45 protein-coding genes and 1 pseudogene are annotated in these 57,671 nt (G+C 67.7%); 19 read left to right on the top strand and 27 right to left on the bottom strand.

Annotation, left to right across the window (positions count from 1 at the left end):
- Nucleotides 1-112: 112 nt before the first annotated feature.
- Both MRS60_RS21100 and MRS60_RS21095 read left to right on the top strand, forming a co-directional pair.
- The gene (locus MRS60_RS21100) at nt 113-1,369 is read left to right on the top strand and encodes an oxalate decarboxylase family bicupin (RefSeq protein WP_243566603.1); all 1,257 of its coding nucleotides are present in this window, start codon (nt 113-115) and stop codon (nt 1,367-1,369) included.
- A 96-nt stretch (nt 1,370-1,465) separates the two neighbouring features.
- Nucleotides 1,466-2,773 carry an Nramp family divalent metal transporter gene (locus MRS60_RS21095; protein WP_243566602.1) on the top strand — a complete coding sequence of 436 codons (1,308 nt, stop codon included), beginning with the start codon at nt 1,466-1,468 and terminating at the stop codon, nt 2,771-2,773.
- On the opposite strand, the gene MRS60_RS21090 is transcribed toward MRS60_RS21095, so the two are convergent.
- From MRS60_RS21090 to MRS60_RS21065, 6 genes and pseudogenes are all read right to left on the bottom strand, one after another.
- Nucleotides 2,766-2,975, bottom strand: coding sequence for a hypothetical protein (locus tag MRS60_RS21090; protein ID WP_243566601.1), 210 nt, complete (start codon nt 2,973-2,975; stop codon nt 2,766-2,768). The two genes, MRS60_RS21095 and MRS60_RS21090, sit on opposite strands and share 8 nt — an antisense overlap.
- 18 nt (nt 2,976-2,993) lie before the next feature.
- Nucleotides 2,994-4,583 (bottom strand): ABC transporter substrate-binding protein, encoded by a 1,590-nt coding sequence (locus MRS60_RS21085; protein ID WP_034180273.1) that lies wholly within the window; start codon nt 4,581-4,583, stop codon nt 2,994-2,996.
- Between the two features lie 131 nt (nt 4,584-4,714).
- Nucleotides 4,715-5,047 carry a sugar ABC transporter ATPase gene (locus MRS60_RS21080; RefSeq protein WP_034180272.1) on the bottom strand — a complete coding sequence of 111 codons (333 nt, stop codon included), beginning with the start codon at nt 5,045-5,047 and terminating at the stop codon, nt 4,715-4,717.
- Nucleotides 5,048-5,295: 248 nt separating this feature from the next.
- Nucleotides 5,296-5,541 (bottom strand): annotated as a pseudogene (locus tag MRS60_RS21075) (hypothetical protein); the annotation flags it as partial.
- A 182-nt stretch (nt 5,542-5,723) separates the two neighbouring features.
- Nucleotides 5,724-7,283 (bottom strand): DHA2 family efflux MFS transporter permease subunit, encoded by a 1,560-nt coding sequence (locus MRS60_RS21070; RefSeq protein ID WP_243566600.1) that lies wholly within the window; start codon nt 7,281-7,283, stop codon nt 5,724-5,726.
- Nucleotides 7,284-7,658: 375 nt separating this feature from the next.
- A complete protein-coding gene (locus MRS60_RS21065; protein ID WP_034180270.1) occupies nt 7,659-8,561 on the bottom strand; it encodes a LysR family transcriptional regulator in 903 nt (300 codons plus the stop codon).
- 146 nt (nt 8,562-8,707) lie between these two features.
- On the opposite strand from MRS60_RS21065, the gene MRS60_RS21060 reads away from it, so the two are divergent.
- On the top strand, nt 8,708-10,756 hold the full coding sequence (locus MRS60_RS21060) for an FUSC family protein (RefSeq protein WP_243566599.1): 2,049 nt from the start codon (nt 8,708-8,710) through the stop codon (nt 10,754-10,756).
- 22 nt (nt 10,757-10,778) lie between these two features.
- On the opposite strand, the gene MRS60_RS21055 is transcribed toward MRS60_RS21060, so the two are convergent.
- Both MRS60_RS21055 and MRS60_RS21050 read right to left on the bottom strand, forming a co-directional pair.
- Nucleotides 10,779-11,699, bottom strand: coding sequence for a bestrophin family protein (locus MRS60_RS21055; protein ID WP_034180268.1), 921 nt, complete (start codon nt 11,697-11,699; stop codon nt 10,779-10,781).
- 12 nt (nt 11,700-11,711) lie between these two features.
- Nucleotides 11,712-14,036: an FdhF/YdeP family oxidoreductase gene (locus MRS60_RS21050; protein ID WP_243566598.1), complete on the bottom strand. Its 2,325-nt coding sequence runs from the start codon at nt 14,034-14,036 to the stop codon at nt 11,712-11,714.
- 155 nt (nt 14,037-14,191) lie between these two features.
- On the opposite strand from MRS60_RS21050, the gene MRS60_RS21045 reads away from it, so the two are divergent.
- Nucleotides 14,192-15,613 (top strand): PLP-dependent aminotransferase family protein, encoded by a 1,422-nt coding sequence (locus MRS60_RS21045; protein WP_243566597.1) that lies wholly within the window; start codon nt 14,192-14,194, stop codon nt 15,611-15,613.
- A 55-nt stretch (nt 15,614-15,668) separates the two neighbouring features.
- Here MRS60_RS21045 and MRS60_RS21040 read toward each other — a convergent pair whose 3' ends face one another.
- On the bottom strand, nt 15,669-16,910 hold the full coding sequence (locus MRS60_RS21040; RefSeq protein ID WP_034180265.1) for a mechanosensitive ion channel family protein: 1,242 nt from the start codon (nt 16,908-16,910) through the stop codon (nt 15,669-15,671).
- A 480-nt stretch (nt 16,911-17,390) separates the two neighbouring features.
- Between MRS60_RS21040 and MRS60_RS21035 the strand changes: the two genes are divergently transcribed.
- On the top strand, nt 17,391-19,109 hold the full coding sequence (locus MRS60_RS21035; protein WP_243566596.1) for a SulP family inorganic anion transporter: 1,719 nt from the start codon (nt 17,391-17,393) through the stop codon (nt 19,107-19,109).
- Between the two features lie 12 nt (nt 19,110-19,121).
- Here the strand turns inward: MRS60_RS21035 and MRS60_RS21030 are convergent, their stop codons facing one another.
- Nucleotides 19,122-19,988: a LysR family transcriptional regulator gene (locus tag MRS60_RS21030; protein ID WP_200882395.1), complete on the bottom strand. Its 867-nt coding sequence runs from the start codon at nt 19,986-19,988 to the stop codon at nt 19,122-19,124.
- 51 nt (nt 19,989-20,039) lie between these two features.
- On the opposite strand from MRS60_RS21030, the gene MRS60_RS21025 reads away from it, so the two are divergent.
- Nucleotides 20,040-20,693: a LysE family translocator gene (locus MRS60_RS21025; RefSeq protein ID WP_081938404.1), complete on the top strand. Its 654-nt coding sequence runs from the start codon at nt 20,040-20,042 to the stop codon at nt 20,691-20,693.
- A 37-nt stretch (nt 20,694-20,730) separates the two neighbouring features.
- Here MRS60_RS21025 and MRS60_RS21020 read toward each other — a convergent pair whose 3' ends face one another.
- From MRS60_RS21020 to MRS60_RS20995, 6 genes are all read right to left on the bottom strand, one after another.
- A complete protein-coding gene (locus MRS60_RS21020) occupies nt 20,731-22,185 on the bottom strand; it encodes a DHA2 family efflux MFS transporter permease subunit (protein ID WP_243566595.1) in 1,455 nt (484 codons plus the stop codon).
- Nucleotides 22,182-22,745 carry an isochorismatase family protein gene (locus MRS60_RS21015; protein WP_243566594.1) on the bottom strand — a complete coding sequence of 188 codons (564 nt, stop codon included), beginning with the start codon at nt 22,743-22,745 and terminating at the stop codon, nt 22,182-22,184. The genes MRS60_RS21020 and MRS60_RS21015 overlap by 4 nt, the downstream gene beginning before the upstream one ends.
- A 67-nt stretch (nt 22,746-22,812) precedes the next feature.
- Complete coding sequence (locus tag MRS60_RS21010; protein WP_034180940.1) at nt 22,813-23,256, bottom strand: MarR family winged helix-turn-helix transcriptional regulator; 444 nt, start codon at nt 23,254-23,256, stop codon at nt 22,813-22,815.
- 85 nt (nt 23,257-23,341) lie between these two features.
- Nucleotides 23,342-23,578, bottom strand: coding sequence for a DUF7661 family protein (locus MRS60_RS21005; RefSeq protein WP_034180261.1), 237 nt, complete (start codon nt 23,576-23,578; stop codon nt 23,342-23,344).
- 44 nt (nt 23,579-23,622) lie between these two features.
- Entirely contained in the window at nt 23,623-24,705 is a 1,083-nt protein-coding gene (locus MRS60_RS21000) for a serine hydrolase (protein ID WP_243566593.1), read from the bottom strand.
- A gap of 231 nt (nt 24,706-24,936) precedes the next feature.
- Complete coding sequence (locus MRS60_RS20995; RefSeq protein WP_243566592.1) at nt 24,937-25,215, bottom strand: hypothetical protein; 279 nt, start codon at nt 25,213-25,215, stop codon at nt 24,937-24,939.
- A gap of 51 nt (nt 25,216-25,266) precedes the next feature.
- On the opposite strand from MRS60_RS20995, the gene MRS60_RS20990 reads away from it, so the two are divergent.
- Both MRS60_RS20990 and MRS60_RS20985 read left to right on the top strand, forming a co-directional pair.
- Entirely contained in the window at nt 25,267-26,142 is an 876-nt protein-coding gene (locus MRS60_RS20990) for a LysR family transcriptional regulator (RefSeq protein WP_034180258.1), read from the top strand.
- A gap of 77 nt (nt 26,143-26,219) precedes the next feature.
- Entirely contained in the window at nt 26,220-26,504 is a 285-nt protein-coding gene (locus MRS60_RS20985) for a hypothetical protein (RefSeq protein WP_034180939.1), read from the top strand.
- A gap of 66 nt (nt 26,505-26,570) precedes the next feature.
- Here the strand turns inward: MRS60_RS20985 and MRS60_RS20980 are convergent, their stop codons facing one another.
- From MRS60_RS20980 to MRS60_RS20965, 4 genes are all read right to left on the bottom strand, one after another.
- Nucleotides 26,571-27,314, bottom strand: a complete 744-nt coding sequence (locus tag MRS60_RS20980; RefSeq protein WP_131949533.1) for a transporter — start codon at nt 27,312-27,314, stop codon at nt 26,571-26,573.
- Between the two features lie 76 nt (nt 27,315-27,390).
- Complete coding sequence (gene mgtA / locus MRS60_RS20975; RefSeq protein WP_243566591.1) at nt 27,391-30,153, bottom strand: magnesium-translocating P-type ATPase; 2,763 nt, start codon at nt 30,151-30,153, stop codon at nt 27,391-27,393.
- A gap of 46 nt (nt 30,154-30,199) precedes the next feature.
- Nucleotides 30,200-30,358 carry a hypothetical protein gene (locus MRS60_RS20970; protein ID WP_243566590.1) on the bottom strand — a complete coding sequence of 53 codons (159 nt, stop codon included), beginning with the start codon at nt 30,356-30,358 and terminating at the stop codon, nt 30,200-30,202.
- A gap of 498 nt (nt 30,359-30,856) precedes the next feature.
- Complete coding sequence (locus MRS60_RS20965) at nt 30,857-32,509, bottom strand: S8 family peptidase (RefSeq protein ID WP_279388974.1); 1,653 nt, start codon at nt 32,507-32,509, stop codon at nt 30,857-30,859.
- A 424-nt stretch (nt 32,510-32,933) separates the two neighbouring features.
- Between MRS60_RS20965 and MRS60_RS20960 the strand changes: the two genes are divergently transcribed.
- The 3 genes from MRS60_RS20960 to MRS60_RS20950 all read left to right on the top strand — a co-directional run bounded on the left by MRS60_RS20960 (nt 32,934) and on the right by MRS60_RS20950 (nt 36,044).
- Nucleotides 32,934-33,830 (top strand): glutamate/aspartate ABC transporter substrate-binding protein, encoded by an 897-nt coding sequence (locus MRS60_RS20960; protein ID WP_243566589.1) that lies wholly within the window; start codon nt 32,934-32,936, stop codon nt 33,828-33,830.
- 348 nt (nt 33,831-34,178) lie between these two features.
- Nucleotides 34,179-35,429 (top strand): multidrug effflux MFS transporter, encoded by a 1,251-nt coding sequence (locus MRS60_RS20955; protein WP_243566588.1) that lies wholly within the window; start codon nt 34,179-34,181, stop codon nt 35,427-35,429.
- 93 nt (nt 35,430-35,522) lie between these two features.
- Nucleotides 35,523-36,044 carry a GNAT family N-acetyltransferase gene (locus tag MRS60_RS20950; protein ID WP_131949535.1) on the top strand — a complete coding sequence of 174 codons (522 nt, stop codon included), beginning with the start codon at nt 35,523-35,525 and terminating at the stop codon, nt 36,042-36,044.
- Nucleotides 36,045-36,073: 29 nt separating this feature from the next.
- Here the strand turns inward: MRS60_RS20950 and MRS60_RS20945 are convergent, their stop codons facing one another.
- The 3 genes from MRS60_RS20945 to MRS60_RS20935 form a co-directional block, all read right to left on the bottom strand.
- A complete protein-coding gene (locus MRS60_RS20945; protein ID WP_243566587.1) occupies nt 36,074-36,763 on the bottom strand; it encodes a hypothetical protein in 690 nt (229 codons plus the stop codon).
- A 263-nt stretch (nt 36,764-37,026) separates the two neighbouring features.
- On the bottom strand, nt 37,027-39,258 hold the full coding sequence (gene pbpC, locus MRS60_RS20940; RefSeq protein WP_243566586.1) for a penicillin-binding protein 1C: 2,232 nt from the start codon (nt 39,256-39,258) through the stop codon (nt 37,027-37,029).
- A 7-nt stretch (nt 39,259-39,265) separates the two neighbouring features.
- Nucleotides 39,266-45,301 carry an alpha-2-macroglobulin family protein gene (locus tag MRS60_RS20935; protein ID WP_243566862.1) on the bottom strand — a complete coding sequence of 2,012 codons (6,036 nt, stop codon included), beginning with the start codon at nt 45,299-45,301 and terminating at the stop codon, nt 39,266-39,268.
- Nucleotides 45,302-45,414: 113 nt separating this feature from the next.
- Between MRS60_RS20935 and MRS60_RS20930 the strand changes: the two genes are divergently transcribed.
- The 6 genes from MRS60_RS20930 to MRS60_RS20905 all read left to right on the top strand — a co-directional run bounded on the left by MRS60_RS20930 (nt 45,415) and on the right by MRS60_RS20905 (nt 52,104).
- Nucleotides 45,415-46,575, top strand: coding sequence for an RNA-guided endonuclease InsQ/TnpB family protein (locus MRS60_RS20930; protein WP_175747630.1), 1,161 nt, complete (start codon nt 45,415-45,417; stop codon nt 46,573-46,575).
- Between the two features lie 348 nt (nt 46,576-46,923).
- Nucleotides 46,924-47,427: a sugar dehydrogenase complex small subunit gene (locus MRS60_RS20925; RefSeq protein WP_105392389.1), complete on the top strand. Its 504-nt coding sequence runs from the start codon at nt 46,924-46,926 to the stop codon at nt 47,425-47,427.
- Nucleotides 47,427-49,046 (top strand): GMC family oxidoreductase, encoded by a 1,620-nt coding sequence (locus tag MRS60_RS20920; RefSeq protein ID WP_034180249.1) that lies wholly within the window; start codon nt 47,427-47,429, stop codon nt 49,044-49,046. The genes MRS60_RS20925 and MRS60_RS20920 overlap by 1 nt, the downstream gene beginning before the upstream one ends.
- Before the next feature lie 2 nt (nt 49,047-49,048).
- Nucleotides 49,049-50,326 (top strand): cytochrome c, encoded by a 1,278-nt coding sequence (locus MRS60_RS20915; RefSeq protein ID WP_034180248.1) that lies wholly within the window; start codon nt 49,049-49,051, stop codon nt 50,324-50,326.
- Nucleotides 50,327-50,517: 191 nt separating this feature from the next.
- Entirely contained in the window at nt 50,518-50,937 is a 420-nt protein-coding gene (locus tag MRS60_RS20910; protein WP_034180247.1) for a DoxX family protein, read from the top strand.
- A gap of 63 nt (nt 50,938-51,000) precedes the next feature.
- Nucleotides 51,001-52,104: a porin gene (locus MRS60_RS20905; RefSeq protein WP_034180246.1), complete on the top strand. Its 1,104-nt coding sequence runs from the start codon at nt 51,001-51,003 to the stop codon at nt 52,102-52,104.
- Nucleotides 52,105-52,181: 77 nt separating this feature from the next.
- Here the strand turns inward: MRS60_RS20905 and MRS60_RS20900 are convergent, their stop codons facing one another.
- The 3 genes from MRS60_RS20900 to MRS60_RS20890 all read right to left on the bottom strand — a co-directional run bounded on the left by MRS60_RS20900 (nt 52,182) and on the right by MRS60_RS20890 (nt 55,504).
- On the bottom strand, nt 52,182-52,724 hold the full coding sequence (locus MRS60_RS20900; protein ID WP_243566585.1) for a cysteine hydrolase family protein: 543 nt from the start codon (nt 52,722-52,724) through the stop codon (nt 52,182-52,184).
- 232 nt (nt 52,725-52,956) lie between these two features.
- Nucleotides 52,957-54,276 carry an MFS transporter gene (locus tag MRS60_RS20895; RefSeq protein WP_034180244.1) on the bottom strand — a complete coding sequence of 440 codons (1,320 nt, stop codon included), beginning with the start codon at nt 54,274-54,276 and terminating at the stop codon, nt 52,957-52,959.
- Between the two features lie 43 nt (nt 54,277-54,319).
- Nucleotides 54,320-55,504: a M20 aminoacylase family protein gene (locus MRS60_RS20890; protein ID WP_034180243.1), complete on the bottom strand. Its 1,185-nt coding sequence runs from the start codon at nt 55,502-55,504 to the stop codon at nt 54,320-54,322.
- 182 nt (nt 55,505-55,686) lie between these two features.
- Between MRS60_RS20890 and MRS60_RS20885 the strand changes: the two genes are divergently transcribed.
- Together MRS60_RS20885 and MRS60_RS20880 are read left to right on the top strand one after the other, a co-directional pair.
- Nucleotides 55,687-56,589, top strand: coding sequence for a LysR substrate-binding domain-containing protein (locus MRS60_RS20885; RefSeq protein ID WP_034180242.1), 903 nt, complete (start codon nt 55,687-55,689; stop codon nt 56,587-56,589).
- 205 nt (nt 56,590-56,794) lie between these two features.
- Nucleotides 56,795-57,115: a pyrimidine/purine nucleoside phosphorylase gene (locus MRS60_RS20880; RefSeq protein ID WP_006478890.1), complete on the top strand. Its 321-nt coding sequence runs from the start codon at nt 56,795-56,797 to the stop codon at nt 57,113-57,115.
- Nucleotides 57,116-57,207: 92 nt separating this feature from the next.
- On the opposite strand, the gene MRS60_RS20875 is transcribed toward MRS60_RS20880, so the two are convergent.
- Nucleotides 57,208-57,543: a hypothetical protein gene (locus tag MRS60_RS20875; RefSeq protein ID WP_174418674.1), complete on the bottom strand. Its 336-nt coding sequence runs from the start codon at nt 57,541-57,543 to the stop codon at nt 57,208-57,210.
- Nucleotides 57,544-57,671 lie beyond the last annotated feature (128 nt).

The raw sequence follows: 57,671 nt of genomic DNA, 5'->3' as shown, positions 1-57,671 counted from the left end.
GTGGCGATTTGGATTTAACTTGCGTCACGGGGTGTTCGATTTTCGATAATCAGAAAAACGGCAAGTATTCCGTAATGGAAATTCGCTCAATCGCAAGAATGAAGAGGAAATCATGACGAATCTTTCTCGACGCAAGATGCTGGCGGGTACGGCCGGCGCCATTGCCGCCGCGGGCATCGCGGTATCGGCCAAGGCCGCCTCGTTCGGCAATCCGGACAGCCCGCCGGAAGGCGCTGTGAATGCGCGCAACCGCCAGAGCCTGACCGATCCTGGTCCGAAAAATCCGGCAATCGCCAACCAGTTTCCGTCTTTTCAGGATCCGCCGGCCACCGATATCAACGGGATGCCATTATTCTGGGCGTCGTTCAATAATGCCCATAAACGAATTCAAAATGGCGGGTGGGCGCGCGAAGTCACGCAGGACGATTTTGCGATTTCGGAAACCATTTCCGGCGTCAACATGCGCCTGACGCGCGGCGGCATTCGCGAGATGCACTGGCACCAGCAGGCCGAGTGGGCGATCATGCTCGACGGCCGCTGCCGGATCACGGTGCTCGACGAACTGGGGCGGCCGTCGGTGCAGGACGTGAAAACCGGCGATCTCTGGTATTTCCCGCCGGGCCTGCCGCATTCACTGCAGGGCCTCGGCACCGACGGCGCCGAATTCCTGCTCGCGTTCGATAACGGCCGTGCGTCGGAATTCAATACGCTGCTGTTGACCGACTGGATCGCGCATACGCCGCCCGACGTGCTCGCGCTGAACTTCGGCGTGCCGGCCGATGCGTTCAGGAACGTTCCGCTCGACAACCTGTGGATCTTCCAGGGCGACGAGCCCGGCCCGCTTGCGCAAGCGCAGCGCGCGTCGGCTTCGTCGGCCGGTGCGCCGCCGCATCCGTTCATCTTCTCGCTCGGCGACATGAAGCCGGTCAGGAAGACGCGCGGCGGCGAAGTGCGGATCGCGGACAGCACCAACTTCAACGTGTCGACGACCGTCGCGGCGGCGTTCGTCACCGTGCATCCGGGCGGCATGCGCGAGCTGCACTGGCATCCGAACGCGGACGAATGGCAGTACTACCTGCAGGGCGAGGCCAGGATGACCGTGTTCGACACGGGGCCGAAGGCGCAGACGGCCGACTTCCGCGCGGGCGACGTCGGCTACGTGAAGAAGAGCCTCGGCCACTACGTGCAGAACACCGGCAAGACCGACCTGGTGTTCCTCGAGATCTTCAAGACCGACCGCTACGCCGAGGTGTCGCTGTCCGACTGGCTCGCGCACACGCCGCCGAAGCTCGTCGAGGCGCACCTGAACCTCGCGCCGGACGTGATCGCGCAGTTTCCGCGCAACCGCCCGGACGTCGTGCCGCTGTAACGCCGCCGTCGTTCTGCCGTGGCCGGCAGGCGGCAGGCCGGCCGCGGTGCCCGCTTCAGGGCCAGCCTTCCTTATCCGAACGGAATACAACACACCATGGTTCCCGTCACGAGCAAATCCGCCGGCGGCTTCGCGCTGCCGGCTCTGTCTCCCGAGCGCGCCGACGACGCGGCGCGCGCCGCGCTGGAAGGGCGCCGCACCGGTGTCGCCGCGCTGCTGCCGTTCGTCGGCCCGGCCGTGATCGCGTCGATCGGCTATATGGATCCCGGCAACTTCGCGACCAACATCCAGGCCGGCGCCGCGTACGGCTACCGGCTGCTGTGGGTCGTGCTGGCCGCGAACGCGATCGCGATGCTGTTCCAGGCGATGTCGGCGAAGCTCGGCATCGTGACCGGCCGCAATCTCGCGGAGCTGTGCCGAGACCGTTTCCCCGCGTCGGTCGTGTGGGGCATGTGGGCCGCGTCCGAGATCGCCGCGATGGCGACCGATCTCGCCGAATTCCTCGGCGGCGCGCTCGCATTCGGGCTGTTGTGCCACCTGTCGCTGTTCGCGGGGATGATCGCGACGGCGTGCGCGACCTGCGCGATCCTCGCGCTCGAAAAGCGCGGCTTCCGGCCGCTGGAAGCCGCGATCGCGGCGCTGGTCGGCGTGATCGGCGCGTGTTATCTCGGCGAACTGCTGATCGCGCCGCAGGACTGGCACGCAGCCGCGTTCCACCTGGTCGTCCCGCAGATTCCGGATCATGCGGCGCTGACGATCGCGGTCGGGATCATCGGCGCGACGATCATGCCGCACACGCTGTATCTGCATTCGGGCCTGACGCAGGATCGCGCCGCGCCGCGCGACGACACGGAACGGCGGCGGCTCGTGCGTTTCTCGAACCGCGAGGTCGTCGTCGCGCTCGGGCTGGCCGGGTTCGTGAATCTCGCGATGGTGATGATGGCGTCGTCGGCGTTCCACCTGAGCGCGCCGGGCATGACCGACATCGGCGACGCGTATCACACGCTGATCCCGGTGCTCGGGCCGGCGGCCGGTGCGCTGTTTCTCGTCGCGCTGCTGACGTCGGGCGTGTCGAGTTCGGTGGTCGGCACGATGGCCGGGCAGGTCGTGATGCAGGGGTTCATCCGCCGCCGCATGTCGATATTGGTGCGGCGCGCGGTGACGATCGCACCCGCGTTCGCGGTGGTCGCATTTGGCTGCGACGTCACGCGCGCGATGGTGGCGAGCCAGGTCGTGCTGAGTTTCGTGCTGCCGATGCCGATGATCGCGCTGCTGATGCTGTCGGCGCGCGAGGACGTGATGGGCGCCTACGCGATGCGGATGCCGTTGCGGATCGTCGCCGGCGCGGCGACGATCGTGATCGTCGGGCTGAATGCGTATCTGGTGTGGGCGGCATTCAATTGAACGGCGGCGGTGCGCGGCGACCGCCGGGGCGCCGCCCACTGTGCTGCATGTCCGGTGCTTCGCGCAGCCGCCAGATCGCGTTGCGCTGCTGGCCGCCGAGGCTCGTCGAGCGCAGCGTGATGACCGAGCCGGCCGCGACCCGATACCGGAAATGCGCCATCAGTCCGGTGCCCTTGCGCTGCGCCTGCCCGTCGGCCAGCACGTCGCACCGCGGCCGCGATTACTTCGCGAGCGTCCGGTATGACACGAGGTCGTTGATCGGCCCGATTTCCGGCCCGGTCGCGCCGGGACGCGTCGCGACCTGCACGACCTTCTCGAACATGATGATGAACGGCGAGTTCGCGAGCACGGCCTTCTGCAGCGCTTCGTACCGCTGCGCGCGCTTCGCGGGCGACGGCTCGACGAGCGCGGCCTCGGTATCCTTCGTCAGTTGCGGAATGTCCCAGCTATTGCGCCACGCGAGCATCTTGGTCGGCGACTGGTCCGAGTTGTCCGGGTTCCACGCGAAGCCGCGCGCGTTGCTGTTCGGGTCCATGTAGTCGGGCGACCATTCGCCGATGAAGATGTCGTGCTGGCGCGCGCGGTACTTGCCGATCGCCTGCTTCGCATCGCCGGGGATCAGCTTCACGCGGATGCCGCCCTGCGCGAAGTTTGCCTGCAGCGCCTGCGCGATCTCGAGGTACGGATAGTCGTTCGGCATGTCCATCGTCACGTCGAAGCCGTTCGGCAAGCCGGCCTTCGCGAGCAGCGCCTTCGCCTTCGCGACGTCCTGCTTGTACGGCCGCGCGTTCAGCGTGCCGAGGAAGCCCTCGGGCAGGAAGGTTTCATGCACCTTGTAGGTCGTGCTGACGATGTTGCGCTGGATGCCGTCGTAGTCGACGAGCCATTTCATCGCCTGCTGCACGTCGGGCTTCGCGAGGTTCGGGTTCTTCGTGTTCAGGCTCAGGTACAGCAGCGCGGACACCGGCCACGACGCGACCTTGATCTTGCCGGCCTTCGTCAGCGCGGCGAGGCTGTCGGGGCTCAGGTTGCGCGCGGCGTCGGCGTCGCCGTTCTCCAGCAGCAGCCGCTGCGCGGACGCTTCGGGCACGTGGCGCAGCACGACGCGCTTCATCGGGTACGGCGTGCGGTATTTGTCGAAACGCTGCAGCACGATGCTTTCGTTCGGCGTCCACTTGACGAGCTGGTACGGGCCCGAGCCCGCGTCGTTGGTCCTGAGCCAGCCGCTGCCGAAATCGTTGCCCTGCTGGTGCGACAGCAGCAGCTTCTTGTCGAACACCGATGCCGGGCACGCGCTCAGCACGTTGAGCACGAAGCTCGGCGCGTACTTGCGGTCGGTTTCGAGCACGACGGTCTGCGGGTCGATCGCGCGTACCTTCTGGGTCACGTTCGCCTTCGTGAGGCCGAGATCGGCGAGCACGCCGGCCGGCCCCTTGTCGAGCAGGATGGTGCGCTGCAGCGACCACGCGACGTCGTCGGCGGTCACCGGGTTGCCGGAGTGGAACGCGAGGCCGGGGCGCAGCTTGAACGTGTAGGTCACGCCGTCGGCGCCGACCGTCCACGATTGCGCGATCTGCCCGTCGAAGCGCGTCGGGTCCTTCAGGTCGACGCGCACCAGGCGTTCGTAGGTGTTCGCGACGTACTCGGACGGCACCAGTTCGTAGATCCCGCTCGGGTCGAGGGTCGTGAATTCGCCGAGCTGCGTGGCGACGACGAAGATGCCGGGCGGCGTGGCGGCCTGCACCGGCAGCGCCGGAACAAGCGCGACGAGCGCGGCGCTGACGAACAGCCGGGACAGCAGGTGCTTCATGCGGGCTCCGTTGAAAGGGAATCGTGGGTGCGATTCTCTCATCGACGGCTGCCCGGATGAAAATATTCGATGCGCGCGCGGTGGCGCGCGGGAACGGGCCGGGCGGGCGCCCGGCGCAGGCAGGTGTCGGATCAGATCACGCAGCGCGCGATCGCGAAGCGCATCGCTTCCTCGGGCGGCTCGCTGCCCGAGCCGCGCACGACCTTGACGACCGAGCCGTTGCCCGACGGCGTCAGCGTGACGAAGTACGCATTCGAGCCGACGGCAATGTCGGTCACGCCGTTGTGCTGCGACTGCTCGGTGCCCGACAGGCGGCTGTCGAGGCAGTTGGCGATCGCGTGGGCCGGACGTTGCGACGACACGTAGATCATCGGCGCTGCGCCGGATGCGGCCGAGTTGGACGAAGGGGCGGAACCGCAGGCGGCGAGCAGGGCGGCGGGGAGGAGCAGCAGGAATCGTTTCATGGTCGGATCGTCGAGTGTCTCGTGTCGAGGCTGGGGCGCGGGGGAGGCGAAACGCGAAGCTTCGCGACGAAACCGCCCGGAATCGGGCCGTTTTTGACGGTCGATACGGCGAGCGGCTGACGACGGAGTATACCCGCGGCATTTGACGCGGATGGCACGTTGAAACGATTCGATACAACAAGCACCCGCTGCCGCACGGCGGCAGCGGGCGTTTCAGGCGATGGCGCTTGGGCGCTTGTTGTGGTCGCTTACTGGCCGATCTTGTTGCTGACCGCATTTTCCTGCCGGTTCAGCACGCGCTGTTCGCTCTTCGTAATGTGGCCGTGATCCTGCGCGGCCATGTCCCGCTCTTCCCGGCGGATCTTGCGGTCGTCACGGTGCAGGCGCGCGGCCTGTGCGTGCGACATCTCGCCTTCCTTCACTTCGTGATGGATGCGGCGATTCTGGTTTGCGAGACGCCGGTTGACCTCTTCGCGGCGCGGATGCGCGTGCTGGCACGGCGTGGCGCCGATCGCGAAGGGCTCGCACGGTGTTTTCTCCTGTCGTTGCGCGTCCGAATCGTGGGCGCTTGATGAGAAAACGCGGAGCGGGCACCGGTTGTTGACGTGTCGGCCTGTATCGATTGCAAGTCTTTATTACGTCTGCGGTTTGCGGCGCGGGGCCCGGCCGCCGCGAATCAATGCGCGCCGGCCGCCGCCGCATCGGCATCGCCGCCGCCCGAGCGCGACGGTTTCGTGATCCAGATCAGCGGAATGATCGCGATGAAGATGATCGCCGACACGTAGAAGATGTCGTTCAACCCCATCACGGCTGCCTGCGAATCGACCGATGCGTTGAAGAACGCGAGTGCGGAATCGGGGCTCAGGTGCAGCAGCGAGCGCGTCGCGCCGACCTGCTGCGCGAAGATCGGGTTGGTGACGCTCGCCTGTTCGGTGAGCCGCACATGATGCAGGATCGTGCGGTCGTTCCACGCATTGCCGATCAGCGACGTGCCCACCGCGCCGCAGAACGTGCGGCCGAAATTCGACAGGCCGGCCGCGGCCGGGATCTTTTCCGGCGGCAGCCCGGACAGGATGATCGACGTCAGCGGCACGAAGAACATCGCCATCGGAATGCCTTGCAGCAGCGTCGGCAGCACGAGGTCCCAGTGGGAGACATCGGTGTAGAACGTGGTGCGCATCATGAAGACGACCGCGAAGCCGATGAACGCGAGCGTCGCGATGTAGCGCGGATCGGTGCGCGGCAGCAGGCGCCCCATGACCGGCGTGAGCAGGATCGCGAAGATCCCGAGCGGCGCGGTGGCGAGCCCCGAATCGACCGCGCGGTAGCCGAGATAGCCCTGCATCCACTGCGGCAGCAGCACCAGCGTGCCGAAGAACATCCCGTAGGCCACCGAGATCGCGATCGTGCCGCCCGCGAAATTGCGCTGCGTGAAGAGCCGCAGGTCGACGATCGGATTCTTCTCGGTCAGCTCCCACACGAGGAAGAACGCGAAGCCGATCAGCGCGACGATGCCCAGTGCGACGACGACGGGCGAGTTGAACCAGTCGAGGTCCTTGCCCTTGTCGAGCATGATCTGCAGCGACGCGACCCACAGCACGAGCAGCAGCAGGCCGACCGTGTCGATCGGCATGCGGCGCGTGGCCGATTCCCGATCGCGGAACACGATCCACGTGACGGCCGCCGCGAAGAAGCCGACCGGGATGTTGATGTAGAAGATCCACGACCAGTTGTAGTCGTACGTGATCCAGCCGCCGAGCGACGGCCCCGCGATCGGGCCGACGAGCGCCGTCATCGACCACAGTGCGAGCGCGCTCGACGATTTCTGCCGCGGCCACGCGCCGAGCAGCAGCGCCTGCGACAGCGGCGCGAGCGGCCCCGCGACCGCGCCCTGCAAAATCCGCGCGGCGAGCAGCGTCGGCAGGTTCGGTGCGATCCCGCACAGCCACGACGCGAACACGAACAGCAGGATCGACGTGATGAACAGGCGCACCTGGCCGAAGCGCTGCGTGAGCCAGCCCGTCAGCGGAATCGACACCGCGTTCGCGGCCGCGAAGATCGTGATCACCCACGTGCCTTCGTCGACCGACACGCCGAGATCGCCGGAAATCGTCGGAATCGCGACGTTCGCGATCGACGAGTCGAGCACGTTCATGAACATGGCGAGCGATACCGCGATCGTGCCGATCGCGAGCCGGCCGCCCGACAACGGGCCCGGGGAGGACGGAGATGACATGGTGTTCCTGCGTGATGGAGGGGCGCCTGGCGCGGCGCGCACGCCGACCGTTGCGCACGCGCGTGCGGCGCCTGCGCGGGACGAGCCGCGAAATGGACGAACGGGACGAACGGAACCGATACGCACCGCGCGCGGTTCAAGCGTTCAAACGGATCGACGAAGCCGTGGCGGGCTCCGGGAGGCGGGATATAGCCGGTCAGGAAGGCGCGACGCGCGTGACGCGTCGGCGGGCAGTTGGCACGTGGCTGCCGTAGCGGCTGTGGTCGTTTTTCATCGGCACAGGCTAACGATGCGTCGAACGACGATCAACGCTCGCGCGCTCATTAAATCCTTTCGTGTGCCGCAATAATCCGAATGTGACACATCGATTGCCGGTCAAGGCACGGTCCGCCACGCGGTGAAGACTTCCGTCAGGAACTCGACGAACGCGCGCACCTTGCTGTCGAGCGTCGCGCGCCGCGGGTAGAGCACGTGAAGCTCGATGTCGTCGGTGCGGTGCCAGTCGGGCAGCACGATTTCGAGTTCGTTCTTCGCGAGCCGCCGCGCGGTGTAATGCGTGGAGATCAGCGCGATGCCGCCGCCGCTCGCGGCCTGGCGCAGCACCGTGACCGATTCGTTCGAGATCAGCACGGGCCGCACCGGCACGTCGGCCACGTCGCCGGCCGCGTTGGTGAGCCGCAGCGTCAGGCCAGGCGTGTCGCGGCCGACGAACAGGATGTCGTGTTCGACGAGATCCTGCGGCGTTTGCGGTCGGCCGGCGCGATCGAGATAGGCGGGGCTTGCGGCGAGCTTCGCATGTGACCAGCCGAGCGAGCGCGCGATATAGCCGGAATCGTTCAGCACGCCCGCGCGCAGCGCGACGTCGAAGCCGTGTTCGACGAGGTCGAGCGCGCTGTTGTCGTAGATCAGCACGAGCTGGACCAGCGGGTAACGCCGGTGAAACTCGGCGAGCGCCGGCTCCAGCTCGAACAGGCCGATCGAGTAGGGCACCAGCACGCGCAGCGTCCCTTCGGGCTCCGTGCGCAGCGCGCGGGCCTGGCGGTCCGCATCGAGCAGGATGTCCTCGGCGCGCAGGCAACGCTCGTAGTAGTCGCGCCCGGCTTCGGTGACGGACACGCGGCGCGTGGTGCGGTACAGCAGCTGGACGCCGAGATCGTCCTCGAGCTGCCTGACCTTGCGGCTCACGCGGCTGAGCGGCATGTCGAGTTGCGTGGCGGCGGCGGTGAAGTTGCCGCGTTCCACCACGCGCAAGAATATCCGGATGCTCTCGAAGTCCATACGGCTCGTTTCAGTGTTCGGTCAGTGGGCATCTTACCGTCGCGCGCCGGATCGCTTCGTGTCGCGCCGATTATCCTGCGCGGCGCAATAACGCATCCTGTCGGCGCCCCGTAGTGGCGGGCTGCGCGCGACCGTATGCTCGCCGAATGAAATTCGCTTTCCCCAGCCTGCCGCCGCTCGCGGCCGTCCGGGCCGCGCTGCGCGACGCGCGTCCGACGCTGCCGCCCGGTGCCGTCGCGTTCGCGCTGCGCAATACGGCCGCGTCGTTGCTCGCGCTCTACATTGCATTCCGGATGAACCTCGACGACCCGAAATGGGCCGCGTCGACCGTGTGGATCGTCGCGCAGGGCAGCCGCGGGATGGGGCTGTCGAAGAGTCAGTACCGGATTCTCGGCACCGCGATCGGCGCGGCCGTCGCGCTCGCGCTGACCGGCGCATTTGCGCAGACGCCCGAGTTGTTCCTGACGGCGCTCGCCGCGTGGATCGGCCTGTGCGCGGGCGTCGCGACGTTCCAAAGGAATTTCCGTGCGTATGCGGCGGTGCTCGCGGGTTACACGGCCGCGATCATCGCGATGGACGCGGCGTCCGCGCCGCTGCATGCGTTCGACATCGCGATCGCGCGTTTCCTGTACGTGGTGATCGGCATCCTGTGCGGCGCGGCGTTCGAAACGATCTTCGCGCCGGGCGCGCCGCTGACGGACGTGCGCACGCGGCTCGCGCGCTATCTCGATCGCGCGGTTGCCGTCGGCGCGGGCGCGCTGCGCCGCGAGCCGAACGGCGCAGCGGTACACCGGCTGTTCGCGGACGCGCTCGAACTCGATACGGCGGCCGAATACGCGGCCGCCGGCGCACCGCCGGTGCGCAACGCGATCGGCCATCTGCGTGCCGCGGCGCTGGGTGTGCTGACCGCGCAGGCGGCGGGGCAGGCGATTCGCGAACATGGCGCGCGCGGCGGCGATGCGCCGGACCCGCTGGTGGACGATGCGGCACGCTTGCTCGACGGCGTCGCCGCATCGCGCGAGCCGGGCGCGTCAGGCGACCTGGGGCGCGAGATGGCGGCGTTGCGCTCGCGCGTGAACGACGCGCTGCGCTCGGAGGCCGCCGGGTCGGCCGGCCCCGACACGTCGCGCTTGCTGATGCTCGACCGGCTGGCGGCGCTGCTCGCGGGCTTCGACCACGCGTTCGCGAGCCAGGCGCGGCTCGATCGGTCGGAGCCGCCGCCGACGCGCGTGCGCTATGCGTTCCATCACGATGCGGTGCTCGCCTGGCACAACGGCATCCGCGCGTTCGTCGCGGTGCTGGCCGCGTCGGCGCTCTGGATCGTCACCGCGTGGCCGTCGGGCGCCGGTTTCGTCGCGATCACGGCGGTGGTCGGCGCATTGTTCTCGACCCGCCCGAACTCGGTGCGTGCAGTCGTCGGCTTCCTGAAGGGCTCGGCGTGCGCGGCCGTCGCGGGCGTCGTCTGCAATTTCATCCTGCTGCCCGCGGTGTCGGGCTTCGAGATGCTGGCCTACATCCTCGGCGTGTTCCTGATCGGCACCGGCATCGCGATGCGTCATCCGCGCACGGCCGCGATGGGCAGCGCGTTTTCGATCTTCTTCTGGAATTTCACGTCGCCGGACAATACGGCGCGCATCGGCGACGCCGCGTTCCTGAATGACGCCGTCTCGACGCTGCTCGGGATCGCGTTCGGCGCGCTGGTGTTCGCGCTCGTGTTTCCGGGCGATCCCGGCACCAGCCGGCGGCGCCTGCATCGCGCGGTGCGCCGCGATCTGGCCGCCATTGCGCGCGACCCGAGTGCGTGGTCCGCGAGCACGTGGTTGAGCCGCACGGCCGACCGTCTCGCGCGCGAACTCGGGTTCGCGGGCAGCCTGCCGCAGACGCTGATCGAGCGCGACATGCGCGACCTGCTGGCGATCTGGGGAATCGGCGACAGCCTGCTGTCGCTCGCCGAACTGGCGGCGCGCGAGCCGGCCGTGCGCCGTGCGGCGACCGTGGTGCGTGGACGGGTCGCGCGCTGGGAATTCGCGCAGCTCGACCGGACCTGCGACGCGGCGGCCCGTGTGCTGCGGCGGCGCGTGGCCGCTCGCGGCGGTGACGATACGTACGCGTTGCTGCGCGGCATCGTGTTGCTGCGGCGCATTGCCGATGCAGCTGCCGCGCACGGCGGCTTCCTGCGCGCGCGCCACGGCTGAGCGGCGCGGCGCGGGCGGTGGGTCAGGTGAGCCGATAGGACCGGCCGGGCGTCACTTCCGCCGGCAGCGGCTCGCGGTTCAGCTCGAGCAGCGTACGTTCGATCTGCCGCGTGATCGCATCGAGTGCGAGATGGTTCGGCCCGTCGCCGAACGGCTCGGCGATCGCATGCGCGATCGCATCGAGCGCGATCAGCGTATACGCGACGAACACGGTGACGAACGGCGTCGCCGCGCCGATCGAGTCGACCAGGCCGAACGGCAGCAGCACGCAGTACGCATAGATGGTCCGGTGCAGCAGCACGTCGTACGAAAACGGGATCGGCGTCGACGCGATGCGCTCGCAGCCGCTCACCATCGCGACGAGCTCGTCGAGGCGCGCGTCGAGCATCCACAGGCGCGTGTCGGCGAGGCGGCCCGCATCGGCGCGCGCGGCGAACGCTTCGCGCAGCCCGTGCACGATCGCGATCGGGCGGAACCGCGCGGCGGCGACGTGCGCATAGGTGCCGCTGTCGAGCAGCGCGCGCAGGTCCGCGGCCGGATCGGTGCCGCGCAGTTGATGCTTGAGCGCATAGACGAACGCGACGACCGTCCGCACGAACGCGCGCCGCGCATCGTCATCCTTATCGACCGCGCCGTAGCAGAGCGCCTGCGACACCAGCGTGCGCGTGGCGGTCAGCACGCCGCCCCACAGTTGCCGCGCCTCGCGGTAGCGGTCGTAGCTTGCGTTGTTGCGAAAGCCCGCGAAGATGGCCAGCGTCAGGCCGATCAGCGTGAACGGCGTCGGGTTCAGCGGCACTTTCTCGCCGAGCACGCGGCCGCCGCCCCACACCGCGACGAGGCTGATCGCGAGCGTCAGCACGAGCTGCGGCAGGATGGTCGGCAGCACCGAGCCGTTCCAGACGAGCAGCATCCGCAGCCAGTGCTCGCGCGGACGAACGATCATCGTCGGGCTCCGTCAGGCGGCGGTCGATGCCGGCGCGGCCGCGCGATGCAGCAGCACGGGCACCGACTTCGACGTCGGCGTGTTGCACACGTCGCCGACGCTGTCGAGCGGCACGAGCGGGTTGGTTTCCGGGTAGTACGCGCCGATGCAGCCGCGCGGGATGTCGTACTCGACGAGCAGGAAGCCGTCCGCGCGCCGCTCGATGCCGTCGTGCCACACGGTTTCCATGTCGACCCATTCGCCGGCCTTCAGGCCGAGCATCGCGAGATCGTCGCGGTTGGCGAACACCACGCGGCGCTGGCCGAACACGCCGCGATAGCGGTCGTCGAGCCCGTAGACGGTCGTGTTGTACTGGTCGTGCGAGCGCGTCGTCATCAGCGTCATCAGGCGTTCGCCGTGCAGCGCGCGGGCGCGCTGGATCGGCGTGTCGGTCGGCAGCGCGTGCGCGATGAAGTTCGCCTTGGCCGTCGGCGTGAGCCATTCGCGGTCGCGCGATGCGACGCGCAGGTGGAAGCCGCCCGGCCGCGCGATGCGCGTGTTGTAGTCGTAGAAGTCGTCGAGCGTTGCCTCGATCGCGTCGCGGATCTTCGCGTAATCGTCCTTGTACGCGAGCCAGTCGATCTTGCCGCTGCCGAACAGCGCGTGGCCCATATGCGCGACGATCGCGGGCTCCGACATCAGGTTCGGCGACGCCGGCTTGTTCATCCCGTACGACACGTGGACCATGCTCATCGAATCCTCGACCGTCACGCCTTGCGCGACGTTGTCCTGCAGGTCGATCTCGGTGCGGCCGAGCGTCGGCAGGATCAGCGCGTCGCGGCCGTGGATCAGGTGGCTGCGGTTCAGTTTCGTCGTGATGTGCACCGACAGGTCGCAGCGGCGCATGCCTTCCCACGTGCGCGGCGTGTCGGGCGTCGCCATCGCGAAGTTGCCGCCGAGGCCGATCAGCACCTTCACGCGGCCTTCGAGCATCCCCTCGATCGTCTCGACGACGTCGTAGCCGTGGTGGCGCGGCGGTTCGAAATCGAACACGTGGCCGAGCCGGTCGAGGAACGCCTGTGACGGCTTTTCCTCGATGCCGACCGTGCGGTTGCCCTGCACGTTCGAGTGGCCGCGCACCGGGCACAGGCCGGCGCCGGGGCGGCCGATGTTGCCGCGCATCAGCATCAGGTTCGTCAGCATCTGCACGGTCGCGACCGAATGCTTGTGCTGCGTGATGCCCATGCCCCACGTCGCGATCACGCGCTCGCTGCGCGCATAGAGCTGTGCAAGGCCGTCGATCTGCTCGTACGGCACGCCGCTTTCAGCCGTCAGCGCGGACCAGCTTTCGTTGCGCAGATCGTCGGCGAACGCGTCGAAGCCGGCCGTGTGCTCGCCGATGAACGCGGTGTCGAGCACGCGCGGCACACCGGTGGCGCGCGCGGCGTCGTCGAGTTCGAGCACGCGTTTCGCCATCCCCTTGATCAGCGCGAAATCGCCGCCGATCGTCGGCTGGACGAACGTCGATGCGATCTTTGTGCCCGACATCGTCAGCATCTCGAGCGGGCTTTGCGGATCGGCGAAACGTTCGAGGCCGCGTTCCTTCAACGGATTGATCGACACGATCGTCGCGCCGCGCTTCGCGCACTCGCGCAGTTCGCCCATCATCCGCGGATGGTTGGTCGCAGGGTTCTGGCCGAAGATCAGCAGCGTGTCCGCGTGCTCGAAATCGTCGAGCGTGACGGTGCCCTTGCCGACGCCGACCGACGCGGGCAGCCCGCGGCTCGTCGCCTCGTGGCACATGTTCGAGCAGTCGGGGAAGTTGTTCGTGCCGTACCGCCGCACGAGCAGCTGGTACAGGAACGCCGCTTCGTTGCTCGCGCGGCCGGACGTGTAGAACGCGGCCTGGTTCGGGTCGGGCAGTGCGCGCAGGTGGCGCGCGATCAGTGCGAACGCGTCGTCCCACGCGATCGGCACGTAGCGGTCGGTCTGCGCGTCGTACGCCATCGGGTCGGTGAGCCGGCCGTGCTGTTCGAGTTCGAAATCCGACTGTTCGAGCAGCTCGGTGACGGTATGCGCGGCGAAGAATTCGGGCGTCACGCGCTTGCTCGTCGCTTCGGCGGCCACCGCCTTCACGCCGTTCTCGCAGAATTCGAACGTCGATGCGTGCTGGCGGTCGGGCCACGCGCAGCCGGGGCAGTCGAAGCCGTCCGGCTGGTTCTGGCGCAGCAGCGTGCGGTAGTTGCCGCCGGCGACCTTTTCCTTGATCAGGTTGATCGTGACGGCTTTCAGCGCGCCCCAGCCGGCGGCCGGGTGGGTGTACGGTTCGATGCGCGCGGTGGCGGATTTCTTTTTCATGGTGCAGCAGGTGTCGGGGTCGATGGGTGCAGAGTACGCGCGGCACCCGTGCGGCTGTGTGTACACCTGTTCACTTCAAAAAAGAGTACAGTTTCGGCCATTCAGGCAGTGCGGATCGCAACTGTGTTGTTGAAGGGAAGTTGAAAGGGAGGCGCGTGAAGCGTTACGAACAACTGGCCGACGATCTCCAGGCGCAGATCGAACGCGGCGTGTACCGGCCCGGCGAGCGGATTCCGTCGGTCCGGCAGGCGAGCCGGCAGCAGCAGCTCAGCGTCACGACCGTGCTGCGCGCGTACCTCGTGCTGGAAAGCCGCGGCCTGATCGAAAGCCGGCCGCAGTCGGGCTATTTCGTGCGGGCGCGCGCGGCAGCGCCGGCCGAGGCCGAGCTGCACATGTCCGCGCCGGCGGCCGAGCCGTCGGCGGTGGACGTGAGCCGGCTCGTGCTGTCGACGCTGCGCTCGATCGCGCGCGACGATGCGGTGCCGCTCGGTTCGCCGTATCCCGATGCATCGCAGTTCCCGGTGCAGCGCCTCGCGCGCTATGCGCAGGCGATCGGGCGCCGCCGCACGCGCTGGGGCGTGATCGACGACCTGCCGCCCGGCAACCAGGAACTGATCCGCCAGATCGCGCGGCGTTACGCGGAGCGCGGAATCGCGGTCGAGCCGGGCGAGATCGTGATGACGATCGGCGCGACCGAGGCGATCAACCTGTGCCTGCAGGCCGTCGCGAAGCCGGGCGACACGATCGCCGTCGAGTCGCCGACGTTCTACGCGATGCTGCACGCGATCGAGCGGATGGGCATGCGTGCGCTCGAAGTCGCGACGCATCCGGTCGACGGCATCGATCTCGACGCGCTCGAACGGATCCTCGAGCGCGAGCGCATCGCCGCGTGCATGGTGATGTCGAATTTCCAGAATCCGCTCGGCTTCCAGATGCCCGACGCGCGCAAGCGCGCGCTCGTCGAGCTGCTGGCGAAGCACGGCGTGCCGGCGATCGAGAACGACGTCTATCACGAGCTGCACTTCGGCGACACGACGCCGAGCGCACTGAAATCGTTCGACCGCGACGGGCTCGTGCTGCATTGCGCGTCGTTCACGAAAAGCCTGTCGCCGCGCTACCGGATCGGCTGGGCGATGCCGGGCCGCTACCGCGACCAGGTCGAGAAGCTGAAATTCCTGAACACGCTCGCGACGCCCGCGATCGAGCAACTGGCGATCGCCGAGTACCTGAAACATGACGGCTACGATTTCCACCTGCGGCGCATGCGCAAGCAGTACGCGCAGCAGGCGAGCCTGATGAGCGCGATGGTGCGGCGGTTCTTTCCGGAAGGCACGCGGCTGTCGCAGCCGCAGGGCGGGTATGTGCTGTGGGTCGAGCTGCCGCCGCAGGTCGATGCGATGAAGCTCTACACGCTCGCGCTCGCGCAGCGGATCACCGTTGGGCCCGGGCACATGTTTTCTGCGGGCACCGATTACCGGCATTTCATCCGGCTCAACTACAGCTATCCGTGGTCGCGGCAGATCGAGGAAGCGCTGAAGGTGCTGGGGCGGCTCGCATCGGAGTGCGCGGCGAGGTGAACGGCGCAATGCCGGGTGGCAGGCGGCGGCCGGTGGCCGGCCGCCGTGGCATGCGTCAACCCGCGTGCGGCGCTTGCAGCCCGGCTTGCACGGCGCCGGCCATCTGCCGCATGTCGAAGCCCGACGGGTGCTGGTACACGCGCAGCCCGAACTCCGGCAGCACCGCGATCAGGTGATCGAACAGGTCGGACTGGATGGTCTCGTAGTCGACCCACGACGTCGTATCGGTGAAGCAGTACAGTTCGAGCGGAATGCCTTCGGCCGTGAGCGGCAACTGCCGCGCCATGCACGTCATGTCGCGGCGGATCCGCGGATGGCCCTTCAGGTAGTTCGCGACATACGCGCGGAACGTGCCGAGATTCGTCAGCTGGCGGCGGTTTGCCGGGCAATCGCCCGCCGCGCCGAGCGTACCGTTCCATTGCTCGATCGCGTCGACCTTGTCCTCGAGATAGTCCTTCAGCAGCGTCAGGCGTTCGAGCCGCTCGATCTCGTCGCTGGAGAGAAAGCGCACGCTCGTCGCGTCGACGAACAGCGCGCGCTTGATGCGGCGGCCGCCCGCCTCGGTCATCCCGCGCCAGTTCTGGTAGCTCTCGGTGATCAGTTTCCACGTCGGCACCGTGATGATCGTGTGATCGAAGTTCGCGACCTTCACGGTGTTCAGCGTGATGTCGATGACCGTGCCGTCCGCGCCGGCCGACGGCATCGTGATCCAGTCGCCGATCCGCAGCATGTCGTTCGACGACAGCTGCACGCCCGCGACGAGGCCGAGCAGCGTGTCCTTGAAGATCAGCATCAGCACGGCGGACATCGCGCCGATGCCGGACAGCAGCAGGCCGATCTGCTTGCCGGTCGCATCGCCGATCACGACCAGCGCGGCCGTGATGAACATCACGAGCTTGACGAGCTGCATCGCGCCTTTCAGCGACAGGCGCGGCTGGTCGCGATGGTGCGTGCGGTGCGTGTGTTCGAGCGCGGACAGCGTCGCGCTGATGGTCATCGTCACGAGGAACACGATCAGCGCGAACAGCACCTTGTCGGCGACCTGCACGGCCGTGTCGGGAATGCCGGGCACCGCGCCGAGGCCTAGCTTGATCACGACGAACGGGACGATGCGGTTCAGCCACCTGAACGCGCCGAACTCGAACAGCGCGTCGTCGACGCGCGTGGCCGACAGCCGCGCGAGCCGCGCGACCACGCGAAACAGCAGGAAATGGACGGCCGCGGTGATTGCGCCGGCGGCGGCGAGCAGGACGAGGAGGCCGACGAGCGGCGCAAACCAGGATTCGTTCAGGGTCATAGGGGCAGACAGGGGCCTTCTTGTGCGTTGAATCGGCGCCGCGACGCGGCGCGCGCCCGGTGAAGGGCACATGAAAGGGACCGTGATTGTGCCATCGGGTTCCGGGCGCATGAGTCTGACGCGCGTCGCGCGGCTCCCGAACCCTCTCACCATTGCGCAGGTATCCTCTGTAATCGGGTGAGGGTGAAAGGCGAATCCGCATCACCGCAAGCCGGTGTGCGCACCGGTTACCGGATGCGTCGCGCGTATGCCCGCAGTCGACTCGAAGCCTTTGCGGCGGGCCCTCGCGGGTGACAGCGCCGGACCGGCGATCCATGCAATCATGCGGGCATTGCATGCGCTGCCGTTGCGTCGCTCGCCGACGGTGAGCGATACGCGGCAGCTTCGCGCACTTGCCATGCGATGCCTGCCCGAGGCACGATGCGCGAACGACTTCGCGAACCGCGTCACCCCGTTACTTCGTCATCACGCATTTCACGCATGCAAGATTCCAGCGAAAACCCTCCGTCACGCGTGCGGTTGCTGAAAGGCATCCTGCCGATCCGCCGCGCGGGGGCCATCCGCGATGTATTCGCGGGCATTTCGCTCGCGTCGATGGACATCCCGCAGGTGCTCGGTTACGCGCGCATCGCCGGCATGCCTGCCGTCACGGGCCTTTACACGGTGTTCCTGCCGCTCATCGCGTTCGCGTGCTTCGGTGCGTCGCGCCATCTGGTGGTCGCCGCCGATTCCGCGACCGCGACGATCTTCGCGAGCCGGCTTGCGAAGATGGCGCCGGCCGGCAGCGCCGACTATGCGGCGCTGGCCGGCATGGTCGCGCTGCTGACCGCCGCGATGCTGCTGCTCGCGCGCGTCTTCAAGCTCGGCTTTCTCGCCGATTTCCTGTCGCGCACGGTGCTGGTCGGCTTTCTCGCCGGCGTGGGCGTGCAGGTGTCGATCGCGATGCTCGGCGACATGCTCGGCCTGGCCGTGCCGTACCCGGCATCGCGCAGCCTCGCGCAACTCGCCTATGTCGTCACGCATCTCGTCCACGCGAACCGGCCGACCTTCGCGCTCGCGGCACTCGTGGTCGTCGCGATTCTCGTGTGCAAGCGGTTCGTGCCGCGCGTGCCGATGCCGATGATCGCGGTCGCGGGCAGCATCGCCGCGAGCCATGCGTTCGGCTTCGCCGCGCACGGCATCGCGGTGCTCGGGCCCGTCGCGGGCGGGCTGCCGCCGCTGCGCTGGCCGTCCGTCACGTGGCAGCAGTTCCTCGATCTCGTGCCGGTCGCCGCGTCGTGCTTCGTGATGATCATCGCGCAGAGCGCGGCCGCCGCGCGCGTGTTCGCGCAGCAGTACGGCGAGGACGTCGACACCAACGCCGACATCCTCGGGCTCGCGGCCGCGAATGCGGCCGCCGCGGTCGGCGGCGCGTTCGTCGTCAACGGCAGCCCGACACAGACGGCGATGGCCGATGGCGCGGGCGTGCGCAGCCAGATCGGGCACCTTGCGTTCGCCGCCGTCGTGGTCGTCGTGCTGCTGTTCCTCGGCACGACCCTGCAGTATCTGCCGCATGCGGTGCTGGCCGGCATCGTGTTTACGATCGCGCTCGGGCTGATCAACGTGCGCAGCCTCGCGGCGATCCGCAACGAAAGCCCCGGCGAATTCACGCTCGCGCTGGTGACGGCCGTGGCCGTCGTGACGGTCGGCGTCGAGCAGGGCATCCTGCTGGCCGTCGCGTTGTCGCTGATGCGGCACGTGCGCCACAGCTACCAGCCGCACACGATGGTGCTCGAGCCGGTCGAAGGCAACGGACGGTGGCAGCCGGTGCCGACGCGGCCCGGCGCGATGACGGCGCCGGGGCTGATCGTCTACCGGTTCGGTTCCGGCCTGTTCTTCGCGAACGACCATCTGTTCGCTGCCGAAGTGACCGAACTCGTCGATGCGGCGCCGGTGCCGCCGCGCTGGTTCGTCGTCGATGCGGGCGCGATCACCGATCTCGACTATTCGGCCGCGCGGACCGTGACCGATCTCGTCAAGACGCTGCACGCGCGCGGAATCGGCGTGCTGTTCGGGCGCGTCAGCCGCTATCTGCGCGCGGACATGGATCGTCACCGGATCACCGAGGTCGTCGGCGCGTCGTGCATCTTCGCGACGCTGCATCAGGCGCTGGAGGCGGCGGGCACGACACCGTCGCCGCAGGAGCCGGGCACCGTGTAGCGTGAACCGGCGCTAGGCGGCCGTGCGGAAGCGCGCGAAGCCGTTGCGCAGGTGGCGGGCCAGTTCCGTCGCGGCCGGCGTGCGCTGGCCGCGCGGCAGATGAAGGTTGATCGCGAAATTCGGCAGCGCGGGCAGGCCGCTGCCGGCGGGCAGGATGTCGAGGTCGGCCGGCACGGTGGACGCGAGCCACACGGTCACCGCGAGATCGGAGCGCACGGTCGCGGCCGTCGCGTCGAAGCTGCCGTTCTCGAACACGGTGCGCCATGCGCGATCGCTGCCGCGCAGCGCGTCGAGCACGGTCGGGCGGAACGCGCAGGCCGGCGCGACCATCGACACCGGCAGCGGCATGTTCCGATGCGCGGTGCCGCCTTTCGCGCCGACCCAGACCAGCCGGTCGACCGCGATGCATTCGCCGCGCGACGGCCCGACCGGCGCCTCGATCAGCGCGACGTCGAGATCGCCCTGCGTGAGCCCCCGGCGCAGTTCCGGCGATGCCGCGCACACGAGCGAGAGCGCGACCTGCGGATGCGCTTGCGCATAGCCTTTCAGGATCGGCGCGAGACAGGTGCCGACGAGATCCTGCGGTGCGCCGACGCGAACGGCGCCTTCGACCGCGCCGGCCGTCAGGTCGGTCAGCAGCGCATCGTGCACGGCGAGCAGCCGGCGCGCCTGTTCGAGCAGCCGCTCGCCGGCCGCGGTGAGCAGCAGGTTGCGATGCTCGCGGACGAACAGCGGGCCGGACAGCGTTTCGAGCCGCGCGACCTGCTGGCTGACCGCGCCTTGCGTCAGGTGCAGCGCGCGGCTGGCCGCCGTCATGCTGCGATGATCGGCGACCGTGACGAAGGCGCGCAGCAGCGCGATGTCGAGATTGCGTGCCATGCGTCGGATTATGAACGCTAATGGCAGGCATAAAAAGCTTTCGCTGTCGTAATGGAAAGATCGCGGGTAAAACGGGGGCTTCGACGACGACAACCGGGAGCCTCCGTGCTGCTTCGCGACTACCTGCCGCTGATGCTGTTCGTGATCGTGTCCACCGTGACGCCGGGCGGCGCGACGACGCTCGCAACCGCATCGGGCGCCCATTTCGGCTATCGGCGGTCGCTGCCGCTGATGGCCGGCATCGCGGCCGGCCTGGCGTCGATGGCGGCCGCGGCCGCGGCCGGGCTCGGCAGCGTATTGCTTGCGCTGCCCGCGTTGCAACTCGCGATGAAGGCGGCCGGCTCGTTGTATCTCGTGTGGCTGGCCGTGCGCATCGGGCGCGGCGGCAAGCCGCGGCTCGATGCCGCCGTGCACCGGCCGCAAGGGTTCGTCAGCGGCGTCTGGATGCTCTGGCACAACCCGAAAGGCTGGGCGATGACGCTCGGCGCGGCCGCGTCGTTCGCCGCGCTCGCGTCCGGGCCGGCGCGGCTCGGCGTATTGCTCGGGCTGGCGTTCGGCTTGGCCGCGATGGCGTCGCTGTCGCTGTGGTGTTTCGCCGGGCTGCTGTTCGCGCGCGTGTTGCGCACGGAGCGGCAGTGGCGCTGCCTGAATGTCGGGTTGGGCGTGCTGCTCGTGGTGTCGATCGTGCCGATGTGGCTGCCGTAGCCGGGAAGCCGCGCGCGTCGTGCGGCGCCCCTCGCGCTCAGCGCGAACCGAAGCGCGCGGCGCCGGCCGATCGCCCGCCCGTACCGGCCGACCACAACGGCAGCCGCAGCGTCGTGACGAAGCTCGCCGCGTGCAGCACGCAAAGCAGGCCGAACGCCCACGCGTAAGCGGCGGCTTGCGTGCCGCCGCCCGCCGACGATTCGGCCTGTAGCCGCCATGCGAGGAACAGCGTGCATATCGTCGTGAACGTCGGGCCGCCGAGGCGCTGCACGATATTGAGCGACGTCGTCGCCATCGGCAGGTTGCGGCGCTCGACCGACGCATACGCGGCGGAGATCGACGGCGCACCGATCGCGCTCTGGCCCATGCCGCGCAGAAACAGCGCCGGCACGAGCACGTACGGATCGTAGCCGGTCAGCGCGAGGGACACGAACGGCAGCGTTGCGACGAAGGCGAGCAACGCACCGGCGGCGGCCAGCCGGCGCACGCCGAACCGGCTCGTCAACGCGCCCATCGACGGATAGGTGACGAGCATGCCGAGCCCGAGCGGCGCGAGCAGCCAGCCCATCTCGCCCGGCGAGCGCCCGCACGCCTGGATCAGGAACACGGGAATCAGCATCTGGCCCGCGTACATCGCGCCGTTCGACAGGAACTGCGTGCCGGCCGCCGCGCCGAATACGCGGGAGCGAAACAGCGCGAGATCGATCAGTGCGTGTTCGCCCTTGCGTTGCTCGAAGCGCACGAACGCGACGAGCAGCAGCGCAGAGCATGCGATCGCGGCGATGCCGAGCGCCGTGCCGATCCGCTCGGCGCCATACAGGAACAGCACGAGTCCCGGCGACAGCAAGGCGAGGCCGATCCAGTCGAGTTTGCGCGGTTGCGCGTCGTCCCGGTCGCCCGGCAGGAACCGCGCGGCCAGCGCGAGCGCCAGCACACCGACGGGCAGGTTCACGAGAAACAGCCAGCGCCACGACGCGTACTGCAGGATCGCGCCGGCGACCACGGGGCCGAGGATCGGCGCGAGCAGCACGGGCACCGCCGCGTAGCCGATCACGCGGGCCATCTGCTGGCCGGCGACGCGCGCGATCATCATCTGCGCCATCGGCGCGAGCAGCCCGCCGCTGACGCCTTGCAGCACGCGGAACGCGATCAATGACGGCGCGGACCACGCGAGCCCGCACAGCGCCGACGTGAGCGTGAACGCGGAGAAGCACCACAGGTACAGCGCCTTCGCGCCGATGCGGTCGACGAGCCAGCCGTTCAGCGGCAGCACCAGCGTCAGCGCGAGCAGGTAGCCGCTCGTCACCCACTGGATCGTCGACAGGCCCGCATGCAGGTCGGTCGCGAGGCTCGACAGCGATACGTTGACGATCGTCGCGTCGAGCTGCGACAGCAGCGAGCCGAGCGTCGCGACCGCGCTGACCTTCCAGATCGACGGAGCGAGCCGGCCGGCCGCGCGGCCCGGCGCCGGCTGTGCGCGTCGGTCGCTCACGCGCCGCGCCGGTCGAGCAGCGCGACGATGTCCTGCGTCGAGCCCGTTTCGCCGAGGCGCGGGAACAGACATTCGATACTGTTCGCGTGCGCGTCCGCGTTGAGGTCGGTCATCGCGTCGACGGCGAGCGTCACGTTGTAGCCGAGTTCGTGGGCCTGCCGCGCGGTCGATTCGACGCCGATGCTCGTCGCGACGCCGGTCAGCACGATCTGCGTGACGCCGGCCGCCTTCAGGTGCGCGTCGAGATCGGTGCCGGTAAACGCGCCCCAGGTTTTTTTCGTCACGACATGGTCGCCCGGTTGCCGGTTCAGTTCGGGCACGAGTTCGGTCCAGTCGGTGGGCAGCGCGTCCAGGCGCACCTGCTGCTGCGTGCGGCCCGGTGCGACGCCGGCGACGTTGACGAGCACGACCGGCAGGCCGCGGCTGCGGAATGCGTCGAGCAGTTCGCGGGCATGCGCGACCACCGGCGCGACCGGGTGTGCGGTGGGGAGGGCGACGATGCCTTTCTGCAGGTCGATGACGACGAGTGCCGTGTTCGTGTCGAGACGGGTTGCGCTCATGATGGGGCTCCGTGGAATGGACGAAGGAAGGCGGGCGCGCGAATGCCGCGTGGCGCGCAGGCCGGGGTCATTGCTCGCCGATGCGACGGATCAGCGGGATCGCGGCGGCGAGCGTGTCGATGTCTTCTGGATCGAGCCTTTCGATCGCCGCGCCAAGCCACTTGTGCTTCGCGGCATTGCGCTTGCGGCGTGCGGCGAGGCCGGCGGCGGTCAGCATGAACAGGATCTGGCGGCCGTCGGTCGGATGCGGTTCGCGTTCGACGAGACCGTCTTCCTCGAGGCTCGCGAGGATCGCCTTCATCGACTGCGGTTTCATCGCCTCGGCGCGCGCGAGATCGGCGGTCGTCATCGGCCCGTGCCGTTCGAGCCGCGCGAGCGCACTCGTCTGGGACATGCCGAGCCCTTCGGATTCGATCTCGGAGCGGAGCCGGCGGATCAACTGGCCGACCGCGAGGGTCAGGTCGGCGGCGACGAGGTCGGCGGAAACGCCGGGTTTGCGTGGCGGGTTCATGCGGCGGATCTTAGAACACGACAGTTAAACTTGCAAGTTTAACTGTCTAATTGATCGGCAGGCCGCGTCACCGCCAGGCGAGCGGTTACGTGCGGCGCGGCAGGGCGACCGGCACGACTTCGCTGTATTTAGGTGTGGCGTCCTCGTGCAGCAGGTCGCCGAGATATTGCGCGAGTTCGTCCGCGGCGAGCGCGGATGGAATCTGCAGGTTGGCCGGGCGCCGCTTGCCTTCGGCGCCGAGATCGAACACGGCCCAGTGGCCGTTCGTACGCACGACGGCGAGCAGCCGTCCGAATGCGCTGAAGCGGTATTCGTCCTGCATGGCATCGCTCCCGTAGGGTGAACGCGCCGGCCGCCTGTGCGCGCTTACTGGATCGAGCAGGTCAGCCAGCGATGGATTTTGAGTGCGTCGCTCGATACGCCGGCGCGGGTCGGCGCGCCGAGCAGCACGACCGTTTCGCGGCGGCCCTTCACGCGCATGCCCATCACGACGCCGTGCCCCGATTCGTTGATGAAGCCCGTCTTCTGCAGCCGGATCGGCAGGCGGCGATAGCGGACGAGCGGGTCGGAATTCACGTACAGCAGCTCGCCGTCGCCGGGGCGCACGGTGGTCGACGTATCCGTCGAGAAATAGCGGATCAGCGGATCCTGCGCCGCCGCGCCGACGAGCTTCGCGAGATCCTCGGCGGTCGACACGTTGTGCGGCGACAGGCCGGTCGGCTCCCTGAAGTGCGTGTGGCGCATGCCGAGCCGGCGCGCTTCTCGGTTCATCGCCTTGACGAACGCGGCGCGCCCGCCCGGATAGTCGCGGCTCAGCGCGGCGGCCGCGCGGTTTTCCGACGACATCAGCGCGATATGGAACATGTCGCGGCGCGACAGCTCCGAGCCGACCTGCAATCGGGAACCGGTGAACTTGATCGTGTCGCGATCGTGCGCGGTGACGCGCAGCACGCCGTTCAGCGGACGATCCGCGTCGCGTGCGACGACGGCCGTCATCAGCTTCGAGATCGACGCTATCGGCCGCACGGTGCGCGCGTTGCGGGCCAGCAGCGGTGTGCCGGAGTCGACGTCGAGCACATAGGCCGCGCGTGAATGCAACGATCTGACCGCGCGCGGGGTATAGCCGCAGCTTGCCATCAGGCGCGGTTTGGCGGCGGCCGGGCGCGGGCGTACGGCGGTCGTGCGCTTCGCACGGCGATGCTGCGGGGCGGGCGCCGCATGACGCTTGACCGCACGATGCTTCGCGTGCGGGCGGCGATGCTTGACGGCTTTGACCTTGCGGTGGGCGGGCTTCTTCTTGACGGCTTTCGCATGCGCATGGACATGTGCGGTGCGATGCGGCTGCGCGCGCTGCGCGGACGCGTTCGCGGCGAACGCGAGCAGCAGGAACGAGAGGGCGAGGATCAGGGTGGTCCGGGCGCGACGCAGGCGCGCGATGAGGCCGGTCAAGCGAAAGTCTCCTTTTCACGCGCGATGCGGCTGCGCGGAATGCATGGGCGGTCAGCGGGTGCGGGAAATTATACGGTCGATCGCGTGGCGATGACGATTGGATCGCGCGCAATGGCGCGTGATGCAGGCAGATTCGGGTCGTTCTTTTGCTGTCGATCAACGGCACGCATGCCGTGAAAAATCGTAAAGGCGTGCCGTTCCGGGCCGGCACACCGCAGGATGCGGCGCAGTTCAGCGCGGCCAGTTCCGCCGCGACACGACCGCAAAACTGATCGCGATCGAACCCGTCGCGGCGCGTGGCGGCGCGTCTTCGATCGCATCGCCGAAGCGAAAACGGCGGCTGCGTCCGTCGCTGCGTTCGGCACGACGCTTCGGTGCGCGCGTATCGACGGCGGCGGTGCGTTCGTTTGCAGCCGCGCCATCGCAGGATGGGACCGCCACGCATTCGGACACGGGATCTAGTGACATGACAGTAAATTCCGGGAAGGGCATGCCCGTATTGAACGTCATCGCATTCGATCAGTAAAATGAATATTTCGATCGTTACGATTCCCTTCAAGAATGGAACTGAAACTGCTGCGAACGTTTCTGACGGTCACCGAGCTGTGCCATTTCAGCCGCGCGGCCGATGCGCTGCACATGAGCCAGCCGGCACTGAGCAAGCAGATCGGCGCGCTCGAGGCGAGCCTCGGCGGCAAGCTGTTCGAGCGCGGGCGGCACGGCGCGGAGCTGACACCGTTCGGCGAACGCTTCCTGCCCGATGCGCAGGCGCTCGTGCGCGATGCCGACGAGATCCTCGCGCGTGCGCGGGAGGCGACCAGCGGGCAGCGCGGGCATCTGCGGCTCGGCATCTGCCTGTCCGTGCTGACGCTCGTGCCGAAGCTGGTCGCGGAATTTCGTCGCCGCAATCCGGGCATCGCCGTCACGCTGAGCGACCTGTCGTCGTCCGAGCAGACGCGCCGGCTGCGTGCGGGCAAGCTCGATGCCGGGTTCCTGCGCCTGCCGTCCGACGACGGGCTGTCGTCGTTCAAGGTGATCGACGAAGGGCTCGCGCTCGCGGTGCCGCCGCATCTCGGCTTCAAGCGCGTGCCGGCCGACCTCGACGTGCTCAACGAGATCGGCTTCATCGCGCTGCAGCGGGCGCGCGGCCCGGGGCTTGCCGCGCAGATCGACCGATGGTGCGTCGAGCGCCGCTTCGTGCCGCACGTGACGCAGCAGGCCGAAGATGTGCAATCGGTGCTGACCTCGGTCGCGGCCGGCGTTGGCGTCGCGTTCATCCCGTCGCGCGCGCAGTACCTGCTGCGCGACGCGACGGTGCTGCCGCTCGACGGCAGGGACGCGAAGTGGCGCGTGGGGCTCGCGTGGCTGTCGGGCCGCGACGATCCCGTCACGACGCATTTCGTGTCGTTCATGCGCGCCGCGATCAAGGGTGCGTGACGCGGCGTATAGTGCTCGCGATTGCATCCTCCTCCTGAATGAATGCCGGTCCGGCACCGGCTCACGAACCCGAACCGATGACTTCAGAATCCGACGAATCCCCGCTCGATCCCGCACTCGTTGCGACACTCGCGACGCTGAACGAGGCCGCGAACGATCCGGCGGGCAAGACGTGGTCGCTGCCGAAGATCGCGAAACGCGCGCAACTGCCGATGAGCACGTTGCGCCGCGTGCTGACGCAGCTCGATGCCGCGGGCCTGAGCGCGACGACGCTGAACGAGGACGGTACCGGCAGCGCCACGCTGACCGACGAAGGGCGCGCGATGTGCGCGCAACTGTTCGGCGCGAACGACGCCGGATAAAGGAACGGGCCGCTGATGCGGCCCGTCGTGTTGCAGCCCGACGCATTCACCGCGCCAGCCTGTGTATCACCACCGCGCCGTCACGCCGCCCATCACCGAATGACGGTAGGTCTGGTCGTTCAGCCCGTGCCGGTAGCCGACGTCGAGATCGAGCCAGCGCGTCGGCGAATAGATCGCGCCCGCGAGCACGAACGCCGGATTCGCGCCGGCGGTGCTTTCGGTGTTGCGCGACATGCCGACGTCGACCGCGAGCTGCAGCCGGTCGGTCGCCTTGTAGAGCGCCGCGCCCGACACGGCCCAGATCGACGTCAGGTCGCCCTGACGATTCGGCTGGTACGCGAGGCCCGCATTCGCGAGCAGCGAGAAGCGCGCGACGTCGGCCTGCGCGAGCAGCGTCGCGCCGGTGCCGACGCGGCCCGTGCCGAGCCCGCGACCGTCGTTGCCGGTCGGCATCGTCACCTTCGGTTTCAGCGCGAGCGACAGCGGCCCGCGTTCGACGAAGCGCCATTTCATGCCGATCTCGACATCGCCGATGCCCGCGCCGTTTTCGTCGGTGCGCGTTTGCAGATGCGTATAAGGCGCGTTGACGTAGAGGTCGACGTGTTCGCCGAACCCGCGCGTGAGCGTCGCGTTCCATAGCTGGTGGCGGCCGCTGTCTTCCTGTTTCGAGGTTTCCTCGGCGTTGAACTCGAACTGCCAGTTCGCATTGCCCTGCGTGCCCGTATCGTCGCTGACGAGCGGATGGGCCGGATAGGCGTCGAGCGGTGCGAGGAGGGCGCTCGCGGCTGCGAGCGGAAGGATTCTTTTCATTGCATCACCCGTATTGCATCGTGAGCGGCCGGCCCGCGCGCGTTGCGCGGGCCGGCACGTCGTTATCCGAACGGAATCAGAACCACTGCTTGTAGCGGCGCACGTAGATCGTCTTGACGATCTGCGCGAGCAGGATGTAGCCGACCATCGTCGCGGCGAGCCACAGCCAGAAGGTGCCCGGCAGGTGCATGAAGCCGAGCGCATCCGCGAACGGCGAGAACGGCAGCCAGCAGCCGATCGCGATCGCGGTGAACGTCGACAGCAGCACCGGCAGCGCGGCCGTGCTTTGCAGGAACGGGATCTTCTGCGTGCGCAGCAGGTGCACGACGAGCGTCTGCGATACGAGGCTCTCGATGAACCAGCCCGAGTTCATCACGATCTGGCCGCTCGTGCCGCCGTTCAGGTGATACATCGCGCCCGCGCCGAACACGGTCCACATCAGCACGTAGGTCGTGATGTCGAACACGGACGACGTCGGCCCGACCCACAGCATGAAGCGGCTGATGTTGCCGGCTTCCCACTTGCGCGGCTTCTTCAGGAACTCGGGATCCATCTTGTCCCACGGCAGCAGCATCTGCGACGTGTCGTAGACCAGGTTCAGCACGAGCAGCTGCGTCGCGAGCATCGGCTCCCACGGCAGGAACGCGCTGGCGACGAGCACCGAGAACACGTTGCCGAAGTTCGAGCTCGCGGTCATGTTCAGGTACTTCAGGATGTTGCCGAACGTCTCGCGGCCCTTGATCACGCCTTCCTCGAGCACCATCAGGCTCTTTTCGAGCAGGATGATGTCTGCGGTTTCCTTCGCGATGTCGGCGCCGCTGTCGACCGAGATGCCGACGTCGGCGTCGCGCAGCGCGGGCGCATCGTTGATGCCGTCGCCGAGGAAGCCGACAGTGTGCCCGTTCGCCTGCAGCGCCTTGACGATGCGCGCCTTCTGCAGCGGCGTCAGCTTTGCGAACACGGTCGTGCGTTCGACCACCTGCGCGAGCGTTGCGTCGTCGAGCGCCTCGATTTCCGCGCCGAGGATCGGCTTGCCGGGTTCGAGGCCGACCTGGCGGCACACCTTCATCGTGACGGTCGGGTTGTCGCCCGTCAGCACCTTCACCGCGACGCCGTTCTCGCGCAGCGCGGCGAGTGCCGGCGCGGCCGACTCCTTCGGCGGATCGAGGAAGGTGAGGAAGCCGCGCACGACGAGGTCGCGTTCGTCGGCGGTGCGGTACTGCTCGCGTTCGTCGCCGCACGGGATCATGCGCGTTGCGAGCACGAGCACGCGGAAGCCGTCCTCGTTGTATGCGTTGGCCTGTTCGAGCAGCCGCTTGCGCGCGACGAAGTCGAGCGGGCGCACGCCGTCTTCGTCCTGCACATGCGTGGAGACGGCCAGCATTTCCTCGACCGCGCCCTTGCAGACCAGCAGGTGCGTGCCGCGCGTATCCTCGACGACCACCGACAGGCGGCGCCGCACGAAGTCGAACGGCAGCTCGTCGATCTTCTTGTAGCCCTGCGGCTTCGCGCGATCGCCGATCTCGTCGGCGCGTGCAACGACCGCGATGTCGATCAGGTTCTTCTGGCCGCTCTGGTGGAAGCTGTTCAGCCAGCCGAGTCGCAGGATTTCCTCGTTTTTATGACCGGACAGGTCGAGGTGGTGTTCGAGGATGATCTTGTCCTGCGTGAGCGTGCCGGTCTTGTCGGTGCACAGCACGTCCATCGCGCCGAAGTTCTGCACCGAGTTCAACCGCTTGACGACGACCTTGCGGCGCGCCATCGCGATCGCGCCGCGCGCGAGGTTCGCGCTGACGATCATCGGCAGCATCTCGGGCGTGAGACCCACGGCCACCGCGAGCGCGAACGTGAGTGCGCTCAGCCAGTCGCCCTTGGTCAGGCCGTTGATCATGAACACGATCGGCACCATCACGAACATGAACTTGATCAGCAGCCAGCTCACGCTCGAGACGCCGCGGTCGAAGCTCGTCTCGATGCGCTTGTGGCTCACGACGTTGCGTGCGAGCGAACCGAAGTACGTGTCTTCGCCGGTCGCGACGACGACGGCCGTCGCCGTGCCGCTGACGACGTTGGTGCCCATGAAGCAGACATTCTCGAGATCGAGCAGCGGCGTCGATGCATCGTTCGCCGCGCCGGCCGTGCCGGTGCTCGCCGATTTGCCGGCGACCGCGCCGAGCGTGTCGTATTTCTCGACGGGCAGCGCTTCGCCGGTGAGCACGGCCTGGCTGATGAACAGGTCGCGCGACGCGAGCAGGCGCACGTCCGCGGGGATCATGTCGCCGGCCGACAGGTGCACGATGTCGCCCGGCACGACCTCGCGCATCGGCACCTCGCGGCGCGCCGGCTCGGCGATATCGGTGATCGCGCGCTGCACGGTGGCCGTCGTGCGGACCATCGCCTTGAGCTTCTCGGCCGCGCGCAGCGAACGGAATTCCTGCACGAAACGCAGCAGCGCGCTGATCGTGACCATCGTCAGCAGGATCGTCATGCCGACGTAGTCGCGATCGCCGGGCGCCGCGAACCAGACGTCGGTGAAGAAGCTGATGGCGGCCAGCACCAGCAGCACGTAGACGAACGGGTTGTGGAATGACATCAGCAACTGGCGGGACCAGTGCGGCGGCTTGTCGTGCGCGATTTCGTTCGGGCCGTGGTGCTGCAGGCGGTCGGCGGCCTGGTCGTAGGTGAGGCCGCGCGTGCTGGTGCGCAGCGACTTCAGCGTGTCTTCGAGCGGGCGGGCCGCTTCCTGCGCGGCGCGCATGATGCGCGGTTCGTTCTGCTGACCGGGGCCGGTCTTGATGAAGCCGCGCTGTTTTTTCTGAGAATGATTTCGTTGTGTCATGGTCGCTCCTGGCGCGCGAGGCGGCGGACGGGGAGCGGCCGTGACGTTATCGACGCACGAGCGCTCCCCGCCGCGTCGCGTCAAACGCGATCGGCTGTGGATCGGTAAAGGCTGGAACGCTCGCCGGCGCGCGGAGTGCGGTCGGAGTGTCGATGCGCAGCGTCGCACCGGCGAGCGGTAATCGACTACTGTCGTCTGAGTTCATCTGCACTCCTGTCGGTTGCGAGTAATCGGCACGGGCGATCGGCAGCCGCGCACGCACGAAGGCGCGCGGCCGGACGGCACGCGAACGGAAAACGCACGCGGCTGGCGCCGCGCGCAACACGAACGCACACGCGCGACGGCGCGTCGCGTGCATTCGACAACATCGAAAAATTCGGCGGGGAATCTGGCCTGTCAGGCCGGAAGGACGCCGCATCCTGCTTCCCGGGATGCGGCAGAAGACGAGGCTCTGCGCGTTTTCCTCAGGCAGCAGTCAAGTTGGTCGAGCACCAACTACAACTCGCATCGGTGTTCACAGAACACTCCATGTAATTAGACGGGGGCGATGGTAAAGGCTCGTCGTGCGAAGCGTCAACCTTTTTGTCAGGTGTTATTTTGAGAAACGGAACCAGGGCGATGAGCGATCGCCGGCCGCCTGAAAAAACAAACCGCGCGCACGCCATGTCGGCATGCGCGCGGCTGCGTCGAAGCAGGATGCCGCTTACCGGTTGGCTGCCGCGACGGCGGTCCCTGCGTCGAGAATGCCCGAGCCCGCCGGCATCGCGGTGCACGACGTGCCGGCCGCCAGCTTCGCCACGCGCGTGCCGCCTTGCAGTTTCTGCTGGATCTGCGCGGGCGTGAGGTTGCCGTTCACCGCGAGCATCAGCGCGGCGACACCCGTCACCTGCGGCGTCGCGAGGCTGGTGCCGCTCGCCGGGCCGTAGGTGTCGCCGCCCGGCGTCGTCGTGCCGCTGTTGGCCGTCGACAGGATGTTGACGCCCGGCGCGCTCAGTGTGATGTTGGCGCCGAAGTTGCTGAACGATGCGCGGCGGCCGGTCGCGTCGGTCGCACCGACGCTGATCACGCCGCGGCAGTTCGCAGGCTGGTCGAGCCCGGTCGACAGGCCGTCGTTGCCGGCGGCGACGACGACAGTCACGCCCTTCGCGTTCACGTCGTCGATCGCCTGCTGGAACGTCGTGCTGCATGCGCCGACGCCGCCGAGGCTCAGGTTGATGATTTTCGCGGGCGTCGGGTTCGTCGGTACGCCGGTGACGGGAATGCCGGCCGCCCAGCGCATCGCGTCGGCGATGTCGCTCGTCACGCCGCCGCACTTGCCGAGCACGCGGACCGGCAGGATCCGGCCGAGCCATGACACGCCGGCGATGCCGATGCCGTTGTTGGCGGTCGCGCCGATCACGCCCATCACGCGCGTGCCGTGCCAGCTGCTGGCGCTCGGTTCGCTCGCGCAGTGGTAGTACGGGCCGCTCGTGTTGTCGAGTTCCTGCTGCGTGACCCAGTCGCCCGGGTCGGTCGCGTCGGGGCCGCGCGACAGGCCGTTGTTGCTGGTGTTGACGTTGGTGATGAAGCTGTAGCCGGGCAACAGGTTGCCGACGAGGTCGGGGTGCGGCCGATAGCCGGTGTCGAGCACGGCCGTGACGACGGTCGGCGAACCCTTGGTCGTGTTCCATGCGGGCGGCAGGTCGACGCCGGCGGTCGGGTCGGACAGATACCACTGCTGGCTGTAGCTGGGGTCGCTCGGCGTGTCGCGGACCTTCATCGGGTGATCCGGTTCCGCGTAGTCGACGTCGGCGTCGGCGGCGAATGTCTGCGCGAGCGCCGTCGCGTCGGCGGCTGCGACACGCTGACCGAGCGACAGCACGGCCGCGCCGTTCGAGATCGTCCGCTCGACCTGCACGTTCAGCGGCGTCTGCGTCGTCGAGGCCGCATACGCACGTGCGGCGCCGGTCGCCGTCGGCGCCGTCCAGCGCGTCATCGAACGCTGGATCACCGCATCGAGCCGCGTGCCGTCGTCGATGGCCGCCATCGCACGCGTGGCCGTCAGCGTTTTCAGCTTGACGATCAGGTGGTCGACCGGCGGCTCGTCGGGCGTGGTCTGGGCGGCCATCTGCACGGCCGCCTGCTGGGACGTGCAGGCGTTGCTGCCGGACGTGGTGGGCGGGGTCGTTGGGGCGGGCGCGGGGGCGGGCGTCGGGGCGGGGGCCGGTGCTGCGTTGGTCGGCGACGGGTTGCTGCCGTCGCCGCCTCCGCCGCCGCAGCCGGCGAGGGGCAGGAGGGCGGCGGCAGACAACATGCCGGCGAGCATGCGCGCATGAGCGGAACTGGCCAGCGCGAAATTGAAACGTTTGGCTTTCATGTTGAAAGTCGATCCTCGTATAGAACCGTCGTGCCGGCGGTGTGCCCGGTCCGGCAAAACCGGACCTTGTCGTTTTTTGTCTGGTGGTCGCGGCGGGGTTGCTGCGACGCGCCATGCACTGGGTAACGGCCGCTGTGGCGGCTTCTTGAGTATGTTTTGTGTGAAAAAAGAGCAAGACGCAAACGATTACGTTGCGGCATTGCAGCACGAACACGCGTTTGGAACGGGTGGCACAGAAGGTGGGGTCGAGCCCGCAAGCGGCCGGTCGGGCGAAACGCGCAGGCGCGGGCGTTTTTGCGCGCCACGGCAAACGGCAGCCCGCGGCGTAGCCCTAGCGGAGGGCGCCTGACGCTTTCCCTGATACGGTGCGAATTTTGTCGGGCGTACGATCGCGATTCGATCAACGTTTCGTCAGGAGAAAAGCATGGATCGCCGCTTCCGTTGGCTGGCTGTCGCGCTGTCCTGTGCGCTGGCGGGCGCCGCGCATGCGCAGGCTCTCACCGGTACGCTGAAGAAGATCAAGGACACGGGCGTCGTGTCGCTGGGCATTCGCGAATCGTCGGTGCCGTTCTCGTATTCGGACAACCAGCAGAAGAACATCGGCTACTCGCGGGACATCGCGTCGCGCATCATCGACCAGTTGAAGACGGAACTGAACCTGCCGAACCTCACGGTGAAGGAGATTCCGATCACGTCGCAGAACCGGATTCCGCTGCTGCAGAACGGGACGATCGATTTCGAATGCGGATCGACGACGAACACGCTCGAGCGGCAGAAACAGGCTGCGTTCTCGAACAGCATCTTTCTGTACGGCATCCGCTTCAGCACGCGCAAGGATTCGGGCGTGAAGGATTTCTCGGACCTGGCCGGCAAGACGGTCGCGACGACAGCCGGCACGTCGGACGAGCGCCTGCTGCGCAAGCTCAACGAAGAGAAAGGGATGAACATGACGATCATCAGCGCGAAGGATCACGCCGAAGCGTTCATGAACGTCACGACCGGGCGCGCGGTGGCGTTCGTGATGGACGAGCCGCTGCTATACGGCGAGATCGCGAAGGACCGCAACCCGGGCGCGTACGCGGTGACGGGCACGCCGCTCGTCCACGAAAACTACGCATGCATGATGCGCAGGGACGATCCGCCGTTCAAGCATGTGGTCGATGGCGTGATCGCGAAGATGCAGACGTCGGGCGCGGCCGAGAAGCTCTACAACCAGTGGTTCACGCAGCCGATTCCGCCGAAGGGCGTGAGCCTCAACTATCCGCTGTCGGCGGAGATGAAGCAGTTGTTCAGGAATCCGACTGACCAGGCGCAGTATTGATCCGAATGCGGTGCCGCAATGAAAACCCGCCGGCGCTGCCGGCGGAGTTGACGGCAGGGGCGAGCGGGGCGCGACATACGTGCGGCGTTGATTGACGCCCCGCGTGCGGCGGTGCGTCGCCGCGGTAGCGGAACATGCCCGCGGCCGGGCCGCCCCAATGACGGGAGCGGGCCCGGCTAGCGCATTTCCCCGCGTGCTGCAATCGGCTTTCAACCTCGCCCGCGCCAGGGGAATACGGTCGCTCGACGCAACAACGGGCACAATACGCAATTCGCTACGATCGTACGCATGTTCGCAATTCGAACATGCGCGGCCGCGTCGTCGCCGCCCGAATCCTTCCCAGTCGTCATGAACGCCACGCTCACTTCCGCGCGCGAGTCGAATTCGCCGCGCTTCCTGCTGTTCCTGATCTGCCTGTTCGCGTCCGCGGGCCAGCTTGCGATCGACATCTACGTGCCCGCGCTGCCCGACATGGCGCGTTCGTTCGCGACGACGCCGCAGGCGATCCAGTCGAGCGTGTCCGGCTACATGGCGGCCTACGCGCTCGGCCAGCTCATCTTCGGCCCGATCGCCGACGCGTACGGGCGCAAGCGCGTGCTCGCGTTCGGGCTCGTGATCTACACGATCGGCTGCCTGCTGTCGCTCGGCGCGCAGAACCTGGAGACGTTCGTGCTGGCGCGCTGCCTGCAGGGTTTCGGGATCGCGACCACCAACCTGCTCGCGAAGGCGATCATCACCGATTCGTTCTCCGGCCAGGCGCTGATGCATGCGTTCACGTACATGTCGATCGCGTGGGGGCTCGCGCCGATCGTCGCGCCGGTGATCGGCGCGCACCTTCAGGAATGGTTCGGCTGGCGCGCCTGCCTCGTGTTCCTGCTCGTCTATTCGCTGGTGATGTGGGCGCTGCTGTGGCGCTATCGAGAGACCTTGCCGAAACCGGTGCATCTCGAGCCGCGCACGCTGATCGCGAACGCGGGCAAGGTGCTGGCGAGCCCGGTGTTCCAGAGCTGCTTCCTCGCGCAGGGGCTGTGCTACAGCATCCTGCTCGTGTTCAACATCGTCGGGCCGTTCATGGTGCAGACCACGCTGCACAAGCCGCCGACCTTCTTCGGCTATCTCGCGCTCGGCATCGGCCTGATGTATTTCCTCGGCGGGCTGTCGAACCGGATTCACGGGCGCGGGCTGCCGAGCGCCGAGCAACGGCTGCGCATCGGTGCACGCGTGATGGCGGGTGCGTCGGTCGCGATGCTGGTGCTGGCGCTGACCGTCGGCCTGCGCGTGTGGACGCTCGCGACGCCGGTGCTCGTGATGGGTTTCTGCGCGGGCGCGATGTATCCGACGCTGATGGCCAAGGGCAATTCGCTGTTTCCGCATATCGCGGGGCTGACGAGCGCGATCCTCGGGTGCGCGCTGCTGCTCGTGTCGTCCGCGATGATGGGGCTGGCCGGGTTCGTGTCGATCCACGTGCTGACGCCGCTCGCGGTGTTTTTCGTCGCGCTGTCGTTCATCGTCGTATGGATGGTGACGAAGCTGCTGCGGTACCTGACGCAGCAGCAGGCCGCGACCGTCGTCGTGTGCGGGAGTGGGGAGGCGGCGTAGGCGTTTCGTTGATCGATCGCGAGCGGTGGCGAAGCGGAGGGAACGGCCTCGCTTGCCGGACCGCTTGCGCAACACACCGCATCCGACCGAATCATGAGCCTGATCCTGCTGAACCGTGTCGCCCGATCCGACGCCGCCGACCTGATCGCCGCCAACCGCGCGAGCCGGAGCCACCATCTGCCGTGGGTCGATTCGTTCACCGACCAGGCAGGATTCGACCAGTGGTTCGCCCGCTGTCTGACGGGGCCGAATATCGGCCTCGTCGCGCGGGAGCGGGCGTCCGGGGCGGTGGTCGGTGTGGTGAACCTCAACGAGATCGTCGGCGGCGTGTTTCAGAGCGCGTATCTCGGGTACTACGGGATGGCGGATTTCAGCCGCAAGGGGCTGATGACGGACGCGTTGCGCGCGACGATCGGCATCGCGTTCGGTGAACTCGGGCTGCATCGGCTCGAAGCGAACATCCAGCCCGGCAACCACGCGTCGATCGCGCTGGTTCGGCGGCTCGGTTTCCGGAAAGAGGGGTTTTCGCCGCGCTATCTGCGCATCGGCGGCGAATGGCGCGACCACGAACGGTGGGCGCTGCTGGCCGACGACGAGAACGAAGCGGGTGCCTGACGTTCGGTTCCTTGCGCGCCGCAGGCCGCCTACAGCGGATGCGCGGCGCCGGCCTGCGTCAAAAGCGAAACGGCAACCGGATCCGGCAATCCATTCGAATCGATCGCGCCCGCTTTTGCCAGCGCACCGAGATCGCTGTCGACGCCCGGTTGCCCGACCACGAACGACGTCGTCAGGAACGCCGGCGTCGTGAGCGTGATCGCATAGCGCTGCTGCAGGTTCGTCACGACGGCCGATTGCGCGGCCTGCACGGCATTCGGGCTGCCCATCACCTGCTGGAAGTGCAGATTGCCCTGGAAATTGCCGATCAGCCCGGCCGTATTCGTGCCGAGCTGTGCCGCGAGATAGACCAGCATCAGTTCGGTCTCGGGCGTCGTGTTGAAGGTGCCGCCCGCGTATGCGAGCGAATGCAGGCTCGTGCCGCCCGATGTCACGGTGATGACGCACGGCAGCGCGGCGTTGACCGTCACACGGTAGTTGCCGCCGCCGTCCGTCAGCGTCGTCGCGGAGCCTGCCGCGCAACTGACCGCCACCGGCGCGCTCGCGAGCGCGTTGCCCGTGGCGGCCGTGCCGGACAGCGAGACGGTTTGCGTGTTGTTGTTGAAGCAGACATCCACGCCGAAGCAGGCGTCGCCGTTGCAGGCCTGGAGCGTCGCGAGCGTTGCGACGCAGAGTGTGCGCAGCGCGGGGCGGGTGAAGCGTTCATGACGAATGTTCATGGTCGCGTGCAATCGGGAGAATGGGGCAACCGGTGGGCGTCGGGAATACGGCGGCGCTGCTCATATTCTAGGTTCCCGATTCGCCGGCTGCTCGCCCGTTTGCCCGTTCAGCCGGAAACCTTTCAGTTTCCTTCGTAATGGCCTATGTCGCGCGACGACTGAAAACGACGAGAGCGCGCCGCTCCCGAGGGGGCGGGCGTGAAGTTCAGCGGCGCGAGCCTTGCGGGCAACGCGGCTAGCCTGTGAGCAGCCGGCTCACGCGCTCAAGGCTTGCGCGCAGCCGTCTTCGCGAACGCGCCGCGCACCTCGAAGCTGATCGCATCCGCGACGTTGCCGCGCGCATCGACGAGTTCGAGCCGGTGCCGGCCCGGCCACGGCATCCACGCGACGCGGTCGGCATGCCCGATCACCTTGTCGTCGAGCCGCCACGCGAACCGCGCGGCGCGCCCGGCCGAGCGTTCGAACCAGATCCGCTGATTCTTCGGCGGAATGTCCGGGTCGATCGCGAAGATCGTGCCGTCGGTCGGCGCGCCGATCGTCAGCGGCGCGCGCGCACCGTCCTTGCCCGGCGTGACGGGCGCGGCGAGCCGGATCGTGTCGACCGCCGTTCCCGCGATGAACCACTCGCTGCGTGCAGGTTCGATGTCGCGCTCGAACGTGATGCGGCGCGTCTCGACGCCGGCCGGCGCGCGCGGCGCGCGGCTCGGCAGGTCGCGGTGCAGGTAGCCGACGACGGCCGACCACACGGGCGACGCGCCCGTGACACCCGACACGTCCCACATCGGCGAGCCGTCCGCATTGCCGACCCACACGCCGACCGTATAGCGCGACGTGAAGCCTACCGTCCAGTTGTCGCGCATGTCCTTGCTCGTACCGGTCTTGACCGCCGAGAAGAAGCGCGTCGCGAGCGGGTTGTCGAAGCCGAACGTGCGTACGCGCGCATTGTTGTCGGAGAGGATGTCGGTAACGACGAAGCTGGCCGCCTCGCTGAACACGCGCGTGCCGCCGTCCGCATGCGCGGGCGCCGACGCGCCGGACGCCGGCGCAGGCAGGTCGACGACCTTGCGCGCGACGCCGCCGTTCGCGAGCGCGCGATACGCGTTGGTCAGCGACAGCAGCGTGACGTCGGCACTCCCGAGCGCGAGGCTGAAACCGTAGTAGTCGCCTTCCTGCGCGAGCGGCAGGCCGAGCGCGGTCAGCGTGCGCGCGAAGCGGTGCGGCGTGACGAGCACGAGCGTGCGCACGGCCGGCACGTTCAGCGAGCCGCCGAGCGCGCTGCGCACGCTTACCCAGCCCTTGAAATCCTTGTCGTAGTTCTGCGGAATGTACAGGCCGCCGCCGGTGGCGAGGTTGATCGGCGCGTCGTCGAGCAGCGACGCGGCGGTCAGCCGTTTTTCGTCGATTGCCTGCGCATAAAGGAACGGCTTGAGCGTCGAGCCGGCCTGGCGCGGTGCGAGCACGGCATCGACGTCGCGCGCGCTCGACAACGCGCCCGACGATCCGACCCACGCGCGAATCTCGCCGGTCGCGTTGTCGATCACGACGACCGCACCGTCCTGTACGTTGCGCCGGTGCGCGGGCGCATTGAGTTCGGTCAGCGCGCGCATCAGCGTGTCGCGCGCGAAGCGCTGCAGCGGTGCATCGAGCGTCGTGCGGACCTGCGCGCCGGCTGCCGGCCTGACCTCGGCCGCGATGCGCCGCGCGAAGTGCGGGGCGAGGGCGGCGCCGTCGTCGCGTATGGCGTTGGCCGGGCGCGCGGTGACGAGCTGCACGTAGCCGTCGAGCGACGCGCACGCCTGCTCGGCATGCATGTCGCGCAGGATCCGGCATGCGCGCTCGGCGACCTTCGCGGGCGTCGCGTTGGGCGCGCGCACGAGTGCGGCCGCGATCGCGGCCTCGCGCGCGTCGAGGCCCGACGGCGCCTTGCCGAACAGCACCTGCGACAGTGCGCCGAGCCCGACCGTCTCGCCGCGGAACGGCACGAGATTCAGGTACGCCTCGAGGATCTGGTCCTTGCGCCAGCCGCGTTCGAGCAGCAGCGCGTTCATGGCCTGCGTGGCCTTCTGCGGCAGTGAGCGCTGGCCCGAGCGGCGCGGCGAATCGCTGAGCAGTCCGGCGAGCTGCATCGTCACGGTCGACGCGCCGCGCGTGCGCTCGTTCCACAGGTTGCCCCACGCGGCGCCGGCGATCCCGCGCCAGTCGACGCCGCTGTGTTCGTAGAAGCGCTTGTCCTCGGAGACGACGATCGCCTCGCGGAACGCGGGCGATACGTCCGCGAGCGACACCCAGTCGCCGCGCCGTTCGGCGAGGTCGACGCGCGTGCGCTGCAGCGGCGTGCCGTCGCGCGCGAGCAGCACCCAGTCGGAACTGCGCCAGTTGCGGCGCACGTCGTCGTAGCCGGGCAGCGCATGCGCGACGAGCGGCGCGGCCAGCACGACGGCGACGAATATGCGGCCGGCAAAACGCGCCGGCCGCGGCAAAACCCGATCGATCATCACGCGCTCACTGCTTGCCCGCGTCGGCCGGCTTCACGGTCATCGGCGGGTTCGGCCACAGGCCATACACGGACGGCGCGTACAGCGCCTCGACGCGCGTCGGCGGCAATCCGAACGTGCCGACGTTGTTCAGCCGCACCGTGTACTCGACCGAGAATTTGCCCTTCGGCAAATAGTCGTAGTACGCGCGATAGCCGTCGAAATCGCGCTCGATGAACGCCGGCCACGCGCCGTCCGGAGTCTTCTCGCCCTGCGTCGCCGCTTCGGAATCGCGGCCGAGGCCCGAACCGAGGATCGTCGCGCCGGACGGGATCGGATCGTTGACGACGACCCACGTCATGTCGCTCTGCGCATCGATGTCGAGATGCACGCGCACGACGTCGCCGCGCGTCAGCACGCCCTTGACGGCGGGCGACACCGGCGTGACGGTCTTCGTGATCCGGTAGCCGGCCGCGAACGGCGAGCGCAGCGGCACGGCCGCGAGGCTCTCGACCGTCGCCCACGGGCGGCCCGTGCCTTCCTGCGTGACGGACAGCGTGGCCGGTGCCTGCGACGCGCGCGGCCACGGCATCAGCACGCTGCGCGCGGCGGCGGCGCGGGTCGCGGCGGTGGCCGATGCAGGCGTGTCGGCCGGGGCCGGCGCCTGCGACCACGAGATCGAGCGCTCGTTGCCGCCGAGCGCGACCTTCGTCGCGCCGGAGACGGGCGTGCTCTCGTAGGTGCGCGAGAAGCGCTCGACCGCGAGCAGCCCGAGCGCGTTCGACGTCGTCGTCTGCCACGCGCCCTGGCGCTGCAGCGCGAGCAGGCCGGCCGTGATGCGCGGCATCTCGTCCTTCCACGCCGGGTCGCCCGCGAATTCCATCGCGAGACGCGCGGCGTTGGTCTCGTTGCTCGTCATCAGCCACCACAGGTCGTCGTCGCGCGCGGTCGAGAACACGAGCTGCGTGCCCTGGTACGTGAGGCGCGCGCGCAGGATCTGTTCGACCTGCGCGCGTTTCTCGTCGCGCTGCGGGATGTCCTTCACGCGCGTCAGGATCGCGTGATAGTCGATCACCGCCGACGTCGGCCACTGGTTCGGCGCGATCTCGATCGAGCCGAGCATGCGGCCTTGCGCGGCACCATAGCGCGACAGCGCCTCGATCGCGGCGAGCTTGCGCAGGTCGCGATCCTGGCGCGGTGCCCACGCGTTGCGCTCGAGGCGGCCGTCGACGAAGCGCGCGAGCCCGGCTTCGAGCTGCGTGCGCAGGTCTTCCGGCAGCGCGAAGCGCGGGTCGGCACGGCTCGCCTCGTCGGACAGCACGAGCAGGTACGACGACAGCGTCGGGCTGCCGTGGTGCGAATCGTCGGACGACGGCGGGAAGTAGCTCGCGAGCCCGTCGCTGTCGAGATAGACGGGCATGCGTGCGACCAGCGCCTGCCATTGCGCGGGGTCGCGCAGGCCGATCGCGCGCGACGCCTGCTGTTCGAGGCAGCGGTACGGATAGCGCTCGAACCAGCGGCGCACGCCGGGCAGGCCGTCGGCCAGCTTCGACTGCAGCGACACGGCGATGCCGCCGCGCGGCGTGCCCTGTGCGTTGCTGACGGCGCCGGCCGGTGCCGACACGGGCACCGTCAGCGTGCCGTCGACCTGCGCGAGCGTCGCCTGCTGCACGGTTACCGGCAGTGCAGGGACGACCTTCTGCGCGACCGCCAGCGCGTCGGACGCGCGCTTGCCGCCTTGCTCGGCCGCTTCGATGCGCCAGTTCAGCGCGCCGGCCGCGTCGAGCGCCTGCTCGGGCACGGTGATCGTCCACGCGACCTCGGTCGCCGTATTGGCCGCGAGCGACACGGTTTGCGGCGCGACGTCGAGGCCCGTCACGCGCGGCGTCACGACGACCTGCATCGCGCGGTCGGTCGTGTTGCGCAGCGTGACCTGCGCGCGGAACGCGTCGCCTTCGCGCACGAGCGGCGGCAGGCCGGAGATCAGCTGCAGATCCTGCGTGCTGCGGATCGACGTGCTGCCGGTGCCGAAACGGTCGGGGCCGACCGCCGCGATCGCGACGATCCTGAAGCGCGTGAGCGCGTCGTTCAGCGGCACCTCGACGCTCGCGCTGCCGTTCGCGTCGAGCGTCACGCGCGGGTTCCACAGCAGCAGCGTGTCGAACAGCTCGCGCGTCGGCGCGCTGCCGCCGCCGCCGCCGGCCGGCACGGCCTTGCGGCCGAAGTGGCGGCGGCCGACGATTTCCATCTGCGCGGTGGCCGTCTCGACGCCGTATGCCCGCCGCCGCAGCATCGCGTCGAGCAGGTCCCAGCTGTTGTTCGGCATCAGTTCGAGCAGCGCCTCGTCGACGGCCGCGACCGCGATCTGCGTGCCGGCCGGCGCGGGCTGGCCGTTCGGCAGCGTGACCTTCACGTGCGCCTGCGCCTTGCCGCGCACCGTGTAGCGCGTCGCGTCGGTCGTCACGGTCACGCCGAGACGGTGGACGCCCGTGCCGACCTTGATCTCGCCGAGGCCGTAGCGGAACGCGGGTTTCGACAGGTCGACGAACGCGGTCGGTGCCTCATAGTGGCGGCCTTCGCGCCAGAACGCGCGCGCCCATTCGACCGGCGCTTTCCAGCCCCACGTGAAGAACGAGTACCACGGCACTTCGCGAATCCGGCCGCGCAGCGCGAGCACCGACACGTAGACGTTCGGCCCCCACGATTCGCCGACCTTCAGGTCGACGGTCGGGTTCTTGCCGTTCAGCTCGACGATGTGCGTTTCCATCACGCCGCCGCGTTCGACCGCGACGAGCGCGGTCGCGTAGCGGAACGGCATGCGCACCTGGAAGCGGGCCGTTTCGCCCGGTTCGTACGAGGTCTTTTCCGGGATCACGTCGATCCGGTCGGTGTTGTCGCCGCCGAACCAGAGTTCGTCCTCGCGCGTGACCCACACCGACGTCGATGCGTTCGACGTGCGGCCGTCGCCGTCCTTCGCAACCGCGATCAGCTGCACGTTGCCGGCCTGTTCGAGCGTCGCGTCGCAGGCCATGCGGCCCTTGTCGTCGGTCTTGCCCGAGCACAGCACGCCGAGATCGCGCGTGTCGCTCTTGTTGTCGTACGCATAGAAGCCGCCGACCATCCGCTTGCGCGACGACGTCGTGATGTGCGCGACGCCCTTGATCTCGATCGGCACCGAGGCGCGCGGCTTGCCCTGCAGGTCGACCGCGAGCGCCTGCACGGGCACGCGCTGGCCGACCGACACCCAGCGGCCGGCCTTGATGCCTGCCACCACCGCGGCCGGCCACAGGATCGTGTCGCCGCGGATCGTCTGCACTTCGCCGTTCGGGTCGGAGAACGTCGCTTCGAGCGCGATGCGCTTCGGTGCGTCGACGTCGGGCAGGCCCTTGAGCGTGACCGAGCCCGCGCCGTTGCGGTCGAGCGTCAGCGGCAGCTTGTCGGCGATCAGCTTGGTCGCGTCGGGATCGTTGTTCGACGACGACGCGTTGTCGCCGTCCTGCGTATCGTCGTCGGCGTTGCCGTCGCTCTTGTCGGCGCGATACGGCGTGAAGCTGAAGTCCTCGAAGCGATCCGCGAACGGCGGAGACGCCCACTTCATCAGCGCCGACACCTGCACCGGCAGGTTCGATGCGCCGCCGCCCGACACGTAGTCGATCTGCACCGCGAGCGGCGCTTCCTTCACCGCGACGAGCGGGCTCTTCTGCGCGTCGCGCGCGCCGATCGATCCCTTCAGCACCGGCAGGCGGAACGCCTCGACGCGGAAGCTGCCGCTGTAGTAGGTGGCGGTCGGCGCATCTTCCGGGCCGCCTTCGAGCTCGACGCTGTATTCGCCGAGCTTCGCGGCCGGCGGCAGCGTGAACTGCGTGTCCGCGCTGTGATCGGCGGCCCACGTGAGCGGCAGCTTGTACGTCTGGCCCGTGCCGAGATGGCGGATCGTCACGCGCGTCGGGTATTGCGACGGGAACGCGAGGCTCTGCAGCGTCTCGGTACGGATGAAATGCTTCATCGACACGGTTTCGCCTGCGCGCAGCAGCGTGCGGTCGAATACTGTGTGTGCGCGCACGGTCGGCGCGCTGTCGGTGTCGGTCGGCACGTTGAAGCGCCAGGATTCGATCCCGCGGTTCCAGCCCGAGCTGACGAACGCCATGTCGGGGCCCGTCTTCGGATCGGTGACGCGCGCCGACACGAAGTAGTCGTCGAAACGCTCGGACGAGCGGCATTCGTGCTTCGGTTCGAACTGCCCATCGATCTTCAGCAGGCCCTGCGCATCGGTCTTGCCCGCGGCGATTTCATCGCCGTTGCAGTCCGACACGCGGATCTGCGCGTTCGGCACGGGCTTGCCCTTGTCGAGCGTCGTGACCCACACGAGGTTGTTCTCGCGGCCCTGTTTCAGGTGCACGCCGAGGTTCGTGACGAGCACGGTGGTGCGCACGTACATGCTCGACGGCTTCGCGAGCAGCGAGCGGCCGAGCGCGGGTGACGCGAGTTCGAGCACGTAGAAGCCGGGCTTGTCGATCGGCACGCCGACGATCTCGAACGGGCGCAGCGTCTTCGGGTCGGCCTGCGGCAGCGTCAGCGCCTGCGCGCCGGGCTCGCCCTTGAGCAGCGACAGCGAGCGCACGTCGATGCGGCGATCCTTCGGCGCGGGCTGCTTTTCGCCGGCCTGGAGCGGCACGTAGACGGGGTGCTGGCCCTTGCGTTGGAGCAGGCCCGGAATCTGGCTGTCGATCGAGCCGGCCGTCATCGACCAGTTGTCGAAGCGGTCGACGGTGCGCATCCACTGGCGGATCGCGGTGTCGTTCTCGACCTTCAGGTTCGCGAACTGCGCGCCGCCCGCGTTGAGGCCGGCGATATGCAGGTCAGCCTCGACGTTGCGCAGCGTGACGGGCACGAGCGCCGGCGTATCGGGTTCGGCGAAGCGCTCGACGATCCCGAAGGTGCCCGACGAGAATTTCGCGAGCGGCGGCATCGGCGCGGTGCGCGTCGCCAGCGGGAACAGGTCGGCGTTGGACAGCGAGCGGTCGGTCACGTCGCGCAGGCCCGACGGCAGTTCGATCGTCAGCGCAGCCTGCGCGGGCAAGGGCGGGTTGAACGTGACGGTCGTCACTTCCTCGCTGCGGTCGTCGGCCGCGAAGGTCGGCGACAGCGAACCGTCGGAGCCGCGCAGCTTGATCGCCTCGGCGTTCTTGCGCGAGATCGGCGCGTTGAACGACAGCGTGAGCGGGCGCAGCGGCGTGCAGGGCGCCTTCGCGTTCTCGCGTTCGCACGAGAAGCTCGCGGCGAACGGCGCGCGTACGGTGAAATCGAAGCGTCGTTCGGTTTCGTTCGCGATGCCGCTCGGGCTCGCGACGCCCTTGCCGTATACGAGCTGCATCTTGGCGCTCGCCGGCAGCGCCTGCGAGCAAGACAGCGTCAATACGCGCGCGGCGTCCTTCTTCAGCCCGAAATGGTCGAGCAGAGCGTTGCGCGTATCGTCGTCGGCGGCCGTGACGGGAATGCGGTTGCCGATGCCGGCCGCTTCGCACCAGATGTTCGCGAGCGCCGAGCGCGGTTCGGCCGGGCCGTTCAGCTTCATCACGAAGACCTGCCGTTCCTCGATCTCGCGCGAGCCGGGGCGCACGTTCACCGGGAACGGGCCGCCCGTCTGGAACGTGAAGCGGCGCGGGCCGCTGGCCGCATTGCCGGCGACCGAGCGCAGCGTGTCGTTGAGCGCGACCGAGCAGCGCACGCCGGGCGGCAGGTCGTTTTCGAAATCGTAAACCCAGGTCTTGTCGTCGAGCCAGTGACCCTGGCCGCGCGCGGCGGTCGAGTCGTTGCAGGTCACGCGCGCGGGATTCGGCGCGGATGCCGAGCCGAACGCGACCATCGGTTCGTCGAACTTGACGACGGCCTGCCGGACTTCGGTGACGGTGCCTTGCGGCGACACGCTCACCGTGCGCGCCGCGAGCGCATGCAGCGACAGGGCCGCGGCACCGCCGAGCGCCGCGACGGCGCCGATGCGCCAGAGCAGCCGTGTGGTGTGGTTGGTTCGCTTCGCTTTGTTCTGTTTGTCGTGCTGCTTCATCATGCTTGCTCCGGGAAACCCTGTCCTTCAGGTTGGGGGCTGAAAGAGGTGCGGCCGATTTGCTGCTGCGTCAAAGCTTGAGGTTGACGCCAGCCTATGACATGGTGCGAGATATGGATATCAAGCGCGCGTACCGATTCCGGTTCTACCCGACGCCCGAGCAAGCAGCGATGCTTGCCCGGACGTTCGGCTGCGCGCGCTATGTGTATAACCACATGCTGCGATTGCGTACCGATGCATGGCAGCAGCACCAGGCGCGTATCGGTTATCACGAAACCTCCGCCGCGCTCACCGCGCTGAAGAAAACACCTGAGCATGCATGGCTGAATGAGATCAGTTCGGTTCCGCTCCAGCAGGCGCTGCGCCACTTGCAGACGGCGTTCGTGAATTTTTTTGCCAAGCGCGCGAAGTATCCAAACTTCCGACGCAAGGACGGAACACAATCCGCCGAATACACGGCAAGCGCCTTCAGGTGGGACGGCACTGTGCTAAAGCTGGCGAAGATGGATGCACCACTTGCGATTCGCTGGTCGCGCACGATCCCCAAAGGCACAAGGGTGACGACTGTCACGGTCTCGAAAGACACGGCAGGTCGATACCACGTATCGATGCTTTGCGATGACGTGGTTTCTACCAAATCCGCAGCAACCGGTAAGGTCGGCATCGACTTCGGGTTGACAGATTTTGTCGTTCTTTCGACGGGCGAGAAGATTGCCGCGCCGAACGCGTTGCGCAAGAACGCGGCCATGCTCGTCAAATTGCAACGGCGATTGGCAAGGAAGCAGATGGGTTCTGCCAATCGCAGAAAGGCGAGACTCAAAGTCGCACGCATGTACGCTCGGATAGCAGACTGTCGCAGGGACTTCCTGCAAAAGCTCTCGACCCGGTTGATCAACGAAAACCAAGTGATCGCCATCGAAAGCCTCGCTGTCAGAAACATGCTGAAGAACCGAAGGCTCGCGAAATCGATCAGCGACGCAAGCTGGTCGGAATTTGTGCGACAGTTGACGTACAAGGCTGCGTGGTACGGTCGTACGCTGATCGGCATCGATCGTTGGTATCCGTCCAGCAAGCGATGCGCTGATTGCGGGCATATCGTCGCAACGCTGCCGTTGAAGGTGCGTGTGTGGGTCTGTCCAGGATGCGAAACGGCGCACGACCGCGACATCAACGCAGCGCGGAACGTTTTGGCCGCCGGACTGGCGGTGTCAGCCCATGGAGAAGGCGTAATTCCCATGTCTCTTTGTGAGGCGATGTCGGGTTGCATTCAGTGAAGTGGGAATCGCCTTCCACCAGGAAGGGGAGCAGTCAACGCTCGATTGCCCTCGGAGGGAAGCTTTCTGTTTGATTGCACGGGATTCTAACCGACCGCCATGCACACGCATCGTCGCGCGCAGCCGCAGTGTGTCGTCGGCATGCGACACCGGCGCGTCCGTCGCAGATTTGTCGCGCCGACGACACAAAAATGCAGCGAAATGTCGATTGTCTCGGATTGCGGAACATTTAATGGACTATAAAAAGATTGTTCGATCCGATTTGTGCGCGTACATTTCAGGTCCGCGCCGAAGTTTGAGAAATATCAAGCGTGGTTTTCCCGAATCCGGCGTTCGAGAGAAGGAAACATGCACAACGACAACACCCCCCACTCGCGTCGCGACGGCGACGCAGCAACCGGCATCACGCGGCGTCAATGGCTGCAGGGCGCACTGGCGCTGACGGCGGCGGGCCTCACGGGCTCGCTGGCGTTGCGGGCCCTGGCCGATGCACCCGGCACCGCGCCGCTCGATACGTTCATGACGCTCTCCGAAGCATTGACCGGCAAGAAGGGGCTGAGCCGCGTGCTCGGCCAGCGCTTCCTGCAGGCGTTGCAGCAGGGCTCGTTCAAGACGGCCGACAGCCTGCCGCAACTCGCCGGCGCACTCGCGTCCGGCTCGCTGAATCCCGATCAGGAAGCGCTCGCGCTGAAGATTCTTGAAGCGTGGTATCTCGGCATCGTCGACAACGTCGTGATTACCTACGAAGAAGCATTAATGTTCAGCGTCGTATCCGATACGCTCGTGATCCCTTCGTATTGCCCCAACAAACCCGGCTTCTGGGCCGAAAAACCGATCGAGAGGCAAGCCTGATGGCCGATACCGATACGCAAAAGGCCGACGTCGTCGTCGTCGGATCGGGTGTCGCAGGCGCGATCGTGGCGCACCAGCTCGCGATGGCGGGCAAGTCGGTGATCCTGCTGGAAGCCGGCCCGCGCATGCCGCGCTGGGAAATCGTCGAGCGCTTTCGGAATCAGACCGACAAGACCGATTTCATGGCGCCGTACCCGTCGAGCCCGTGGGCCCCGCATCCGGAATACGGCCCGCCGAACGACTACCTGGTCCTGAAGGGCGAGCACAAGTTCAACTCGCAGTACATCCGCGCGGTGGGCGGCACGACGTGGCACTGGGCCGCGTCCGCGTGGCGCTTCATCCCGAACGACTTCAAGATGAAGACCGTGTACGGCGTCGGCCGCGACTGGCCGATCCAGTACGACGACCTCGAGCATTATTACCAGCGCGCCGAGGAAGAGCTCGGCGTGTGGGGCCCGGGCCCCGAGGAAGACCTGTACTCGCCGCGCAGGCAGCCGTACCCGATGCCGCCGCTGCCGTTGTCGTTCAACGAGCAGACGATCAAGAGCGCGCTCAACGGCTACGACCCGAAGTTCCACGTGGTGACCGAGCCGGTCGCGCGCAACAGCCGCCCGTACGACGGCCGGCCAACCTGTTGCGGGAACAACAACTGCATGCCGATCTGCCCGATCGGCGCGATGTACAACGGGATCGTGCACGTCGAGAAGGCCGAGCAGGCCGGTGCGAAGCTGATCGAGAACGCGGTCGTCTACAAGCTGGAAACCGGCCCGAACAAGCGCATCGTCGCGGCGATCTACAAGGACAAGTCCGGCGCCGACCATCGCGTCGAAGGCAAGTACTTCGTGGTTGCGGCGAACGGCATCGAGACGCCGAAGATCCTGCTGATGTCGGCGAACCGCGATTTCCCGAACGGCGTGGCGAACAGCTCCGACATGGTCGGCCGCAACCTGATGGACCACCCGGGCACCGGCGTGTCGTTCTACGCGAACGAGAAGCTGTGGCCGGGCCGCGGCCCGCAGGAAATGACGTCGCTGATCGGTTTCCGCGACGGCCCGTTCCGCGCGACCGAAGCCGCGAAGAAGATCCACCTGTCGAACATGTCGCGCATCAACCAGGAGACGCAGAAGATCTTCAAGGGCGGCAAGCTGATGAAGCCCGAGGAGCTCGACGCGCAGATCCGCGACCGTTCCGCGCGCTACGTGCAGTTCGACTGCTTCCACGAAATCCTGCCGCAACCCGAGAACCGCATCGTGCCGAGCAAGACGGCCACCGACGCGATCGGCATCCCGCGCCCCGAGATCACGTATGCGATCGACGACTACGTGAAGCGCGGCGCCGTGCACACGCGCGAGGTCTATGCGACGGCCGCGAAGGTGCTGGGCGGCACCGAAGTCGTCTTCAACGACGAGTTCGCGCCGAACAACCACATCACGGGCGCGACGATCATGGGCGCGGATGCACGCGACTCGGTCGTCGACAAGGACTGCCGCACGTTCGACCATCCGAACCTGTTCATCTCGAGCAGCTCGACGATGCCGACCGTCGGTACGGTAAACGTGACGCTGACGATCGCGGCGCTCGCGCTGCGGATGTCGGACACGCTGAAGAAGGAAGTCTGACCGTGCGGAAATCTACTCTCACCTTCCTCCTCGCCGGCTGCCTCGCGCTGCCGGGGCTCGCGCGCGCGGCCGACGCGGCCGATCCGGCGCAGGTCAAGCGCGGCGCATACCTCGCGATCGCGGGCGACTGCATGGCGTGCCACACCGCGAAGGGCGGCAAGCCGTTCGCGGGCGGCCTCGGGATGCCCGTGCCGATGCTCGGCAAGATCTACACGAGCAACATCACGCCCGATCCCGATACGGGCATCGGCAACTGGACGTTCGACGACTTCGAGCGCGCGGTGCGCCACGGCGTCTCGAAGAACGGCGACAACCTGTACCCGGCGATGCCGTACGTGTCGTACGCGAAGATCAACGACGACGACGTGCAGGCGCTGTATGCGTACTTCATGCACGGCGTCGAACCGGTCAAGCAGGCGCCGCCGAAGAACGAGATTCCCGCGCTGCTGAGCATGCGCTGGCCGCTGAAGATCTGGAACTGGCTGTTCCTGAAGGACGGCGTGTACCAGCCGAAGCCGGCACAGAGCGCCGAGTGGAACCGCGGCGCGTATCTCGTGCAGGGCCTCGCGCACTGCAGCACGTGCCACACGCCGCGCGGCATCGCGATGCAGGAGAAATCGCTCGACGAGTCGGGCGGCAGCTTCCTGTCGGGCTCGGTGCTCGCGGGCTGGGACGGCTACAACATCACGTCCGACCCGAACGCGGGGATCGGCGGCTGGACGCAGCAGCAGCTCGTGCAGTACCTGCGCACCGGCAGCGTGCCGGGCGTCGCGCAGGCGGCCGGCCCGATGGCCGAGGCGATCGAGCACAGCTTCTCGAAGATGACGGAATCCGACATCGGCGCGATCTCGACGTACATCCGCACGGTGCCGGCCGTCGCCAGCGGCGACGCGAAGCAGTCGCGCTCGTCGTGGGGCAAGCCGGCCGAGGATGGCCTGAAGCTGCGCGGCGTCGCGCTCGCGTCGTCGGGCATCGATCCGGCGCGGCTGTATCTCGGCAACTGCGCGACCTGCCACCAGATGCAGGGCAAGGGCACGCCGGACGGGTATTACCCGCCGCTGTTCCACAACTCGACGGTCGGCGCACCGAATCCGACCAACCTCGTGCAGGTGATCCTGAACGGCGTGCAGCGCAAGGCCGGCAGCGAGGACGTCGGGATGCCGGCGTTCCGCCACGAGCTGTCGGATGCGCAGATCGCCGCGCTGACGAACTACCTGACCGGGCAGTTCGGCAATCCGGCCGCGAAGGTGACCGAGCAGGACGTCGCGAAGCTGCGTTGACGCGGCGCGCGACGGCGTCGCAGCGCAACATCGAAGAAGAGCGGCATCGAACGAGAGGAGGGGCACAGCACATCGGGCGGACCCCGATGCCGGTTGTTGCAGAGCGGGGCGGGCAGTGCAGGCGGCTGCCCGTCCCGGTTCATTGGCAATCCGGTGCGCGAGCCGCGCATCGTTTTTCGTTGATCGACACCATGACACCGAATCAACCGTTTCTCGCGTCCCAGCGCGATGTGCTGCTGCTGCTTGCCCGGATCCTGCTCATGATCCTGTTCGTGATGTTCGGCTGGAAGAAGATCGTCGACTTCCCCGGTACCATCGCGTTCATGGGTTCGGAAGGCGCACCCGCGCCGATCGTGTCCGCGGCCATCTCCGTCGCGATGGAGCTGTTCGCCGGGGTCGCGATCCTGGCCGGCTTCCAGACGCGGCCGCTCGCGCTGCTGCTTGCGCTGTATACGATCGGCACCGCCATCATCGGCCACCACTACTGGACGATGACGGGCGGCGAGCAGATCAACAACATGATTCATTTCTACAAGAACATCGCGATCTCGGGCGGCCTGCTCGCGCTCTGCGCGGCGGGCCCCGGACGTTTTTCGATCGATCGCGGATAAACGGGCCCGTGGCGCGCGCATGGGGCGCGCGCTGGAAGGTCGAGACTCCGAGGGGGCATCATTTTGCGACTCAAACATTTCGCATGGCTGATCGCGGCCGCCACACCGGCGGCCGCTTTTGCACAAACGAGCGTGACGCTTTACGGCCGTGTCGACGGCGGCGTCGAATACCTGAACCACATCGCGACGCCGAACGGCAGCAAGTCGCGCTGGAGCGCGGAAAGCGGCGACTGGGGCACCAGCATGTTCGGGCTGAAGGGCATCGAGGATCTGGGCGGCGGGCTGTCGACGGTCTTCAACCTCGAAACCGCGTTCCAGGTGATGAACGGCCAGACCGGCGGCGGCCGCATGTGGTCGCGGCGCGCGTATGTCGGCCTGAAGAGCGACACGTGGGGCCAGCTGCAGGCCGGCCGCAACCTGTTCATCGACAGCGACGGCGTGTGGGAATTCGATCCGTTCGTGCAGCAGGCGTTTTCGTCGGCATCGCTCGTGCGCGGCCGCAACTGGCAGCAAAGCAGCAACAACATCGAATATCACAGCCCGGTGATCGGCGGCTTCGACGTGCAGGCGCAATACGCGTTCGGCAACCAGTCGCGCGGCTTCAACTACGGCGCCGCCGACGATTTCGGCCGCTCGGACGGGATCATGATCTCGTACCACTCGCCGGTGCTCGACGTGCGCGGCATCTACGACGAACTGCGCGACAACAACGGCAAGTTCAGCAACATCTTCACCGCGTCGCGCGAGTATTTCGTCGGCGCGAACGTGAAGGTGTCGAAGTTCAAGATCCAGGGCGCGTATACGCACTACCAGGCGCCGGACAGCCCGGCCGGTGTCGCCGATCGCGCCGATCACTACTGGCTCGGCGCGACCTACACCGCGACGCCGCAGTGGGCGGTGACGGGCGGCGGGTACTACGTGAAGGTCGGCGACGGCGGCGGCGATGCGTCGCACGATCCGTCGGGCCACGCGATGATGTACGTGCTCGGCACCACGTACAACCTGTCGAAGCGCACGTTCCTGTACGGTACGGTCGCGTACGTGCGCAACGGCGGCAACTCGAACTTCTCGCTGCTCGCGACGCCGCGCGACGCGACGTCGGGCACGAGCCCGCTGACGGGCGAGTCGCAGACGGGGGCGTATGTGGGGATGATGCATACGTTCTGAGCGGGGTAGCTACCAAGCAACGCACGGGCGGTAATCGTCCGTGCGTTGTTGCGTTTACGGCGTGAGGCTGGTGCCGGTCAGAACACGCACGCGTCGGTCGTCGTCAGCATCGCGAACGGGCCGTCGAGCGTCGCATTGTGATGCGCGACGATCCGCTCGGCCGACAGGGCCGGCGTATCCATGCAGGTGTGCGCGTCGGCAACGAGCACCGCTCGAAAGCCGAGATCGGCGGCCGCGCGGCAGGTCGTATCGACGCAGTACTGCGTCTTCATCCCGGTGACGACGAGTTCTCCGATGTTGGCCGCGCGCAGCCACTCGGCGAGTCGTGTGCCCGCGAAGCAGCTCGGCCGCGTCTTGTCGAACACGGTATCGCGCGCGGGATCGATCGCGAGTTCCGGCAGCAGTGCTGTGAGCGGCGAGCCGGGTGCAATCGGCGAGCCGGCGGGCCCGGTGTGACGCACGGCGAACACGGGCGCACCGGCTTCGTGTGCGCAGCCGATCAGCCGGTTGATGTTCGCGAGCACACGGTCGCCGTCGTGCGGACGATCGAGGCCATGAAACAGCCCGACCTGCATGTCGACGACGAGCAGCGCGCGTTTGGGGGAAGGGGCTTCGGACATCGCATTCTCCTGAGTGACCGGTACGGACGGAGAAGCGGAAAGACTCCGTCCGGAACCGGCGGGGCCTGTGAGGAATCGGTGGCGCTACGACCTTGCGCGCACTTGCCGCACGAGCCCGCCGAAGGCGGTCGTGCGCGTCGTGGTCGAAGAAGTGGTCGTGGCGTGGCGCATGGAGCGATCATGCCCGACGCGCACGCACCGCGTCAATCGCGTGCCGTGCATCGGCCGCCGCTCAATCGAGCGACTTCCCGGCCTTTTCGTCCATGCAACGTATCGCGAGCAGCGTGAGCACGCCGCAGCCGATCGCATACCAAGCGGGTGCATTCGGGTTGCCGGTTGCCGCGATCAGCCACGTGACGAAGAACTGCGCGAAGCCGCCGAAGATCGCGACGCCGACGCTGTACACGAGCGCGCCGCCGGTCGCGCGCACCGCACGCGGGAACAGTTCGCCGAGCATCGCACCCGTTGCGCCGATGTTGATCGCATGCACGATCGACAGCGCCGCGATGATCGACAGCAGCGACGCGGCGCCCGGCCAGCGGTTCAGCGCGATGAACGCCGGGTAGATCGCGGCCATCAGCACGATGCGCGTCCACCAGACGATCCGGTTGCGCCCGTACACGTCGGACAGGTGGCCGCCGATCGGCGTCACGAACATCAGGATCGCGCCGGCGACGCAGCCGGCCGTCATCGACAGCCAGGTCGGCAGGTGCAGCACCTGCACGCCGTAGATCGCCATGTAGAACACGATGATGTAGTGGATCGACGTGCCGCCGATCGTCACGCCGAGGCCCGCGAACACGGCCTTGCCGTGATGGCGCAGCACGTCGGCGAGCGGCAGCGACGCGACCGGCTCGTCGTGCGCGGCGGCAGGCGTAGCGGCCGGCACTTCCTCGACGGTGCGGCGCAACCAATAGCCGATCGGCACGAACAGCGTGCCGATGATGAACGGCACGCGCCAGCCCCAGCTTTCGAGCTGCGCGGCATTCAGCGTCGACGTCAGCGCGACGCCGGTGAGCGCGCCCGCAAGCGCGGCGAGCCCCTGGCTGGAGAACTGGAACGACGCGTAGAAGCCGCGTCGATGCTGCGGCGCCTGTTCGAGCAGCAGCGTCGTCGACGCGCCGACTTCGCCGCCCGACGCGAACCCCTGCAGCAGGCGCGCGAGCACGAGCAGCAGCGGCGCCGCGAGGCCGATCTGCGCGAAGGTCGGCGTGACCGCGATCATCGCGGTGCCGAGCGCCATCAGCAGCAGCGTCAGGATCATCGCCTTCTTGCGGCCCGCGCGGTCGGCATACATGCCGATCACGAGCCCGCCGAGCGGACGCGTGACGAAGCCGACGCCGAAGCTCGCGACCGCGAGCATCAGCTGTCCGAACGACGAATGCACCGGGAAGAACAGCTTGCCGATCAGGATCGCGAAGAAGCTGTAGACCGTGAAGTCGTAGAACTCGAGCGCGTTGCCGACGGCGGCGGCCGCGATCAGCCGGCGTTTCTTCGCGGCGGCGCGGGCATCGGCCGGCGTGCCGGCGAACGGAAGGGCAGACGTTTCCATGGGATTCCCCCGGGTAAGCGCGAAACTGCGTGGTGAAGGGCCGTCAGGCCGCGAGCCAGGCTTCGGCGACGCGAACCCAGTAGCTCGCGCCGATCGCGAGGATGTCGTCGTTGAAGTCGTAGCCGGGGTTGTGCACCATGCAGCCGCCCTTGCTGCCGATCCCGTTGCCGATGAATGCATAGCAGCCGGGGCGCGCTTCCAGCATGAATGCGAAATCCTCGCTGCCCATCAGCGGTGCGGCCTCGGTTTCGACCCGCTCGGCGCCGAGCATCCGGCGCGCGATGTCGGCCGCGAACGCGGTCGGTTCCGCGTGGTTGACGAGCACCGGGTAGCCGTAGTCGTAGTCGACTTCCGCGGCGATGCCGAAGCTTTCCGCCTGGCCTTTCACGAGCGCTTCGATGCGGCGCGCGAGCAGCGCACGCACGTCGGCGTTCAGCGCGCGCACCGACAGCTTCATCACGACGGTTTCGGGAATGATGTTGAACGTCTCGCCGGCCTGCACGCTGCCGACCGTGATCACGGCCGCATGCTGCGCGTCGACCTCGCGCGCGACGATCGTCTGCAGCGCGACCATGATGCTGCCCGCGGCCGACATCGGATCGCGCGCGAAATGCGGCATCGCGCCGTGGCCGCCGACGCCGCGCAGCGTGATCGTCACGCGGTCGGCCGACGCCATCGCGGCGCCGGTGCGGAAGGCCATGTCGCCGGCCGCGCGGCCCGGCATGTTGTGGATCGCGAAGATCGCATCGCACGGGAAGCGGTCGAACAGGCCGTCGTCCATCATCGCCTTCGCGCCGCCGAAGTTTTCCTCGGCCGGCTGGAAGATCAGGTTCAGCGTGCCGGAGAACTGGCGCGTCGCCGCGAGGTGGCGCGCCGCGCACAACAGCATCGCGGTGTGACCGTCGTGGCCGCATGCGTGCATCTTGTTAGCGTGGCGGCTCGCGTACGGCAAGCCCGTGGCTTCCGCGAGCGGCAGCGCGTCCATGTCGGCGCGCAGGCCGACCGTGCGTGTGCCTTGTCCTTCGCGCAGCACGCCGACGACGCCCGTCTTGCCGATGCCGCGATGCACTTCATAACCCCAGCCGGTGAGCAGCTCGGCGACGAGATCGCTCGTGAGCGTCTCTTCGAACGCGAGTTCGGGATGAGCGTGGATGCGGCGGCGCACCTCGACCAGCTCGGGGGCGATCGCGGCGATGCCGGGGATGACGGGGTTCACGGCTTGCAACATGGTGTCTCCTGTGGGACCGGTGGGGCGTTTGACGCGCATATGACGTGCAAGCATATAAATTTCTTTTGCGCACCAGAAGCTGCTAAATTGCTTTGGTGCTCACCACCGGTTGCCGCTCGGGAATACCCTGAACCGGCGCGTACGGCCGGGTACCGGGTTTCCACGGATCACGCATCGCCGCCATGAAATACCATCAGCTGAAAGCGTTCGTCACCGTCGCGGAAGAGGGGAGCATTCGCGCGGCCGCGCGCCGCCTGAACGTGTCGCCGGCGGCGCTGACGAAGGCGGTCAAGGAGCTGGAGATCGCGCTCGGCGTGTCGCTCGTCGTGCGCACCGCGCGCGGCGTGCAGCTCACCGCGTTCGGCCAGCAATTGCAGGTGCGCGCGCGGCTGATCGTCGCCGAGATGCAGCGCGCTCGCGACGACATCGAGCAGGCGCAGGGGGCGACGACGGGCTCCGTCGCGGCGGCGATCACGCCGGCCGCCGCGGTGACGATCCTGCCCGATGCGTTTCGCGCGTTCCGGCGCCGCTTTCCGGTGGCGCGCGTCAACCTGATCGAAGGGTTTCCGGGCGTGGCGCTGCCGCGCCTGCACGACGGCTCGCTCGATTTTGCGGTGGCTGTCGTCGTGCCCGAATTGCTGGCGGCCGAGTTCGATCATGCGGAGCTTTATGCGAGCCGCTCGCTGATCGTCGCGCGCAACGAGCATCCGCTCGCGTCGGCCACGTCGCTCGCCGATCTCGTCGAGGCCGACTGGCTGATGAATCCGTCACCGGAAAGCTCGACGCAGGCGCTGTTCAATTCGTTCGTCGCGCACGGGTTGCCGGTGCCGGCGCGCATCGTCGAATGCCCGAGCTTCGGGCTCGCGCACAGCCTGATGACGGGTTGCGACCTGATCGCGTCGATGCCCGAGCAACTGCTTCAGGGCGAGTGGGCACGCGATCAGTTGACGGTGCTGCCGATTCGCGAGCGTTTGCCGGCCGTGTCGGTGCAGGTCGTCACGCGCCGCGACAGCCCGCTGACGCCGGCCGCGGCGATGCTGCTCGACTGCCTGCGCGATTCGGCGCGACGCAAGGGGCTGCGGTGAGCCGGCATCTCGGGAAGCGACCGTCATCGCGTAGTCATCCTGACGATATGGTGCGCCGCGCTGTCGTTTGAACGGCACGACGCTTGCCCGCCGGGCGCGCAGTTCCGGCGCACGCCGCGCGAGCCGGTATCATAGCGGCCGGCCCGCCGCTCCGGCCGGCTTCCAACAACATCGCCATCCGGCATCCAGCAAGCAGAGGCATCACATGACCAGTGCAACCCAATTCGACAACGTATCGGTCGTCAAGCGCGCGAACGTCTATTTCGACGGCAAGTGCGTGTCGCATACCGTGCTCTTCCCGGACGGCACGCGCAAGACGCTCGGCGTGATCCTGCCGTGCGCGCTCAACTTCGGTACGGACGCGCCCGAATTGATGGAAGTGCAGGCCGGCAAGTGCCGCGTGAAGCTCGACGGCAGCAGCGAATGGCAGACCTACGGCGCCGGCGAATCGTTCTCGGTGCCGGGCAAGAGCCGCTTCGACATCGAAGTGCTCGAGACGCTCGACTACGTCTGCAGCTACCTGTAAGCGCGGGCGGCACAAAAAGAAAAGCCCCGCCGAAGCGGGGCTTGTCGCAAGCGGATGGCGCAAGGCCATCCGGAGCGCCTGTTCTCGTCTCGTTACAGGCAGGCGTTGATGTCGCCGGCCGACGACGCATCGCCGCCGCGGAAACCGACCCAGGTCTTCGCGTTTGCGGCGTTGGCCGGGCGCACCACGGCAGCGGCGCCATTCGGCGGCTGCTGGCCCGGTGCATAAACTGCCATCGCGAGGCCGTTCGCCAGTTCATACTGCGACGTCACCTGTTGCTGCGACTTGTCGGCCCAGGTCTTCGCGATGCACTGCGCCACCTGGTCGGCGGGTTTCTGACTTTGTCCCACGTTCTGCAGGGCAGAATCGGCTGCATGAGCAGAAAATGCCACGGTCAATGCGATGAGCGGTAAGTATTTCACGTTCACGTTATCTCCCTCGAGTCGTGATTGATTGAGTGGGATGCGCAGCAGTACTGCGTGCTAGTGAGATCGCAGCGGACAAGCACGGTTCCGGCTATTCCGAAACAAGTTGTTAACGCGCTTGCCAAACGGCG

Origin of the sequence: Burkholderia pyrrocinia (assembly GCF_022809715.1) — a bacterium.
Taxonomy (GTDB): Bacteria; Pseudomonadota; Gammaproteobacteria; order Burkholderiales; family Burkholderiaceae; genus Burkholderia; species Burkholderia pyrrocinia_C.
This window is presented reverse-complemented; position numbering and strand designations above follow the sequence as displayed.

Coding starts and splice junctions, on each gene's coding strand:
- MRS60_RS21100 (WP_243566603.1), top strand. CDS start 113: ATGACGAATCTTTCTCGACGCAAGATGCTGGCGGGTACGGCCGGCGCC.
- MRS60_RS21095 (WP_243566602.1), top strand. CDS start 1,466: ATGGTTCCCGTCACGAGCAAATCCGCCGGCGGCTTCGCGCTGCCGGCT.
- MRS60_RS21085 (WP_034180273.1), bottom strand. CDS start 4,583: ATGAAGCACCTGCTGTCCCGGCTGTTCGTCAGCGCCGCGCTCGTCGCG.
- MRS60_RS21080 (WP_034180272.1), bottom strand. CDS start 5,047: ATGAAACGATTCCTGCTGCTCCTCCCCGCCGCCCTGCTCGCCGCCTGC.
- MRS60_RS21070 (WP_243566600.1), bottom strand. CDS start 7,283: ATGTCATCTCCGTCCTCCCCGGGCCCGTTGTCGGGCGGCCGGCTCGCG.
- MRS60_RS21065 (WP_034180270.1), bottom strand. CDS start 8,561: ATGGACTTCGAGAGCATCCGGATATTCTTGCGCGTGGTGGAACGCGGC.
- MRS60_RS21060 (WP_243566599.1), top strand. CDS start 8,708: ATGAAATTCGCTTTCCCCAGCCTGCCGCCGCTCGCGGCCGTCCGGGCC.
- MRS60_RS21055 (WP_034180268.1), bottom strand. CDS start 11,699: ATGATCGTTCGTCCGCGCGAGCACTGGCTGCGGATGCTGCTCGTCTGG.
- MRS60_RS21050 (WP_243566598.1), bottom strand. CDS start 14,036: ATGAAAAAGAAATCCGCCACCGCGCGCATCGAACCGTACACCCACCCG.
- MRS60_RS21040 (WP_034180265.1), bottom strand. CDS start 16,910: ATGACCCTGAACGAATCCTGGTTTGCGCCGCTCGTCGGCCTCCTCGTC.
- MRS60_RS21035 (WP_243566596.1), top strand. CDS start 17,391: ATGCAAGATTCCAGCGAAAACCCTCCGTCACGCGTGCGGTTGCTGAAA.
- MRS60_RS21030 (WP_200882395.1), bottom strand. CDS start 19,988: ATGGCACGCAATCTCGACATCGCGCTGCTGCGCGCCTTCGTCACGGTC.
- MRS60_RS21025 (WP_081938404.1), top strand. CDS start 20,040: ATGGAAAGATCGCGGGTAAAACGGGGGCTTCGACGACGACAACCGGGA.
- MRS60_RS21015 (WP_243566594.1), bottom strand. CDS start 22,745: ATGAGCGCAACCCGTCTCGACACGAACACGGCACTCGTCGTCATCGAC.
- MRS60_RS21010 (WP_034180940.1), bottom strand. CDS start 23,256: ATGAACCCGCCACGCAAACCCGGCGTTTCCGCCGACCTCGTCGCCGCC.
- MRS60_RS21005 (WP_034180261.1), bottom strand. CDS start 23,578: ATGCAGGACGAATACCGCTTCAGCGCATTCGGACGGCTGCTCGCCGTC.
- MRS60_RS20995 (WP_243566592.1), bottom strand. CDS start 25,215: ATGACGTTCAATACGGGCATGCCCTTCCCGGAATTTACTGTCATGTCA.
- MRS60_RS20990 (WP_034180258.1), top strand. CDS start 25,267: ATGGAACTGAAACTGCTGCGAACGTTTCTGACGGTCACCGAGCTGTGC.
- MRS60_RS20985 (WP_034180939.1), top strand. CDS start 26,220: ATGACTTCAGAATCCGACGAATCCCCGCTCGATCCCGCACTCGTTGCG.
- MRS60_RS20980 (WP_131949533.1), bottom strand. CDS start 27,314: ATGAAAAGAATCCTTCCGCTCGCAGCCGCGAGCGCCCTCCTCGCACCG.
- mgtA (WP_243566591.1), bottom strand. CDS start 30,153: ATGACACAACGAAATCATTCTCAGAAAAAACAGCGCGGCTTCATCAAG.
- MRS60_RS20970 (WP_243566590.1), bottom strand. CDS start 30,358: ATGAACTCAGACGACAGTAGTCGATTACCGCTCGCCGGTGCGACGCTG.
- MRS60_RS20965 (WP_279388974.1), bottom strand. CDS start 32,509: ATGAAAGCCAAACGTTTCAATTTCGCGCTGGCCAGTTCCGCTCATGCG.
- MRS60_RS20960 (WP_243566589.1), top strand. CDS start 32,934: ATGGATCGCCGCTTCCGTTGGCTGGCTGTCGCGCTGTCCTGTGCGCTG.
- MRS60_RS20955 (WP_243566588.1), top strand. CDS start 34,179: ATGAACGCCACGCTCACTTCCGCGCGCGAGTCGAATTCGCCGCGCTTC.
- MRS60_RS20950 (WP_131949535.1), top strand. CDS start 35,523: ATGAGCCTGATCCTGCTGAACCGTGTCGCCCGATCCGACGCCGCCGAC.
- MRS60_RS20945 (WP_243566587.1), bottom strand. CDS start 36,763: ATGAACATTCGTCATGAACGCTTCACCCGCCCCGCGCTGCGCACACTC.
- pbpC (WP_243566586.1), bottom strand. CDS start 39,258: ATGATCGATCGGGTTTTGCCGCGGCCGGCGCGTTTTGCCGGCCGCATA.
- MRS60_RS20935 (WP_243566862.1), bottom strand. CDS start 45,301: ATGAAGCAGCACGACAAACAGAACAAAGCGAAGCGAACCAACCACACC.
- MRS60_RS20930 (WP_175747630.1), top strand. CDS start 45,415: ATGGATATCAAGCGCGCGTACCGATTCCGGTTCTACCCGACGCCCGAG.
- MRS60_RS20925 (WP_105392389.1), top strand. CDS start 46,924: ATGCACAACGACAACACCCCCCACTCGCGTCGCGACGGCGACGCAGCA.
- MRS60_RS20920 (WP_034180249.1), top strand. CDS start 47,427: ATGGCCGATACCGATACGCAAAAGGCCGACGTCGTCGTCGTCGGATCG.
- MRS60_RS20910 (WP_034180247.1), top strand. CDS start 50,518: ATGACACCGAATCAACCGTTTCTCGCGTCCCAGCGCGATGTGCTGCTG.
- MRS60_RS20900 (WP_243566585.1), bottom strand. CDS start 52,724: ATGTCCGAAGCCCCTTCCCCCAAACGCGCGCTGCTCGTCGTCGACATG.
- MRS60_RS20895 (WP_034180244.1), bottom strand. CDS start 54,276: ATGGAAACGTCTGCCCTTCCGTTCGCCGGCACGCCGGCCGATGCCCGC.
- MRS60_RS20890 (WP_034180243.1), bottom strand. CDS start 55,504: ATGTTGCAAGCCGTGAACCCCGTCATCCCCGGCATCGCCGCGATCGCC.
- MRS60_RS20885 (WP_034180242.1), top strand. CDS start 55,687: ATGAAATACCATCAGCTGAAAGCGTTCGTCACCGTCGCGGAAGAGGGG.
- MRS60_RS20880 (WP_006478890.1), top strand. CDS start 56,795: ATGACCAGTGCAACCCAATTCGACAACGTATCGGTCGTCAAGCGCGCG.